The organism is Bacteroidota bacterium (genome assembly GCA_035506275.1).
Classification (GTDB): domain Bacteria; phylum Bacteroidota; class Ignavibacteria; order UBA10030; family UBA8401; genus JAGVPT01.
This window is the reverse complement of record DATJPT010000015.1, coordinates 1-51,860: the sequence shown is the minus strand read 5'-3', so window position 1 is coordinate 51,860 and position 51,860 is coordinate 1. Positions and strand designations below refer to the sequence as shown.

At 51.3% G+C, this 51,860-nt stretch carries 37 protein-coding genes and 1 tRNA gene; 31 read left to right on the top strand and 7 right to left on the bottom strand.

Annotation, left to right across the window (positions count from 1 at the left end):
- The 7 genes from VMF88_11710 to VMF88_11680 all read left to right on the top strand — a co-directional run.
- A partial coding sequence (locus VMF88_11710) for a T9SS type A sorting domain-containing protein (GenBank protein ID HTY11724.1) occupies window positions 1-456 on the top strand: 456 nt, incomplete at its 5' end.
- 90 nt (window positions 457-546) lie between these two features.
- On the top strand, window positions 547-1,470 hold the full coding sequence (locus tag VMF88_11705; protein ID HTY11723.1) for a tartrate-resistant acid phosphatase type 5 family protein: 924 nt from the start codon (window positions 547-549) through the stop codon (window positions 1,468-1,470).
- A gap of 72 nt (window positions 1,471-1,542) precedes the next feature.
- Window positions 1,543-2,463 carry a metallophosphoesterase gene (locus tag VMF88_11700; protein HTY11722.1) on the top strand — a complete coding sequence of 307 codons (921 nt, stop codon included), beginning with the start codon at window positions 1,543-1,545 and terminating at the stop codon, window positions 2,461-2,463.
- Window positions 2,464-2,476: 13 nt separating this feature from the next.
- A complete protein-coding gene (locus VMF88_11695) occupies window positions 2,477-3,481 on the top strand; it encodes a YncE family protein (protein HTY11721.1) in 1,005 nt (334 codons plus the stop codon).
- A gap of 371 nt (window positions 3,482-3,852) precedes the next feature.
- Complete coding sequence (locus VMF88_11690) at window positions 3,853-6,237, top strand: family 78 glycoside hydrolase catalytic domain (GenBank protein ID HTY11720.1); 2,385 nt, start codon at window positions 3,853-3,855, stop codon at window positions 6,235-6,237.
- Window positions 6,238-6,596: 359 nt separating this feature from the next.
- Complete coding sequence (locus tag VMF88_11685) at window positions 6,597-7,379, top strand: hypothetical protein (protein HTY11719.1); 783 nt, start codon at window positions 6,597-6,599, stop codon at window positions 7,377-7,379.
- Window positions 7,380-7,394: 15 nt separating this feature from the next.
- Window positions 7,395-8,129 (top strand): hypothetical protein, encoded by a 735-nt coding sequence (locus tag VMF88_11680; protein HTY11718.1) that lies wholly within the window; start codon window positions 7,395-7,397, stop codon window positions 8,127-8,129.
- Window positions 8,130-8,131: 2 nt separating this feature from the next.
- Here the strand turns inward: VMF88_11680 and VMF88_11675 are convergent, their stop codons facing one another.
- A complete protein-coding gene (locus VMF88_11675) occupies window positions 8,132-11,347 on the bottom strand; it encodes a CHAT domain-containing tetratricopeptide repeat protein (protein ID HTY11717.1) in 3,216 nt (1,071 codons plus the stop codon).
- A 404-nt stretch (window positions 11,348-11,751) separates the two neighbouring features.
- A complete protein-coding gene (locus VMF88_11670) occupies window positions 11,752-11,961 on the bottom strand; it encodes a hypothetical protein (GenBank protein HTY11716.1) in 210 nt (69 codons plus the stop codon).
- Between VMF88_11670 and VMF88_11665 the strand changes: the two genes are divergently transcribed.
- Both VMF88_11665 and VMF88_11660 read left to right on the top strand, forming a co-directional pair.
- On the top strand, window positions 11,944-12,720 hold the full coding sequence (locus tag VMF88_11665) for a response regulator (protein ID HTY11715.1): 777 nt from the start codon (window positions 11,944-11,946) through the stop codon (window positions 12,718-12,720). The genes VMF88_11670 and VMF88_11665 overlap by 18 nt on opposite strands.
- Window positions 12,721-13,015: 295 nt before the next feature.
- Window positions 13,016-13,090 (top strand) — tRNA-Asp (locus VMF88_11660).
- Between the two features lie 203 nt (window positions 13,091-13,293).
- On the opposite strand, the gene VMF88_11655 is transcribed toward VMF88_11660, so the two are convergent.
- The 4 genes from VMF88_11655 to VMF88_11640 all read right to left on the bottom strand — a co-directional run bounded on the left by VMF88_11655 (window position 13,294) and on the right by VMF88_11640 (window position 15,929).
- Window positions 13,294-13,920: a hypothetical protein gene (locus tag VMF88_11655; protein ID HTY11714.1), complete on the bottom strand. Its 627-nt coding sequence runs from the start codon at window positions 13,918-13,920 to the stop codon at window positions 13,294-13,296.
- 221 nt (window positions 13,921-14,141) lie between these two features.
- A complete protein-coding gene (locus tag VMF88_11650) occupies window positions 14,142-14,510 on the bottom strand; it encodes a hypothetical protein (GenBank protein HTY11713.1) in 369 nt (122 codons plus the stop codon).
- Between the two features lie 15 nt (window positions 14,511-14,525).
- Window positions 14,526-15,329, bottom strand: a complete 804-nt coding sequence (locus VMF88_11645) for a hypothetical protein (GenBank protein ID HTY11712.1) — start codon at window positions 15,327-15,329, stop codon at window positions 14,526-14,528.
- A gap of 246 nt (window positions 15,330-15,575) precedes the next feature.
- A complete protein-coding gene (locus VMF88_11640) occupies window positions 15,576-15,929 on the bottom strand; it encodes a hypothetical protein (protein HTY11711.1) in 354 nt (117 codons plus the stop codon).
- Window positions 15,930-16,951: 1,022 nt separating this feature from the next.
- Between VMF88_11640 and VMF88_11635 the strand changes: the two genes are divergently transcribed.
- Entirely contained in the window at window positions 16,952-17,203 is a 252-nt protein-coding gene (locus tag VMF88_11635; GenBank protein HTY11710.1) for a hypothetical protein, read from the top strand.
- Window positions 17,204-17,675: 472 nt separating this feature from the next.
- Window positions 17,676-18,065, top strand: coding sequence for a hypothetical protein (locus tag VMF88_11630; protein ID HTY11709.1), 390 nt, complete (start codon window positions 17,676-17,678; stop codon window positions 18,063-18,065).
- A 349-nt stretch (window positions 18,066-18,414) separates the two neighbouring features.
- Here the strand turns inward: VMF88_11630 and VMF88_11625 are convergent, their stop codons facing one another.
- The gene (locus VMF88_11625; protein HTY11708.1) at window positions 18,415-19,092 is read right to left on the bottom strand and encodes a hypothetical protein; all 678 of its coding nucleotides are present in this window, start codon (window positions 19,090-19,092) and stop codon (window positions 18,415-18,417) included.
- A 534-nt stretch (window positions 19,093-19,626) separates the two neighbouring features.
- Between VMF88_11625 and VMF88_11620 the strand changes: the two genes are divergently transcribed.
- The 20 genes from VMF88_11620 to VMF88_11525 form a co-directional block, all read left to right on the top strand.
- Window positions 19,627-22,611 carry a TonB-dependent receptor gene (locus VMF88_11620; GenBank protein HTY11707.1) on the top strand — a complete coding sequence of 995 codons (2,985 nt, stop codon included), beginning with the start codon at window positions 19,627-19,629 and terminating at the stop codon, window positions 22,609-22,611.
- Window positions 22,612-22,678: 67 nt separating this feature from the next.
- Window positions 22,679-24,388 (top strand): T9SS type A sorting domain-containing protein, encoded by a 1,710-nt coding sequence (locus tag VMF88_11615; GenBank protein ID HTY11706.1) that lies wholly within the window; start codon window positions 22,679-22,681, stop codon window positions 24,386-24,388.
- Window positions 24,389-24,664: 276 nt separating this feature from the next.
- The gene (locus VMF88_11610) at window positions 24,665-27,049 is read left to right on the top strand and encodes a hypothetical protein (protein HTY11705.1); all 2,385 of its coding nucleotides are present in this window, start codon (window positions 24,665-24,667) and stop codon (window positions 27,047-27,049) included.
- A 61-nt stretch (window positions 27,050-27,110) separates the two neighbouring features.
- Window positions 27,111-28,271 carry a heparan-alpha-glucosaminide N-acetyltransferase domain-containing protein gene (locus VMF88_11605; protein HTY11704.1) on the top strand — a complete coding sequence of 387 codons (1,161 nt, stop codon included), beginning with the start codon at window positions 27,111-27,113 and terminating at the stop codon, window positions 28,269-28,271.
- 139 nt (window positions 28,272-28,410) lie between these two features.
- Complete coding sequence (locus VMF88_11600; GenBank protein ID HTY11703.1) at window positions 28,411-29,544, top strand: LacI family DNA-binding transcriptional regulator; 1,134 nt, start codon at window positions 28,411-28,413, stop codon at window positions 29,542-29,544.
- A gap of 112 nt (window positions 29,545-29,656) precedes the next feature.
- Window positions 29,657-31,924 (top strand): GH92 family glycosyl hydrolase, encoded by a 2,268-nt coding sequence (locus VMF88_11595; GenBank protein ID HTY11702.1) that lies wholly within the window; start codon window positions 29,657-29,659, stop codon window positions 31,922-31,924.
- A 51-nt stretch (window positions 31,925-31,975) separates the two neighbouring features.
- Window positions 31,976-32,905: a class II fructose-bisphosphate aldolase gene (locus VMF88_11590; GenBank protein ID HTY11701.1), complete on the top strand. Its 930-nt coding sequence runs from the start codon at window positions 31,976-31,978 to the stop codon at window positions 32,903-32,905.
- Window positions 32,895-33,785, top strand: coding sequence for a 5-deoxy-glucuronate isomerase (gene iolB / locus VMF88_11585; GenBank protein HTY11700.1), 891 nt, complete (start codon window positions 32,895-32,897; stop codon window positions 33,783-33,785). The genes VMF88_11590 and iolB overlap by 11 nt, the downstream gene beginning before the upstream one ends.
- Before the next feature lie 13 nt (window positions 33,786-33,798).
- Window positions 33,799-34,806, top strand: a complete 1,008-nt coding sequence (gene iolC / locus VMF88_11580) for a 5-dehydro-2-deoxygluconokinase (GenBank protein HTY11699.1) — start codon at window positions 33,799-33,801, stop codon at window positions 34,804-34,806.
- Window positions 34,807-36,666, top strand: a complete 1,860-nt coding sequence (gene iolD / locus VMF88_11575) for a 3D-(3,5/4)-trihydroxycyclohexane-1,2-dione acylhydrolase (decyclizing) (protein ID HTY11698.1) — start codon at window positions 34,807-34,809, stop codon at window positions 36,664-36,666.
- Window positions 36,667-36,675: 9 nt separating this feature from the next.
- Window positions 36,676-38,145: a CoA-acylating methylmalonate-semialdehyde dehydrogenase gene (locus VMF88_11570; GenBank protein HTY11697.1), complete on the top strand. Its 1,470-nt coding sequence runs from the start codon at window positions 36,676-36,678 to the stop codon at window positions 38,143-38,145.
- Window positions 38,146-38,168: 23 nt separating this feature from the next.
- Complete coding sequence (locus tag VMF88_11565; protein ID HTY11696.1) at window positions 38,169-39,074, top strand: sugar phosphate isomerase/epimerase; 906 nt, start codon at window positions 38,169-38,171, stop codon at window positions 39,072-39,074.
- A 24-nt stretch (window positions 39,075-39,098) separates the two neighbouring features.
- Window positions 39,099-40,124 (top strand): inositol 2-dehydrogenase, encoded by a 1,026-nt coding sequence (gene iolG / locus VMF88_11560; protein ID HTY11695.1) that lies wholly within the window; start codon window positions 39,099-39,101, stop codon window positions 40,122-40,124.
- 37 nt (window positions 40,125-40,161) lie between these two features.
- On the top strand, window positions 40,162-42,462 hold the full coding sequence (locus tag VMF88_11555) for a GH92 family glycosyl hydrolase (protein ID HTY11694.1): 2,301 nt from the start codon (window positions 40,162-40,164) through the stop codon (window positions 42,460-42,462).
- 5 nt (window positions 42,463-42,467) lie between these two features.
- Window positions 42,468-43,871: a glycosyl hydrolase family 28 protein gene (locus tag VMF88_11550; protein ID HTY11693.1), complete on the top strand. Its 1,404-nt coding sequence runs from the start codon at window positions 42,468-42,470 to the stop codon at window positions 43,869-43,871.
- A 15-nt stretch (window positions 43,872-43,886) separates the two neighbouring features.
- Window positions 43,887-46,073 carry a sodium:solute symporter family protein gene (locus VMF88_11545; GenBank protein ID HTY11692.1) on the top strand — a complete coding sequence of 729 codons (2,187 nt, stop codon included), beginning with the start codon at window positions 43,887-43,889 and terminating at the stop codon, window positions 46,071-46,073.
- Between the two features lie 17 nt (window positions 46,074-46,090).
- Window positions 46,091-47,482 (top strand): glycoside hydrolase family 27 protein, encoded by a 1,392-nt coding sequence (locus tag VMF88_11540; GenBank protein HTY11691.1) that lies wholly within the window; start codon window positions 46,091-46,093, stop codon window positions 47,480-47,482.
- Window positions 47,483-47,649: 167 nt separating this feature from the next.
- Entirely contained in the window at window positions 47,650-50,127 is a 2,478-nt protein-coding gene (gene galB / locus VMF88_11535) for a beta-galactosidase GalB (GenBank protein ID HTY11690.1), read from the top strand.
- Window positions 50,128-50,186: 59 nt separating this feature from the next.
- Window positions 50,187-51,602 (top strand): alpha-L-fucosidase, encoded by a 1,416-nt coding sequence (locus VMF88_11530; GenBank protein HTY11689.1) that lies wholly within the window; start codon window positions 50,187-50,189, stop codon window positions 51,600-51,602.
- Window positions 51,603-51,690: 88 nt separating this feature from the next.
- Window positions 51,691-51,860, top strand: a 170-nt coding sequence (locus tag VMF88_11525; protein ID HTY11688.1) for a sugar kinase, incomplete at its 3' end; no start/stop codon positions are given.

The following is a 51,860-nucleotide window of genomic DNA, read 5'->3' as shown; positions in this document are numbered from 1 at the left end:
GACTGGTTCGGTCTTGACGGGAGCAATGATTATCATCTGCTGCCGGCCTCGGCGGCCGTGGGGCATGGGTTCACGCCTCCGGCATCGTGGGTCAATCCCGCCTTCACCGGCAATCTCCCGGGTGATCAAAATATGGGCGCTTTGGGTGTCTATGTCAGCACAAAAGTGAAATCGACCGTCAATCCGGTTCCGACGAGCTTCGCGTTGAACCAGAATTTCCCGAATCCGTTCAACCCATCCACTCAGATCAGCTTCCAGCTCCCGTCCGACAGCCGAACGACGCTGAAAGTCTACGACGTGCTGGGAAGAGAAGTGGCGACGCTGATCGACGGATACCAGACGGCAGGAGTGCACCAGGTACAATTCAACGCACAAAATCTTTCGAGCGGCATCTACTTCTACCGCTTGAGCGCGTCGGGACAGGATTTTGTCAAAAAAATGCTTTTATTGAAATAATCTTTTGAACGATAAATCAATGTATTGCACGATGCAACCTTATCAGGGGTTGCATCGCGCTTTTATCAGTCGACCAGAAAGATCATAACGGTGAGATCAAAGTTCTTTTTCTTTTTTGTTATCGGAGCAGTCATCGGCCTTGCGGCGTCGCCGGCAGTAGGGCAGGAGATCGATTCCTCTTCGGCTCGTTTTCTGATCCTCGGCGACTGGGGAGGATTTGCGTCAGAGAATCAGAAGGCAGTTTCTGTTGCGATGGCACGTGAAGCTCAAAAGAGTAAAATCCAATTTGTCGTGACGGCAGGAGATAATTATCATGGTGATGGAATCGCCAGCGCCACCGATACGCGTTGGAAAACGGAATTCGAAGACATTTATTCCGATCCATCGCTCCAGGTGCCCTGGTATCCGACATTCGGCAACCATGACTACCGGGGCAGTGCCGAGGCCGAACTTGAATATTCCAAATATTCGAAACGATGGAAATTCTACGCTCGCTACTATGCGCAGGAAGCGAAGATTGACGATTCGACAAAACTGCTCATCGTTCATTTAGACACCCCTCCGTTTATAAATGAATATCGGCAACGGGATGAGCAATACCATGTCGCGGGGCAGGATGTAGCCAGGCAGATTCGCTGGCTCGATTCTCTTCTGTCTGCATCTGACGACCGATGGGTGATCGTTGTAGGACATCATCCGATCTATTCGGCGGCCCCGAAGCATGGTAACACCCCGGAATTGATATCCGACGTGTTGCCTATACTCGCACGCCATCATGTTTCTGCGTATATTTGTGGGCATGATCACGTGATGCAGCATCTTTTTCATGACCGCATGAATTTTTTTGTCTGCGGGGGTGGAGCAGAGCACCGGGAGGTGAACGAGCGCGACGATGTCGTGTTCGGCAAAGGGTCTCTTGGTTTTTTGTCGATCGCTGCATACCGCGATTCGCTGACGTTTAGGATGATCGATGAGAAGAATACGCTTCTCCACCGTTCGACTATAAAAAAATGATGTGTCATTGTTGCGGCGGGGTTTCTCGTGCCAGCCGTATCATGTCAATGTTACCAACATATCGGAGTCGCCATGGAATGGAAGTTCGGTCGCAGAATTATTGTATCGGCAGTGTTTTTTCTCCTTTATTGCGCTCCCCCTCCGTCGGAGCTTTTCGCTCAGCAGAAAGTAAAAATAGCTCTCTGGGGGGACTCTCGGGAGAATATGGACAACGCCTGTTCGGATATTGCTCACATCCTTCTCTATAAGATCACCGATTGGGATTTTCAGGTGCACTGCGGTGATTTTACTCACAACGGGACCGAAGATGCCTGGCAGAGGACGCTGCATTACCCCGGCGTAGATAGTATTTATGTCAAGGGAAAATTCTTCATGTGCACGAGCAATCACGAGTTTGCCGATTATACGGGCAAAGCGAACTATACGAAATACACGGCAGGAGTGCTGCCTGTGAATTCGTCCGACGGCACCACGCATTTTTATTCGCATCATCTTTCCAACGTGGATGTCATTTTCTGCGACGGATATGAGACGAACAAAGACGTGATGCAGCATTGGCTCGATAGTCTGCTCGACACGATTCCGTCAAAGGATTGGATCATCGCAGTCTGGCATAATCCGACGTACGGCGACATCTCATATAAGGAGAGTTACGAAAAAACCTGCATGCCATGGGTGGAGAGTCTGTATAAACATCACTGCAAATTTATCTTCAATGGACATGCCCATATTTATCTCCGAACACACCCGCTTCGTCCTGATGGTTCCCTCGACGAAAAAGAGGGGATTGTCCACATCATCAACGGGACGGGCGGCGCCAGCTTCAAAGATCCGGCCCCTAACAGCCCGAAGACGGCATTTACACCTTCGGAAAAATCATTTCCAAGCATAACATTTTTGACGATCGAAGGGGATAAAGCGTCGCTTGAAACTGTCGACGCCCGTCCAGGGCACAATCTTCAGGTTATCGATACTTACAGCACAACACACTAAAAGGAATATCTCGATGCATTTGCTTATCAGGCGTTTTCTTTTTTCAACGTTTTTCTGCGGCTGTCTTGTTCGGATCATTGTTGCCCAGCCCGTCCTGCCAAAAGTTCTCGACACCATTTCGGTTGGAGGTTCCGGCGGAATGGACTACATCACATGCGACCCGGCGTCTCATAGACTGTATCTCTCGCATGCCACGCGCGTCGACGTTGTTGATTACCTGACGAAAGCGCGCGTTGGATTCATCCCCAATACGCAGGGAGTTCATGGAATTGCCCTGGCACAAGAATTCGGCGGGGGATATACCAGCAATGGAAAGGATAATTCCGTCACCGTCTTTGATCTTTCGAACTTATCGATTATAGCAACAATTGACGTGCAGGGAAAAAAGCCGGACGGGATACTTTATGAACCAGTCACAAAGCGAGTGTTTACTTTCAATGGCGGCAGCGATAACTGCACTGCTATTGATGCAGCGACGATGAAAGTTGTCGGCACGCTTGCGCTGGGCGGAGGGCCGGAAGCTCCGGTCGCGGATGGCAAAGGGGATATTTACGTCAACGTCGAAGATGCAAACGAAGTTGTTCGTTTTGACGCTGCGGCGCTGACTATTCGCGCTCGATGGCCGCTTGCTCCGGCACAGACGCCGACCGGAATTTCGATGGACCGCACGAACCGCCTTCTTTTTATCGGCGGACGTAATCAAATATTTGTAGCCTGCAGCGCCGATAACGGGAAGGTGCTGGCAAACTTTCCGATCGGTCAGGGAGTGGACGGAACGGCATTTGATGATGCGACCGGATCGATCTACGTTTCAAACAAAGACGGCTCGCTCGACGTTTTCCACGAAGAGAATCCGTCGAAATTCACCGCTGTGGGTAAGGTCCAGACCTCCCCGGGAGCAAAGACGCTCGCCCTCGACTTGCAATCACACAGAGTGTTTCTTCCTGCGGCTCGCCAATCAGACGGAGTCGGCGGGATGAAAGGGGAAATGATGGTCCTGGTGGTCGGGGTGAAGTAAATTGCCTTCCTCGAAATGAGATCCATCCTCCTTCCTCGGCAAGAGGAGAGGGGATGGATTTGTTTTTTGCCATTCCGGATCGCTTGCCAGACCACCTACCGATTGGTAGCGGGGTCTTTTGAAAGGAAATTACCTTCCGCCCTTCGACTCCGCCGCGACGGCTCATCCTGAGCAAGCGGAGCGCGTCGAAGGATGACGTCGCGGCTCCGCTCAGGGTGAACATCGTGATTGGAAGTTAAAAAACCCCACCACTTACCGATTCCTCTTCTTGTAATTCCTTCCGCTTTTGTTTACATTTTTCCGGTCCGCAGGCGATTGTTTTTTGTGGAAGACTTCTGTCATCGGCTCATCGAGTATGAAAGGCCCATCCCGTGAATAGATCGCAGACAACTGTTCTTGCACTCATTGTTTTTTCCTTTTCATGCCAGTGCCATTCACCGCTTTACTCTGAAGCGGCGGGGAAGATTTCCCCTCACGCACAATGGATTTCTCCTCAAATTGATTCGACCAATGTCGATAAGAATCCCTGCCCGATTCTAAGGCTGCAATTTAATCTCTCGTCAAAGCCGGTAAAAAGCTCGGTTCGTGTCGTCGGTCTCGGCCACTATCAGCTCAGGATGAACGGCGCGCAGGTTGGATCATCTGTCATCAACCAAGCCTGGTCGGAATACAGCAAGACCATTTATACTCAGGAATTCGACCTTGCAAGCTGTGTCAGAAAAGGGGAGAATGTCTTTGGGGTGATGCTTGGAAATTCGTACTGGCGCGTCGGACCGGCGAATGACCCGAAACGGTATTCAAAAACGGATGCGATGCCCGATTTCTCCAACGGGCATCCGTACCTCCTTTGGCTCGAAGCACATTTCCTCCTAGCCTCCGACAAAGACACCGTCGTGACGAGTAATGCTTCGTGGAAGTGGACGTACGGGCCGCTTGTCTTCTCACACATCTACGGCGGGGAAGATTATGATGCACGCAGGAATCCTGAGGGATGGGACCGCGCTTCATTCGAGGACCATGCATGGAAGAAAGTATCGGCAGTTGATCCTCCGGAAACCGCAATATTGCCACTCACTTCTCCTCCGATAAAGGAATTTGAGATCTTCGAGCCCACGGAAATCAAAAAAGTGGGAGCCGAAGAATACACCTATCTCTTCCCTCAAAATTGTTCTGCATTGCTTCGCTTTACAGTTTCGGGGACATCCGGCAGCCGAATTCGTTTTAAGCCCTGCGAGTACGTCGATTCGGCCGGGCATGTACGATTCACGTATACATGGGGAACGAATAAAGACATCTGGCATGATTATACGGTTCGCGGTTCGGGCAACGAAACGCATGAGATTCTTTTCTGCTATGTTGGATGCCAATATGTTGGGGTGACGGGAGCGGTTCCCCCCGGCGCTTCCAACCCGGACGGCCTTCCGGTAATAAAAAAGATCGAGCTTGTTCATACGCGCGCGGCTAATGAGGTCGTCGGCGCATTCAATTGTTCAAGCGAACTTCAGAATAATGCAGAACATCTGATCGATTGGTCGATCCGATCGAACATGAGCTATGTCGCGACGGATTGCCCCCATCGCGAGAAGAACGGCTACCAGGAACAGAACTGGCATATGATCCGCGCCATCAGTTACCGGTTCGACGTCCACGATTGGATCAACAAAATTCTGCGCGACGTGAGAGATACTCAGCTTCCGGACGGACACATTCCGACGAACTGTCCGAACTTTATGGTAGGGATGCCGCCCCATGCATTTTGGAACGAGGCTCCCGAGTGGGGAATCGCCGGTGTGCTCGTTCCGTGGCATCAGTATGAATGGTACGGCGATACTTCTACGCTCGTCGTTTCGTACGAAAGCATGAAACGCTATGTCGATTATCTCTCAACCCAGGCAAAAGATGGGATCATAACGAGCAATCTGGGAGATTGGTACGACTACGGCCACGGAAAAGGAGACGGACCGGCGCAGTGGACACCGGCCGAAGTCTCCGCAACCGCGATCTGGGCGCTGGGTGCGCAAACGATCGTTCACACAGCGGAGGTTCTTCGTCAAGCACGAGATCGAGACCGATATGATAGTCTTTTCAAACAGATCATATCGGATTTTCAAAAACACTTCTACGACCGGCAGCACCATCAGGTGATAAACAACGGTTCGTGTCAGGCGGGAAATGCCACCGCTGTCTGCGTCGGCCTGCTTCCCGAGGAAGAGCGTGAGGGAGCGATACAGTCGATCGTCGACGATCTCTCGAAAAGAGGATGGCAGCAGACGACAGGAGAAGTCCTCCACATTTTCCTCATCCGGGCGCTTGCCGAAAACGGCCGGGGAGACGTTCTTCACAAAATCTACAGCCGTGAGGGGCCGGGAAGTTACGGTTTCATGGTTAGGGAGGGATTAACGACGCTTCCCGAAAGCTGGAGTGCCGTGCGCGGAACCGGGAGCAGCATGAACCATTTCATGCTGGGACAGCTGATGGAATGGCATTATGCTTACGTTGCAGGAATTCGTCAGCAGCCCGGAAGCGTTGGATGGCGCAAGATCCTCATCGCTCCTGAACCCGGAAATATGCAAAGTGCATCTGCCGAGTTCAAGAGCCCTCAAGGAAGGATTTCAGTGCATTGGAATCAGGAGAGCGGAAAGTTTTTTCTAACGGCAATTATACCGGCCGGCGTTGAAGCTGCGGCTCTTTTGCCGGACGGAAGTACAAAACAATTGAGCAGCGGCGAGAATAAGCTCACGTCGGCGATGCACTGATTGGAATGGTTCGACGATGATTGAAAATGCCTGAAGAAGCCACGGATCCAGCTTCTACCCAGCCGCCCGTGAGTGAGACGTATAATCACGAACCATACAATTTACAAAATCAAGCCCGGCGTTCCCCCCCATGCGCCGGGCTCTTTTTTTCACCGAACAGAGAGAAATTGCGTCGGTTCGCGTTAGCGCCGTTTCTCAAACGTATTCGAATGAAACGTATCTTCTTCTGTACGTTTATATCCGTCAACGAGTAAGTTTTGGAGAATTGGAATCGGTTTTTTTTCGAGATGTGCGCTTGACCTCGCACTTGATAGGGGGAGGTATTTTCCCTATTTTACCGCTAGCCGGGAGGGACCGAGGTGAAAAAAGAGATCCACAGCGAAAATGAAATTGATGAGCGCTTGCTTCGGGAGAAGCCGGGGGAGCTTGTTGTCAAATATCAGGGGATCATCAAGATCATCGTCAAAAAATTCATCAGCTCGAAGATGTTTCAATCCGACGATTTTGACGACGTTGTTCAGCAGGTAAACGAGGATATATTAAGGAAGGTCCATCTCATCCAAAGGGGGTACAACGGAACAGCGCTCCTGAAAACCTATTTTTCCGCAATTGTGAGAAATTCGTGCCTCAAGATTCGGGAGAAAAAGCAAAAAACGGCGATGGTGGTTCCGCTTGAGGAAACACACGTGCTGGAGACTGAAGACTTTTTGGATGAGTTTGAGATCGAATACGCTCTGAAAAGACTCGAGAGGGTTTTGACTTATTTTGACAGGAAAAGGGGAAAGGTAGTTCTCTGCACCAAACTCTACTTTCAAATTCCAATAGATAGGGGGGACATTGTTGGCTGCTTCCCCCGATGTTCCGAAAACGACACCGCCTTCATGCTGGAAGCCTTCGAGCCGCGGGAAGTCGAAATGACAGCTAAAGAAATCTATCACATTATAACGCCCGTTCTCAATAAGTATGAGGAGAAAGAAAACACCGACGATGCCGTCAGAAGGTGGACAGAGGATAGAATTCAAGAGGTATTAAGTGTGCTTAACACCCCTCCAAACGGCTCAAATTTCAACAAAGAGAGTCTAAAGATCTTAATGGAAAAATATTTTTCCAAACGGCCGGTGGTTCCGGATACATATAGGTAACCGGAGAAAATATCCATGAACGCAAAATTCTTTGATGCAAATGAACATCTTTCAGAGGAAGCTGTTGCGCTGTACGTCGATGCGCTCAAGTTGGATCAGTTGAAAAAGCTTCCGACCGAGCTGCGGGATCACGTCAGTGAGTGTGTTTCCTGCAGGATGAGTATCGAGCAGCTCTTTTCGCTGCTTGAGGAAGAAAAATATGATCGGGGGATCGAACACCCTTTTTTTTCTTCGCGCCGTGGGTTGCTTGGGAAGGAAATTTCCTACTACTATAAACTCGCGGCAGTGGTTTTGGTGGCGGTCGGTATTTGCGCGGCCGGTTATTATTTTGCTTTCACGCAGGGATCTCATCCCCAGCTTCCAGCCGTAGCAGCCGTTGACACTTCAAAGTCCCCAGTGAATCAGCATCCCCCCGCAGCAGGAAAGACCTCAGCATTAGTGGCGGACAATTTTTCTCCGTACCCCGGCCTCGAGGATATGGTGAACGTCCATTTCCGGTCGAGTGCTCTTCAGGTCACATCCCCGCTCGGCGATCAGGGGGCCGGCAAAAGCATCCTGTTCGCCTGGAATCCCGGCACTGCGGGGAAGGTGATGCTGAAAATTCTCGACAATAAGGGGGAAGAAGTTTTTTCTGCCTCGACGGAGAACAACAGCTGCCGGTTTGGCGGCAATCTGAAACCGGGACTTTACTATTGGAAGCTGGAATCCGACGACGAGCTATTGCATGTAGGAAAATTCGCTGTCCGCTAAGTTCATCGGGTTGAAAGAAGCACGAAGCTTGTCCACTTCGAAGGGAACGCCCCCGGATCATTCCTGATCATTTCGAGTTTTGCCCGCCGCAGCGCCGAAGGAATATCGGACCCGGAGAGGAGAAAATCGTAGAAACCCACCATAAGCCGATTCGTATGCGAATCGGTCACATTCCACAAAGAATAAATGACGTTTTTTGCGCCTGAGTAAAAAAAGCCGCGCGTCATTGCCATTAACCCTTCGCCGTTGACCAATTGCCCGACCCCGCTTTTGCATGAACTGAGCACGACCAGGTCTGCGTTCAACCGCAAATTATAGGTCTCCCCCGCATATAGAATTCTATCATCGGCGAGGCTGTCGTCCTTTCCGGAAAACAGAAGGCCGGAAAGGCCGGGATGGTCTTCATCCGTAAATCCGTGGCTGGCGATGTGGATGTAACTGGCGGTGCCGACGGAGAGCTTGAAATTGTTCTTCGTCGCATTTTGACGCATGAACGCTGTGTGCCCAAAATTTTTCTTTCGGAAAAGTTCTTCGATCTGCTGTACTTCTTTTGCGCTGAATTCCAGGCTTTGTACACCCCCGCCATTTTGCGATGCCGTCTGTCTGGCTGCCGAGTCGTCGAAGACCGGAGCGAATCCTACGAACCTCCGGCTGCCTTGTGGGGGCCCATTACCGTTTCGGCTGACGAAGAGCGTCAGAGAGTATGAGTAAGAAATAACAAATTGTTTTATCAGGTAGGGAAGGCGCGAGAAATCAGCCTTCGCATTGTTTTTCCGGGGCGTGCTAAGCAATGCTTCAAACGGAACATAAAAAAGATTCCCGTCCGGAATGATGACGATCTGTGGGCCGTGGAGTTTATCTTTGATCGGCAGGAAAATTGATCGATATAATGAGGCGGCTGAAGCGAGGTACAGCTTTTCGTCGAGCGTGCCGAGAGCTTTACGGAGTTCCTTTGCATCCTTTGCTATCGTCGATATGCCGGCTGCCTCTGTCACGTCGAAGGAGTTTTGTGATACCGTGAAAATATACAGGACGCTGTCTGCAAAGAAATATTCGACGGCCGTAGTCCGGGAGTCGAGCGATCCCTGAATCTTCGCGATGCTCGGCGGCTCATCCTGATATTTCAGTTTGAAATATTCCGGATATGAGGATTCGAGCGTGTCGAGCAGGCTGTTGTAAGCGACTGAGGCGGCAAAGTAGTTGTCGCGGAATTGCTTCAGCGGCTCGGTCTGACCGTTCTTGTCGGCCTCCTGGATTTTTTCTTCGAGGGAGGTCAGACTGGATTCCAACGACGCTTCCTGCTCGAGTATGGAATCGGGAGCTCCGGAAAAATGAATTGCGTTCGACTCGAGGATCTTATCGAGCAGGAGGTTTGATTTCGCCCGCTCGGCGCATTCGAATGCCTTCTGTTCAAACTTCGGGTTTTTTGTGACGGCATACAGCGTATGAGCGGTCTCTACCCCCTCTTTATATACTCTGTCGAACTCTTCCCGCAGGAACAGCCTTGAACCTTCCGCCTTATACCCCCGCCGCAGTGCGGTCATGAACACGATAGCATCGTTAATGCACGTATAGGCCGTATCAAGGTCTGCCGGATCGTGGGATGCCTGAAAGATCAGCTTAAAGAGCTTCGTTCTTTCCAACAAGCATTGCAGCCTGAGCATGCCTGTGCCGGAAAAGGTCCCTTGAGCTCCGGGCCGGTAGGAACTTGAATAATCTTCGCGGGATAAAAGGGCCATGGCCTTTTCATACTCTTCGTCGGCCAGTCTGTATTGGTGCTGCCTCACAAGAAGATCGCCGTAGGATTTGTGATACAGAGCGATGAATGAGCTGTCACTTGAGGCAGAAACCTTGAATGTCCTATAAGAGATGTTTATGAGCGCTTCGGCGCTATCATCCTTTCCGGCTTGAGTATAAGCGTTCCCGATCGCCATTTGCAGCCTCGCAGTAGCGACGCTGTACCGATTGAGCTCTTCTTTGATCGCGAGGGAGGCCGCATACGTCGTGATCGCGGAATCGTAATCGCCGTGCCTGGCGAAAACATCGCCGAGTCTCTCAAGACTGTTGGCCGTTGATAAATGGTGCGGTCCGTGATTGTGCTCTTCGATCGCGAGCGATTTCCTGGCGTACCGCAGCGCATCGTCATAGTTGCCTTTCAAGGAATACAAGTTCGCCATGGAGTTATAGAGCTCAGCCAAACCAGAGTGATATTTCCCGTTGAAGGCAATGGTGCTTTCTTCAGCCTGATTGAAATATGAGATCGCCCGGTCGTAGTCGGAGCGCTGTGAATATGCCTCTCCCAATTTGGCCAAGCATGCCGAAACTGACGGAACAATTTCGCCGGCCACCGTTTCGTTCAATGCGAGAGACGTTAGGAGGGACGAGATCGCTTCGTTGACCCTGTTTTCATGGAGCAGATCTTTACCCCGATAATAGTAGCAGGTCGCAGCGACCAGGGATTTTTCTTTACCGATCCGTTGAAGCATCCTGAGGACCGAATCCTGGAGAGACAATGCGCTGTGATAGTCTCCTTTGTCAGAGAGGATGTTCGCTGCCGTCATTTCATTGATTGCCAGCCCCTCTTCGGTGTCCGACACTCTGCTGATCTCGATAGCCTCGTTGATGGAGGCGACCGCCTCCTTGTACATCCCGATCGATTTGTACGTAAGCGCCAGCAGATAAAGGGACGAGGCGACCTCGACGCTTTTTGGAGAACCTATGGTTCTCCTGATCCTCAGCGATTCATTAAGGTCTGATAAGGCCTGAGCGTACTCCTGGTTATAATTCTCGAGGTAGCCGAGCGCGGCATAGGTGCTTGCCAGCCTCGGGTCGTTTGGTGACAGCTTCGCCTTCGCCGTTTTTTGCGATTCTCTTAAGCAGTCGAGCGCTTCGTTAAAACGGGCCAATCTGATCAAGGCGTCCGCAATAGAGTTGTCGCACTCCACGTAGTGCCCCCAGCTTTCGTTTCTTCGAAAAATTTCTTTTGCCTCTTTGAAGTAGGCAAGCGAGCTGTCGAAGAAAGAACGTATCACGAGATCATGTCCGATGCTCTGTTTTGCCAACCCGATCACTGTATCCGAAGGAGTCACCTGTGCAGTTGCACCGGTTGACGCGAGCAGCAAAAATCCCGCAAGAAAAAAATACCTTCTCACTGCGCGATAGGGAAGTGCGTCGCAGAGTGCACAAAATAAAAAATTATCGAAGGAGATTGTCTGCATGTTTTTGACTCGTCGGTAGCTTCTCGCCGGTTCTCACAGCTAAAACTCCATTTCTTCTCCCGCGAAGCATACATAAGAAATGAAGCGGGCGGAAAATCCTTCCGCGGAAATCACCAACTCTCAAGGGAGGTTAGCTATGAGAAATTTTCGAAAGGTTTCCTCAAGATTCATTTTTGCGTTGTCGTTGATCTGTGCGACAATGTTTTTTGGTTCAAATTCAGCGGGGAGTAGGAACCTGGCAGACGGGGAGGGGAATACTCCCCCTCAACCGCCACATCCCGTCGTTCTGGCATAATTGAATCCCCGAATCAGATTTTTTACAGGAGCCGCACGAAAGAGATACTCTCCAGTGCGGCTCCGCAATTTCTACAAGATGCGCCCCTGGAAAACGGAGTTCAAAAGTTCTACTGTTTCCTCTTTGGCAGAGCTTTCGAGGCGTCAACACCTTCATTTCGGCAAGTTTCCCATGAATAGTAAGGAATTATTCCCGAAATAGGGACTACTTTTTTCTCCAAAATTGGCATTTTCAATGATATATAAATAGGGGGGGAGGAGTTTTCAAGCACTTTAGCAGTGATCAAAAATAAGGACGCTTTATGAGCAAGCTTTGCCATCTTCTTTATATTGAAGATGATCCTAACGACGTTCAGCTCTTACAGGCAACATTGGACGGAACAGATCTCCGATACGTTGTCGAGGTGGTACAAACTCGGGAGAGGCTCCTCGGAGCTTTGCAAACAATGAAATTTGATTTGATCATCTCCGATTTTTTGCTGGAAGGTTTTGACGGAAAATCTGCTATTGGTATTGTCCTGCAAAAGTGTCCCGAAACCCCGTTTATTTTTCTCTCAGGCGCGAAGGGGCAGGAGGTTGCGATCGAAGCGTTTGAGCGAGGCGCAACGGATTTTGTGCTAAAAGAGAAAATTGAACGGTTGATTCCCGCGGTGCGGAGGGCGTTGCACAAAGCTGAAACGGAGCGGATGCGCAAGCTGACGGAGGCTGAATTGAAAGAGTCGAGCGAAAAATATCGCAGCCTTTTTGAGCACAATATTGTCGCTTCATTCATATCGACACCGGCTGGGGAGGTTGTCGAATGCAACTCCGCATATTTGCGGCTGCTGGGTTTTTCTTCTGAGGAGGAGGCAAAAGCGGCGAAAACGGAGTTCCTCGCCGGTAATCACTTGAAAAAGCCGGAGCTGATCGAAATGGTTAGGCTTGAGAGAGAAATTGAGCTAGCCAATATCAGGATCCCGACGAAACGGGGCGAGACTGTTCAGGTTGATGCTACGATCATCGGCAAATTCGACGAGCAGAATGTACTTAGAGAGATGCTTTGTTATGTCGTCGATAGTACGAAACAGCATTCGTCCTAATTTCCTGCATCAATTCCGGCAGTCTCTTGAAATTTTCTCTAAAGATTTAATTAACCGGGGGCAATTCGTCGCTTTCTCCAATCGAATAGACCGCACGCCATATTTAGCACCAGATCTCCGGGATTGTCCTTCGTGTTCCGGTCCGTCAAAACCGGGCGAGAACAGCTGATTATTGACTATTGCTTGCCGTAAAATTTTTTAGTATATTATTTGCGTTGGAAATTTTTCCGGCTGTCGTGATTCAGTTTGGTTGCAGTTGATCACGTCAAAAAAGTAGTAATTCTTAATAAAATTCGGGGTCGTAGCTCAGTTTGGTTAGAGCGCCTGCCTGTCACGCAGGAAGTCGCGAGTTCGAGTCTCGTCGGCCCCGCTCCAAAAACAGACAGGGTTAGCGTTATTTGCTAACCCTGATCTGTTTTTAGGACCCGCCGTTTTTTGGCGGGTAAGTGAGCTCTAGAGAATGATTGGTCGTCCCCGCTCCAAAAACAGACAGGGTTAGCGTTTTTTGCTAACCCTCATCTTTTTTCATCGTTTGTCCAAGCGTTGGAACCTCTTCAATTCTGGCGGGTGTCGTCAATTGGCCGCGGCAATGACCTCCTGTTTGATCAGTTCCTTAATGACCAGAGAAATAATCTCGCCGCTGACGTCTTCACCCTGGCCGCTTCCATGGACCTCGCCGACACCGGACCAGATCATCCGTTTTCTTCCGCGAGCTGTCCAAAGGGTGATCTCGTCATTCACGAATTCATTGAATACCGGATACCCCGGATAATATCCGCGATTGTAATATTCATAGTACGCCTCGCTCCACGGCCCGGAAGGAGAGCCCGGTGAGATGATGTCCAAGCTGGGGGTGACGCTTTCGGTGGTCATCGTCGATGATCGTCCGATAAGTACTATCCCGTCGAAGTTTCCCGCGCGGGCCACGGAATCAATGATGGTGGAGTCGGGAAGAACTTTGGAGATGAGCCGATACGATGGAGTCGCCTCGACCCCGTGCCATGAAAGAGCCGCGGCGAGCCCATCCTCCCAGGCACTTCTCCGCTGTTGATCCCTCCCGGTGGCCACTACCAGTATCTTTTTTAACGGCCCTGCCTTGTATGATGTGTCTCGCCACGTGCGCGCAAGCTGGGTCGATGTGCAGGACGACAGTACGAATGAGACCACCACCGTAAGAACAAAATGGACGCGGGTGATCATGGTTCCTCCTTACGAAAGTCCGGCGTCTTGTTTTCTGCCGGGGATCGTGACTACGTTGACCTTAGCGGTTCATAAAACAGTGCCCTCTATTCATTGGAGATGATCTGCAGTTCAATCTCGTCGTTGGACCTATGTTCGGCGTATCGAAGTCCAAAGCTTATCGGGGCGTCAGGAATCGCATTGCCCGGCGCTTCACTGCATGGGGCTGCGGTCTCTGCCCTTCATGACAGCAGCCAATCCTTGGCTTCGTCATACGTGCGAAATACATCCGAAACAATTCCACAACTCCCCGACTTCACACAGACGAAGCGCATCAGCCCATACGGCAGTTCGTGGGACGAAACGAACGCGAGGCGGTTGTTGAATCGGTCCGCTAATGCGGTGATGAAGCCTACCATCGCGTTGATCTCTTCTGAAGACCTCACGTAAATGCTCCGGGATTCCCCAAAATTGAAGAGCAGGGATGACCTTCCATTGAGGCCGGCATCGGCTAAAGAATTAAGTATGGCCGTACGGACATCGTTCATCGAATATTCGCCGTACATTTCAACGATAATGATGTTAGAGTCAAATCGATACGTTACAGGCATTTGGAATATCTCAGTTCATGACGGAGGCATAGGCCGAACCGCCTCGAGTTTTTGGGTGATCCTGTTTTCCGGGAATACAACGCGCCGGTCATCCTGGAAAGACGAATGCGAAATGATGAACAGCAAACTGACCTCGTTCATGATGGCTCGAATGAAAACACGTTGATCATCGCTTACGGCATCGACCGGCATCGCACAGAAGACGAGAAAATTCAGATTGTGAGGCTTTAAAATCACCGTAGTGAATTGCGTGGCCGATTGTTGGTCGATGATCATTTTGTTGCTGACGTGCGGATAACATATGGACACGCCATTCCTTGTCTCGAAGCACTCATAGATCGTCCTGTACGAGCCGCTGCTGATGATTCTGAGCAGCATCCAGTTTGTGTTGACAATGCCCAGAATACGCTCGCCCAAGAGCCGAGCGATCCTTTTGAAATCGCTTTTCGTTGACGGGTACGCGTTGGAAACGTCGTAGATCGATTTTATCTCTTCGATCTGGACATTCACTTTCCCGATGTAATCCAATGAATCAATAAGCTTTTCATCAGCCTTCCTCTTATCCTCCTTGATATTGTTGATCAGCTCTTCTTGTTTTGAAGCCTCTTGCTGATAGAGCCTGAAGATCAAAATAGTCAGAGCAAATAAAAAGCTCAAAAGCAAGACCTCCAGTACGTCCTCATCGATGATGAACATTCTTTTGATGTGAACAGAACGAGTCAGGATGATCGGCGTGAGAATCATTACCGCAGAGAGGAGCACGTAAATGATGAAATACACGAGCTGCAAAAAAGAGATGTGACGCTTTAGTATTCGCATTGGGTTGTCAATTATTATATGCGGCCGAACTAGTGAATATTGGACAAGGCTGATGAAGGCAGAGTTTCACTCATACGCACATTGTTGTTAAACCGTGTCGAAATGTTTCTCGCGCAGGAAGCCCCCCCTGACTCTATGGCATGTTCTGTATTTTCTTTGACGGACCTATCCAACGTGAGTGAACAATCCATTCATTGGAATTTCGTCCGGAGAGCAAGGCGAGTGCAACCAATGTTGAAAACAATGCTACGAATGGGGAGGAGCGCGGAAGGCGTTGTGGGGAGAGGAATTCGCTAACAGCGTCGGAAATGATCCCTTGATCTCACGGCGATGCCGCAGTTTGACAGCACCGAGCCATGGCTCGATTGTGAAGAGGATTTGGTCGCTGAAAACTTTTTCGGAGGAGACGATGTGCCTGTGGGAGGTCCAGTAGGGACGTGCGTCGAGATTAATGCTCCGATCGGCATGGACTGAAGGGGCGGAGTCGAGCTTGAAGAAGAGTGGCTGACCAAATAGATTCTCGCGACTTAGTATCCCAGGGACCATATAGGCGCCAAGGAGAATCCCAATAATGATGCCACGGAGTGCGGGATTTTTCATACGTTAGAATCTGTAAATGTGAACCGTGCAAAATGTTTAACATGTCAGACTGCAATTTGGTTCCATGGGATGCAAAGACAATCCTAGCTCACGCTATGTGAATCCTTTATTGCCGGATCATTGCGATGTGAGAAGATCACTGCGCCAATCACAAGAAACTTATGGTTCACACCGCAAATGTAATTCATGCATATGTTGCAAAAGCGAGATGAGGGAATGATTCACTTCTCGTAGCTGTTATGACTAATGATGGAGCAACAAGTGCGGAAGGGATTATTTATGATAACTAAACACCGGTCCTTCAATCTCTCTTTGTCCTTGCTGATTGGGGGATTTGTTTTTGCGGGATGCTATACTCGGATCGAAACGTTCAGTGACGGAGGAAATGACGGTGGCAATAACTATGAATATGCAGAGAACGATTCTTCGAGTACACGGAGCGACACAACGGGCAAGAACTACTTCAGCAATGACGACTACCGTTCATTGCAATACAGGGGAGCGTTTGATTACTATTCACCGTCCTGGTACGATTGGGGAGATGGGCTCGAACCTTGGTACGGTGGCTACGACTATCCGTGGGATGCGATGTTGATGTATCCTTATCCGTATTGGGATGGAGGCTATGATGATTACGGATGGGGATTCGGAGTTGGCTACGGCTATGGGTACGGGCGTTATCGCAATCGCGGCTTGCGAGGCTATTCGGGATCACTCCTTGGATCCAGGCGAAGGACAGTTGGGACAACACGCGGCGCAATCAATGCACGTGGGACACTGTCCTCAGGAAACGGGATCGGTTCTTTCCGACCATCAGCGGCTTCGGGCACTGCAACATTGAACACTTCTCGCTTTCGTTCAGCTCAGGAAGTTCCTTGGTGGCAGAGGGCGAAGATGACAGCCGCGAGTTCTCAGTCTCGGGCCGGTGCGGCACAACGGCCGCGCACTTCGGTGAGGAATACCTTCACGCGGTACGGATCAAGAAACGGAAGGGCCCCCGCGAGCTATAGGATGAGCGCGCAATGGATGAATCACTGGATCCGATCGCAGTCTGCTTCCATAAGTGGTTTCGGCGCCGGATCGAGGTCATCGTTCCGCCAATCGTCGCCTCGCAGTTTCTTTCCACAGGGTTCATCTGCGAGAAGCGGAGGTGGACGCAGCGCTGGTGGAGGCGGAGGGGGAAGAGGCAGAGGGAGGTAGAAATGGTTATGGACCACGAAAAGATTCTTGGCATCGGAATCGTTATCAATAAGCAAGCAGCATTAAACCGTTGAATTTATTCTGAAGTCCAATTTGCAGAAGTATTGAAATGCGTAAATCTGGGAATCTCGCATTATGGGAAATTCCAGAATTCGACATCTTGCGGTTCTTGCGATTCTCGGGGCTTATATCGTTCCCGGTCTCCTCTGTTCAAGCGATCTTCTTGGCCGGCCGCTCTTTGTAAAGCTTGACGCCTCACTTTCAGCTGTAAACGACCGCAGCATTGATCTTGATGAACGTCCTTATTGGACCTCTCACCGACACCTCATCTTCTCAGAACACTTTTCCGACGACCAGTCTCTTAATGCGGCCTCGCCGTGGATCAGCGTCGTCACTCCAAGGCGTTTCAGCGAAATCCCACAAGTATTTATTCCGAGTCCCATAGCACTTTTTCGGCCGAATCCTCTTCGTGCGCCCCCTCCTTGCTCGTCCAATGATCTGATTAATTCACCATGTTAATATTTGAAGCCAAAGGAGCGAATGAATATGGAGAAGACAATAATATCCGTTGTCATACTGTTGGTGGTTCTTTCTGTAATGGGGTGCACCACCGAGCGATATGCCGAGTATATGAAGGAGTGCCCGGCGACAATCGATACACCTTCACTGACGAACAAACAGGAGGCTGGTTCCATGTCGCAGGAACGGGAGACTTACTATCCTTCATCGTACAAACTGTTTTTTGCCAACACCGACCCTCCATCAATGATGAAGCATCAGGGCAACGATCACCTTTATCCTTCGTCGTACAGGCTGTTCATGACGTATTCTTCGCCTTCGTCAAGGATGACGAAACAACTCACTTCGTCCTCGTCGCAGGGTAAATATAAAACGTATTATTATTCCTCTGCATACAGGCGACTATTCGCGAATTAGGAGATCAGAATAGTCTGAAATGCACCGAGCCCGACAATGATGTCGGGCTCTTTGTTTTGAAGTAGGCCGATTAGTCTTCATGGGGTGATCATCTGCCCCCCTCAATACACAATTTAATCAGAGCATAGAAGGGTATTAAAAGGGAACTGCACCGCACCTTCAATTCAATAGATGAATGTTCCGACGAGTCTCTTGTTAAATGATCTCTGCATTCGAATGAAACGTGTTCCCCGTTGATGTGAAATCAACATTCACGTTGAACGGTGGATGGGACGTGCCGCGAATGACCCTCCAGCCCTCATCCTTTCCTGGACCTCTTCTGGGATGAAAATGCCAACTTCTGTGTGAGCTACTTGTAGCTGGCACTCCTGATGAAAAAAGTAAAAGTGTACTCATTTACAACATCGTGAACAGACAGGGGCAAAACTACTTGAAAGGATTTACCAAAAAATGCCCGCGATTGAGATTTCAGCTTTCCGAGCGAACCGCTTGCATCAGGCCAAAGCGGGGCTTCATACCATCCGCCGTCCATGTCCCCATAAATGTAATCAACGGGAAATACCAGATCATCGAGCGTCTCATTTTTTGGTATCACAGTGGGCGACTGGAGGTCCCTTTTGTTAATAAACCTTATTCCGGAATGAATGACGTGATAGCGCGATCCTACTTCATTGACATAGGCGGCATCATCCCATAAAACGGTGACGGAAGAATCCGTTTTATTATCAATTGTGAACCCGACACCGTACGCTGAAGGCGACCAGATAATTTTGACGAAGTCATTTTCGAAGCAATATTTTTTTATTCCGAGCGAGTCAGTGTGATAGATTGTTTGCTTGCCATTGGTATCGTTCTTTGGACGAGGAGCGACGGCCTCCGTCAGCATGATATCGTACGTAGCGTAATGCGTTTCGCATCCTGATAGAACGCACAGGAGAATAGATGGTGCTATGAATTTACTGAAAATCTTCATTCCGGTGGTACGGGGGACTCGTCTGTTACCTGCGGCGCCTTGTTTGATCATCATACCTGAATCGTGTTCATTAAAGTAAACCTGAACGCGGACTCAATCGTTTCACTCACCGATCCCCGAAATCGGGGGCAATGCATTCCAACAAAGAGTCGAAGGACCTCCTCCTATGCATGGGCATAGTGCAGCGATTGGTTTGTTCCGTCACATTTTCTTCGCGGACAAAGGTGGAATTCTAATTACTCCAGAAATGATTCTAAGCTGCGCGGGGCGCTGCATAGCGCGATTGAACATTGCCTCCTTCAAGCTCAGATTTCACAAGGTGGATTTGACCCTTCCTGAATGGGAAAACCACTGAATCAAAAAAAAGTCAAAATTTAACTTGACATTAAATCGAAAAAATTGTAACTAACTGGAGCGGTTTAGTACTATCCTATTATTTCAATATTTCCCTTTATTTACAGCTATATTGCGCTAATTGTCCTAATCAAACCGGTTTAGTCTTTTCTTGACCTAATCCTTCATCCGAATTGAACGCGCGGATGTTTCCGTGAACCACAGGTTTCATCTACCTTAAGGGAGGGTTGAACTGTGAATTGGTCAGCAAAAAAGCTTCTCCTTCTTCTTTTTCTAACTCCATCTCTGTTGCTCGCCTCCGGCACACTCAAGGGGGTTGTCCGCGACTCGACGACCGGACAGCCCCTGGTTGCCGCCAATGTTATGTTGGTTGGCACTCCGCTTGGGACGGCGGGGGACATCTCGGGCAACTACACCATTCAAACGATCCCAGCCGGTCATTACAACGCTCGATGTTCCTACGTTGGATACCTCTCGCAGACAATCTCTGTAACAATCAAAGACGACAAAGCTACGGAGTGTAATTTTGCTCTTCTTCCCACAGCGGTGCAAGGCCAAGAGGTTGTCATCACAAGCCAGGCGCTTGGCCAAGCCGCTGCCATTAACCAGCAGCTCACGTCGAATGCGATCGTCAGCGTTGTTTCCGAGGAGAAGATCAAGGAATTGCCCGACGCAAACGCGGCAGAGGCGATCGGTCGTCTTCCCGGTGTTTCGGTTGTCCGGTCGGGCGGGGAGGCGAACCAAATTGTGCTGCGCGGTTTGAGTGAAGATTTGACAACGATCACGATGGATGGAGTTCAACTTTCGGCAACGGATGCTGACTCTCGAGGTGTGGACCTGAGTACAATTGCACAGGCATCTCTCTCGGGGATCACAGTTACGAAAGCCATCACGTCAGACATGGACGGCCAAGCCATCGCAGGTAACGTCAATTTCGTGACAAAAACAGCTCCGGAGACCCGGGTAATACAGGTGACAGCGCAGGGGTCATACGCAGCTCTCACCAACTCTTACAGCCAATATAATTTTAACGGCAACTATGGCGAGCGCTTCTTCGACGATGTGGTGGGGATACAGATCTTTGCCAACGCCGAGCGGCGCGACCGCAGCAGCGAGGACTACAATGTCGCCTACGATCAAACGCTGAACAACTCCACCAAATGGGGGATCAACAGTTTCACCCTTGATTGGACGCCCGAGATACGAACGCGAACGGGCGGCCGCGTGCTGTTCGACTTCAAGACGCCCGATGACGGCGTTATCAAGGTAAACGGCGACTTTAACACCACGCAGCGCCGTTTGTCCCAGATGACCCGCGATTATCCCGTGGAGTCGTCGGAGATTAATTACGACATCCAAGGACAGGACATCAACACAGACATTAGCGCATTTTCTGTCGTGGGCGAAAATAATGTCAGCGATTGGCATGTGAGCTGGAACTTCTCTTTCACGCAGTCGAGCACGGAGCAGCCATACAACTACACCGCGAATTTTGACGAGCCGTCAACCCTCAACGGAAACAACCAAGTAGTTTCGGGGATGCTCGCGGTTCCTCCGTCGTTGTGGCAGGGTCCGTACCAGGCCCTCATTCCGTATTCCCTCAATAATTTCAGCGATGCCTTCCTGCAGTATGGGTACATCCGAACGGAAAGCAACCTCGAATTTCAACGGACCGCGACCCTGGACATCAAAAGGGATTACCTCTTCTCCGACATCAGTGGTGAGTTCAAGTTCGGCGGCAAGTACACCGACCGGTACCACCGGCGCGACAACATGATGGAATTCTCGCCGTACTACAACAGCGCCCAAGTACTGCCGGACATGCTGAATTCGAACGGTCAGATCGTTGCCAAGGACTGGGCGAAATACGGCTTCGGGAATCTACAGGACGCCGGAGGTCTCGTCCTGCTGACGAACTTCTTGACCAGCGGCACACGGAACATCTACGGGTTATACAATTTTGACCCGCTGTTCGACCCGACCTTGATCCGGAACTGGTACGACATCAGTTCCGTCGGCATCACCGCGGATGGAGCGCGAAGAGAATACGCCGACGGTACGGCCGAAGATGGAACTGGGTACACCGCCAATGAAGCCGTGGGTGCAGGCTACCTGATGAATACCCTGAACTTCGGAACGGCGGCGACCTTCATCGCCGGCGTGCGGCTCGAAACGGACGACGACTCGTACACGTCCTACTACACCCCGCAGCCGCTTACAGTCTACTCGGTCTTCAGTGACACTGCAGCAAAACACACCGAGACGATCGTTCTTCCGAATTTCCATTTCATCGTCCGTCCGACGGACTACTTGAACGTCCGCCTTGCCGCCTACGCCGGCATCATCCGCCCCGATTTCAACTACCGGTTGCCGACGTACGTCATCGTTGGCACGGCCCCCTATGTGGACAACGACATGGCCAAGGTCGGAAACACGAACCTGAAAAATGGAGACGCCTGGAACTATGAGCTCAATATTCAAGCTTACGGAAACGATCTTGGGCTTCTTTCATTCTCGACATATTACAAACGGATCAAGAATGAAATCGAGCTTCTGAACGGGTACGAGATCCTCCCCGGCAGCACAACTCCGGCGCAGGTGGGGATGGTATATCGCAACGGTAAGCCCCCCTTCGCCAGTATGTATTTGCTGACCTATCCCTACAATTCCACGTTGCCGACCGAAGTGTGGGGCTTCGAGCTTGAACAGCAAACGAACCTACGGTTCCTCCCCGGCTACCTGCGCGGCCTCACGATGTCGTATAACCTCTCGCTGGTCAAGGATCAGACGTATACCCCCTTTGCGGAAACCAAGTACGACACCGTTATTCTTGCAGGCTTTAAGGTGGCAAAACCATATCTCGAGCTCGCCGAACAAAGGAGCAGGATTGTCAACTCTCCCGAATTCTTCGGCAACGCAGTGCTGGGCTACGACATTGCGGGATTCTCCGTACGGCTGTCGTATTTTTACCAGGGGCAGTACTATAACGGCTTTTCGGTGGACAATCGCTCGAACCCGGTGCAGGACGCCTTCTCGCGCCTGGACCTTGCCCTCAAGCAAAACATCGGGGACCATCTGGCTGTTGGGCTTAATATCAACAACCTGACAGACGCCAGCGAAGGGACGAGCATCCAGAACACGGTCATGAAGTGGACACTGCTGACCTCAAGCATCCGGTACGGCACAACTGCCGATCTCTGGATGAGAGTTTTGTTGTAACCAAAATAGCTTTACTTGTTGTACCGCTGTACTACTAATTCACATTCACTTTTTTTTTGGAGGTTTTATGAAACCAACGTTACGGGTCATGTTTCCCGTGCTGCTGTTGCTCTATCTGGCTACGGCGGCATTCGGTCAGCATACCTTGTTCCTGAAGGCGCCGACAACGGCGACGAACCTGAGCGATATCATCATGGGCGACACGACCGCAAACGGCGCGCGCGTTGACACCCAGCGGGTTTATGTGCTCCAGCGCGGCGGAACGTGGTTCTGGAACAATATCGTTACGAACGCCGGTTGGCCGTTGAATATTGTGGCATCAGATACCGGGGTTGCTGAACAACCACGAGTGTACGCGATGCCCGTTCCTAATGCCACCCCACTCGCCGTGCCGTACCAGTTCGTCAACGTCGAAGGCAATGTCTACGTGAAGGGGATCACGATGGTTGGCTATTTTGACCAGGATACTTCCTATTTGGATAACTATGGCGCCACATACATTCTCTTTCGTTGCGCGACCCCCGGATGGCGGATGGAGTTCGTGGGCAACACTTTCGGCGGAACAAACCAGGCCTTCGCCAGCAACTTCGCGGCGGGCACGACCATCAAGTTCACGGATAATATCCTTGTGAACAGCAACGTTCCCTGGTCGGCAGGCGCAGGCAACGGACGCGTTGTTGATGCGCGGAACATCTCTCTCGACAGCCTTGTGATGATCAACAATACTGTCGCGTACGGCTTTGACAGGGTCATGCGACACCGTTCAAGCGTTGGTCGTATCAACCACATCATTTTCGACCACAATACCGTGTACGAGAACGGCGGCCGCTATGGCCTCTTTACACTAGGCGCGGTTGGATCGGATGTCACAATCACGAATAGCCTGTTCGTCGACCCGATGGCAATGGGCGCCGACACGAACTCACAGCGTCAATACGATTTTATCGAGTCAAACGAGTTCGATGCTCAGGGAAAAGTGGTAATGAGCTGGATCAACTATGCACCGCTCCAAACCGACACGCTTCCCGGCTTTACCCCAACCCAGTGGAAAATTGCCCACAACTACTACTACACTTCACCGTCCCTCACCGCAGCTTGGGATACGGCGCGGGCTGAAGGATGGGATCCTACACTTGGTTTCGGACGTATTCTGTCCGACAGCATCAAAGCCCGGCTAGGGGCGGATACTGCGACCGCGTTCACGGCATTGAGTAATTTCGCATTCAACAAGGTGCCCGCGCCGTTTTCGAATCTCATGCTCTGGTTTGCTGAGCCGACCTCGATGGGCGGCGCTGAAGGCGGAGATGGGAGCGGACTCCAGGCAACGTACCCTGGTTATGACATCCATACGACTCCGTACTATCGCGATACAATGAGCGCCGCCTATTCAACAGCGTCACCGGCGTATACCGGCGCGTGGGGCGGATTCCCGGCGGGCGATCTGAACTGGTACCCGTCGGCGAAAGCCACATGGGCTACCACGGCTGTCAAAGCCGCCAACACCACCGTTCCGAACAAATTCTCGCTCGAGCAGAACTACCCGAATCCGTTCAACCCTTCCACGCAGATCAAATTTAACCTGGGTCAGCCGGGTATGATGAGCTTGAAGGTCTACAATTTGCTCGGTCAGATGGTGCAGGTGGTGGATGAGGGACAGAGAGCGGCAGGTGAGTACACGTACAATGTCGATATGAGCAGGTTCGCCAGCGGAGTCTACTTCTATAGACTTGAGCAGGGCACCAACGTGTTGACGAAGAAAATGCTCCTCCTAAAATAGTTACGAATGAAAAAGCCCAACAATTGTCCGTCGACCATCTTTTGCCATGCGGCGAACTATGCATTGAGAGACCTTGAAACGGGCGCTTCGTAACGCAACGTGAGCGATGCAGGCCAGCAATGGCCTGCATTGTTATTTAAGTACGGATTTCGCACGTGGTGAAGAGCAGATAAATAGTTGCTTCTTGTTTTCCAATCATTACTTTATTGCGTGTTACGTTGACCTTGAAAAAAGAAACGTTTGTTCAACTACGCTGCGCAGAAGTAAAACCAGACAATGATGAATGTGAATAGCAATTCTCTCGCTGTAGTTGCGGCCAGGCCTTTTCGGCGAAGCCTCTTGTGCGCGATTGTCTGTGCGGGAACCGTTGCTGCGCAGATGGTCAGCCCTGATGTTGATAATCCCGCCGAACCGTTTTCGTACTACAGCGCTCCCACCGACGTCATAGGAGTCATGGACGCCGTATCGGGGACGGAGGTGACGCCCGAAGGATACTTGTATACCGGATACGACGAGTTGATGTTCTTCACCGGCAACCCGCCAGAACCCTTTCATCAAAGAGTAAAAACCCTTTTGAACGGCTATTTGCCCGTTGTGGTATACCAGACAGAGAAGAACGGCATTCATTACGAAGTGACGGCGTTTGCCGCGACCCTTGATGGCAATCCCGAAAGCCCTCTCATGAATTTTGTGCGCGTGAAGATTCGCAATGCAGCAAAGGAAGAGCGCACGGCGTTCTGGAGCGCTGGAACGAGATATCAGTGCGAATCAAATACGGAGAGCGGTACAGGCGATCATCGCTTTGTGCGTCCTTTGGAGCGGAAGATCCTGGGCGGCAAATCTCAGGCCGGAGTCTTGTTCAATCCAGACTGGACCTATGAATTTTCCAAAGATGCTTTTCTTCGGTCGGACAGTGTGATCTATCTTTTTCCTGACCTGCCATCATCACGAAAGATGATGACGCTAAGCACGTTCTACAATCGTCCTCAAGACCTGAAGGCACGAAAGATGAAAGTGCTTCCGACAACCCCCGTCGGGATTGTCAGCTGCGCGATTCATTTGGCGCCGGGAGAAGAGAAAGCGCTCGTGTTCAAGATGCCGTATGCTCCTCTCCCTTCGGGAAGCCCGCTCGTCGGCCAGCTTCGCGATGCAGACTTTGAAGAGTATCTTCAGCGGACCGTGAAATTCTGGGACGGGATCCTCGCGAAAGGAATCGATATTGAATTGCCCGAATTGAAGGTCGAGAACACCTTCAAAGCGAACCTAATTTACGACCTTATCGCACGCAACAAGGAAGAAGGGTGCTACATTCAGAAAGTGAACGACTTTCAGTACCACTCCTTCTACCTTCGCGACGCTTCGTTTATCGTCCGGATGTATCTTCTCTCCGGTTATTTCGACATCGCCCGTGAGTGTGTTCAGTTCTTTCCGCGCTGGCAGCAACTGGACGGCAATTTTGTTTCGCAGGGGGGGCAGTTCGACGGTTGGGGCCAGACGATGTGGATCTACGGGCAGTATTACCGGTTTACGCACGACAAGCAATTCGCCAAGTCGGTTTATCCGTATGTCCTTAAAGCGTTTGACTGGTTGGAAAACGCACGCGACCACGACCCGCTTCGGCTCATGCCGCCGACCTCTCCCGGCGACAACGAGGATATCCAAGGACACATCACCGGACACAATTTCTGGGCGCTTGACGGACTGAGGAATGTCATGTCGCTCATACAGGGAGTCGGACCGGCGGCCGATCTCTCACTCTTTCAGGAGCAGTACAACGACTTTTACAGTACCGTTGCTCGACGGCTTCGGTCTGTAACCGCGTCAACCGGAGGATATATTCCTCCCGGACTCGACGGAAAAGTCCCGGCAGGCCAGGATTGGGGGAATATGTTGACACTTTATCCGGAGATGCTCTTCTCACCTTTTGATACAATGGTCACAGCGACGCTCGATTCCACGCGTGCAAAGTACATGGAAGGAATCATGACGTACGGCGACAAGGCGTACCTCCACGACTATCTCACGATCCGTAATACTCAGGCCGAACTTGTCCGTAACGAGCAGGAGAAAGCCGTGAATGAATTGTATTCACTCCTTCTGCATACGAGCTCAACCCATGCAGGATTCGAGTATGCGATCCGTCCGTGGGGGGCAAGAGACTTTGACGGCAACCTCTCTCCTCATGGATGGTTTGCCGCTGAAATCCGTTCGCTCATCAGAAATATGATGGTGCGTGAACAGTCTCAAACCTTCGGTGAACGAGGAGATCTTCACCTCTTTTCCTGCGTATCGCCGGAGTGGGTGAAAAATGGTGAAAGGATTTCTGTCCATCATGCCCCCACGTACTATGGTGAGGTGAATTGTGATCTTGCGTTTGAGAAGGGAAAAGCGCTCCTCACATTGAACAACCGTTGGGACGAGGCGCCGGAGCACCTTGTCCTTCATCTTCCCTGGTTCATGAAAGTTGAATCGGTCGCTGCTGACGGAAAGAAAATGAAGATCAATGATTCTCGGGTCGACCTTCCGCTGAATTCGAAGAGGGTAGAGATCAGGTGGGAAAGGAAATCCAAAGTTCCGGATCTCAGTTATGATGTCGCCGTCAAGTCGTATGAGAAACAATACAGGCAAAAGTACGAAGAGTTTCTGAAAACAGGGAAGTGATGCTTGCTTTTTTGCCGCATCACTTTGAATATCACGGGTAAGCATTAGCGTTTGACTGACTATGACACAACAGATCGAAAATACCGCTTCTGAAAAAGGCGGGCGGCTTGTTTCCCTCGATGTGCTTCGCGGAATGGCAATTGCCGGCATGATGATGGTCAACAATCATGGACCGGGTTCGGAGGTCTATACTCAAATAGAACATGCTCCATGGAACGGATGCACATTTGCTGATTGGGTCTTTCCGACCTTTCTGTTCGTAGTAGGAGTGGCGATGACTTTTTCATTCAGCCGTCGCGCTCATGATGCTTCTCAAAAGAAAGCTCTCTATGGCCATGTTCTTAAGCGCACGGCGGTTCTTTTTCTTCTCGGAATTGTTCTCAATGCGATCTCTTATAACAACTTCCCTTTCTTTTTCCCTTCGACCGTTCGCATCCCGGGAGTGCTGCAGCGCATCGCCGCATGCTATCTCGTTGTCTCTCTGATCCTGTTGAATTGCAAAATACGGGGACAAGCCGTCTGGGCAATTGGATTGGTCGTTGCTTACTGGCTCATGTTGGAATTGATACCGGTTCCCGGCTACGGCGCTGGGGTGCTGCAGCCGGCGGGGAGTTTGGAGTGGTATGTGGATTCACATTTGTTCAAAGGTCACACGTACGTCTATGCACCGACTCCGGGTTTTGACCCCGAAGGTCTTGTGAGTACCATCCCGGCGATCGCAACCACGCTTTTTGGCGCCCTAACAGGTCAATGGCTGCGGTCCGACAAACCTCAAAAGAGCAAAGCGAACTGGATGTTGGCTGCAGGAGTCGTTCTAACTCTTGTCGGTGCAGTTCTTGGAATCTGGATGCCGATCAACAAAAACTTGTGGACGAGTTCTTATGCCGTATTCATGACCGGAATAGACCTCGTGTGCTTCGGGATTCTCTATTGGTTCATTGATATACGCGGCTTTAAGAAGTGGGCGATCCCGTTCGTTATCTATGGCATGAATGCGATCTCGGTGTATTTCCTATCGGATATTGTGGCAAAACTCCTGGCGATCATCGAATGGGAGTCGTCGGGCGCAACGATCTCCCTGCGAAGTTACATCTATCAAAACCTGTTGCTGCAGATCGTCAGCCCCATCAACGCTTCGCTTGTGTACGCAATTTCCTTCATGCTGTTGATGTATCTCATTGCCTGGATTATGTGGCGCCGAAAGTGGTTTATAAAAATTTAGCTGCTGCCCACAAGAGCAAAAAAGTCTCTTTTTTCCGAATTCACTGAGGAGACGGGGATTGTTCATGGATTATACTAAACCGGTTTAGTATATTTTATGTGCCCAACCTGTCTTTCGACTCAGTGAGCAAGAAGTTCAAATGCCTAATACTCGTATGCGCCTGACTATCTCCGATATTGCCAAACTTGCCGGTGTGTCAAAGTCCACCGTTTCCCTGGTGCTGAACAACAAGCCGGGGGTGTCGGAAAAAATACGGCGCGAAGTGCTTGAGGTAATCGAGAAGTACCGCTATAACCCCAGTCAGATCGCACAGTCTCTCGCTGCGCGGGAGACAAGAAGTATCGGCCTTATCATCAAAGAAATCGATAATCCTTATTTCAGCAGACTGATGCGCGGGGTATATGATTCGTGTTCAGAGCTCGGCTATTCAGTGCTTCTGGGAAGTTCGGAACTATCTGCCGGGAAAGAGGCGGAGATCATCAAGACATTGGTCAGCAAACGCGTGGATGGGCTGATCATTTCACCGTTGCAGAGCGAAGGGTCTAATTTTTCCTATCTGATTGACCTCCTGAAAGATAATTATCCGTTGGTCATTCTCGGTATTGTCACCAACTACCCAACCAACGTCGTGGACATCGACAACGCAAAAGCTGCTTATGATGCTGTAAGTTTATTAATTCGCCACGGTCATACAAAGATCGCACACTTTGGCGGTCCGGTTCATTCCGGTCATGGGCAGAGAAGGCTTGAAGGCTACAAGCAGGCGCTGAGTGATCACGGCATTCCGATCAGCAAGAATTATATTGTCGCTGTTGAACCCTACATTCCCGACGGATATCAAGCCGGGAAGCATCTGTTCTCGGGAAATGCCGATCCTCCGACCGCAGTATTTTGTTACAACGACCTCGTTGCGATCGGGCTGATAAACGCTCTGACCGACCTGGGGGTTGATGTCCCGGACGATGTTTCTGTGATGGGCTTCGACAATATCGATTTCGGCGAGTACGTCAGAATACCCCTCACGACGGTTCAAATGCCGGCATACGAAATTGGAAAAGCTGCAGCGAGTTTATTGGTAAAGCAGATCAACAGCCCTTCAACCCCCCTCGTCGAGCGCGTCATCCTTGAACATAAGATCATCGAAAGACACTCCATCGCAAAAAGATCCGGGCAAAATTTTCGAGTGGACGATCTTACTGAGAAGACGGCGCCCGGCGACGGAACGGACGCGAAGGGTAGAATCCGGCAAGCGGACGCTACAGGGAAGAAATAATAGCCGCGTTCTTTACGCGGATCATACGATTGTGCTGGCTTCCGCGTCACAGTTCCAGCCGGCAGATAATTTCGACGCGACGACATACATGCGCGCATGATGATTCGATAACATGAAAAGGCCTCCCATTGCGATCCTTTCTCTCATCGCGGCGTTGAATTTCGGTGCAGGAGACAGATCTACCACCACGCAGAGTTCGCTTGCCGACGTCGTCAACCCGCTCATTGGAACGGCGCCCTCTCGCACCATCAGCGCATTACGGCACGGGGAAGGGACTGAAAATAACGCGCAAGTGATTCCGGAAGTCACCGTACCGTTCGGTATGACAAATTGGACCCCACAAACGAGAGTGACCGAAGCGAAATGTGTTGCGCCGTATTATTATAGTGACACACTCATCTCGGGATTTCGGGGTACCCACTGGTTGAGCGGTTCTTGTACGCAGGATTACGGGAGTTTCACCCTCATGCCCGTCACCGGCAGCGTGAACTGCCTCACGGAGAAACGCGCTTCACGCTATTTCCACGACAACGAGATCTCAAGTCCGTATTATTACAGCGTGTTCTTGGAGAAATACAATATCCGAACAGAGATCACAGCGACGACGAGATGCGGGCTGTTGAGATTCACGTTCGGCCGATCTGATCGCGGTACCATTTTCATTGAACCCAATAGTGATTTTGGAGAAGGTTCTCTCGTCATCATCCCCGAGAAGAAGGAGATCGTCGGATTTAACCCTGTCCATAGAATCTACCAGGGATGGGGGAAAAGAGCGGGGTTTTGCGGATATTTCGTCGCGCAGTTCAGCCGGGGCTTTGCATCGTACGGTGTCTATCACGATTCAACCAGGCAAACTGGCAACCGTGAAATTTCGAATCTGAAAAAGAGCGGCGGTTTTGTCTCGTTCGCGCTCGCTCCGAGCGAGAATATAACCGTCAAGATCGGAACATCGTTTACGAGTGCGGAAGAAGCGAGAAAGAACCTGGAGCGGGAAACCAATGGTTTGGATTTCGACGCGGCGAAAGAGAGGCTGAAAACAAGGTGGGATGCCATGCTCTCAAAGGTGCAGGTGCGCGGCGGTTCGATGAAATCCCGAACGAACTTCTACACTGCGCTGTATCACGCCTTCATTCTGCCGAGAACGTATAACGATGTTGACGGATCGTATCCAAGCTTTGCAGGAGGGGATTCGATCTGCAATTCCGGCGATCATACATATTATTGTGATTTTTCATTGTGGGATACCTACAGGGCATTGCATCCCCTTTTCAACCTCGTGATACCGGAGATCAATGCCGATATGGTCCGATCGCTGTTGTTGAAGGCAGAGGAGGGAGGCTGGCTTCCGATATACCCCTGCTGGAACAGTTACACTGCTGAAATGATCGGAGATCACGCCATCTCGGTCGTTGCCGACGCATACGTCAAGAATGTAGTGACGCTGACTGAAAAGGATTATTCGTATTTGAAAAAAAATGCGACGGAGACTCCAAACGAGTACCGCGAATACTTAGACGGCAAAGGGGTCCGGGCGCTACGATCGTACATCAAGTACGGTTTCATTCCCCTGGAAGACAGCGTGAATGAATCTTTCCATCGCGGAGAACAAGTGTCGCGCACGCTTGAATACGCGTACGATGATTTCGCGCTCAGCCAGATCTCGAAGAAAATGGGGAAAGAAGACGACTACACATATTTTCTTGAAAGATCCAGGAACTACAGGAACGTCTATGATGCTCGGGTCGCGTGTGTTTCCGGAAGATCTATTGACGGAACATTCACTAAAGATTTCAGCCGAACGGCCCGCATGCCCTACATCACCGAGGGGACGCCGGGGCAATATTTGTGGTATGTGCCGCAGGACGTCATTGGCTTAATGAGGCTCATGGGGGGAAAAGAAAAATTCAACGAGAGCCTAGATCAGTTTTTCGCAAGTGGTCAATACTGGCACGGCAACGAACCGGATCAGCAGGTGCCGTTTTTGTATGTTTACTCGGGCGAACCATGGAAGACCCGGAATGTTGTGCGGCAAATTCTCAATGAAGAGTACGACAATACCCCGGGGGGCTTAAGCGGAAACGACGACGCGGGCCAGATCTCTGCCTGGTACATTTTTGCATCGCTTGGCATGTACCCGGTATGTCCGTCGAGCCAAGAGTATGTATTGACCGCTCCCGCATTTGAAGAATCGGTTGTGGATCTCCCGGAGGGCAAGAAATTGATCATACGTGCGAAAGGGGCCTCCGAGGGGACGAATCATGTCAGCGCAATTCATTTCGGCCAAACATCCGTGGAGAATTTCCAACTCAGCCATTCAGACCTTGTCCATGGAGGGGTCCTGGAATTTACCATGGCGCGCGATCCCGGTGCCGAAAATTAATTGGCCGGCCGTGGGTGGAACTCATACGTCTGTGTGAAAGAAAGAACGCTCGTGAAACGAAAGACAATAGAATTACTTCGTGAGGCTTACGGGAAATATGGAATAGCTGCTTTTAACGTTTTCAACGCTGAGCAGATTCACGGAGTTTTCGCAGGCGCTTCGCAGTCCGCCCGGCCGGTGATTCTTCAGATCACTCCGGTTGCTCAGGGTTACATGAACGAGAAATTCCTGGAGGCAATGATAAACGCGGCGCATGAGGTCTATGGTCATGTGGAGTTTTCCGTTCATCTGGACCACGGAAACTTCGAATCTTGCAATCGTGCGATCGAAACGGGATTCTACGATTCTGTCATGATCGATGCTTCGGCCGAACCTTTTGAAAAAAACATCCGGATAACTTCTCAGGTAGTACAGCGGGCACACGAGGCGGGAATTGCCGTCGAAGCCGAATTGGGGATATTGGGGGGCAAAGAAGATGAAAACACGCAAGGTCCGGAGAAAGGGAGGTACACCAACCCCGATCAGGCCGCGGAATTCGTCGGCCGGACCAACTGCGACAGTCTTGCGGTCGCTGTCGGGACGAGCCACGGCGCGTACAAGCTCGAAGGCGAGGAGGGGCTGAATTTTTCGATCCTCGAACGGATTCAGACGCTCCTTCCGCGGTACCCTCTCGTCCTGCACGGCGCCTCGGGAGTCCCGCTCGATGAAATCTCCCGCATCAACGATGCTGGAGGGAAATTGAGCTCCAAAGCGAGAGGAATTACCACTGAACAACTCTTAGAAGCCGTTCGGCACGGCATCACGAAGGTAAATGTTGCAACCGATGCGAGGCTTCTCTGGACGAGAGTTCACAGGGAATTTTTTAAAGGATCCCCCGAATTATTCGATCTTGTTTTGCCGGGAAGAATATACATGGAGGAATTGAGAAATTTCGTCAGACAGAAATGTGAATCATTAATTTTAGAAAACCATGAAAATTGATCCGAAGTGTAAATTGCTGGTTCATCCGGACCATGGAGGATCTCGCGGCTATCATGAAATTCCGGCACAAACAGCCGGCTGGAATTATCTGAGTTTCGGTGCTCGCCGGATGAAAAAGGGGGAGCGATGGGAGCACGGCACCGGTGACGACGAATTATGCGTGGTTCTGCTGGGTGGAAAGTTCACGCTCTCGTCAAAATGGGGGAAATGGAGCACCGAAAAGGGACGCGCAAATGTCTTCAGCGGACTTCCGCATGCCGCGTACTTCCCTCCTGAAACCGAATTCATCCTTGAAGCAGCAAGCGCCGAAGTCGACATCGCATTCGGTTATACAAAAGGGGATGCGCAGTTTCCTGGGCGACTCATAACGCCGGAGGATGTACAGGAGCTAGGCATTGAATTCCGCGGCGGGGACAATGCCTCCAGGCAAATCAATTCGATTCTCCCCCCCGGCTCGGCCTGCCATCGTCTGGTCTGTGTTGAAGTGTATACCCCTTCGGGAAACTGGAGCTCGTATCCTCCGCACAAACACGATGTCCGCACGTTTGACCAAAAAGGAGCTCTTGCGGAAGCCCAACTGGAGGAGGTCTACTTCTATAAATTCGACAAGCCTCAGGGATTTGCGATCCAAAAAATATACACGGATGACCGGAGTCTCAATGAACTGGCGGAGCCCCATTCGGACGACGTGGTTCTTGTGCCGAAAGGATACCATCCGGTTTCAGCCGCGTTTGGGTACAACGCGTACTATTTGAACTTTTTAGCCGGGACCGATCAGTCACTGGCTAAAAGCGACGACCCCGATCACGAATGGATTTACGGGACCTGGAAAAGCATGGATCCCCGGATACCTCTTGTCACCTTGGGGATGAATAAATGAAGGCAGCTTTTCTATGAAAAAATATGATGTGATAACGTACGGCCGCTCCTCGATCGACCTGTACAGCAACAACATCGGAAGTCCGTTTGAAGAGATCAAAGAGTTTGGAGCATTTGTCGGCGGATCGCCGCTGAATATTGCCGTCGGCGCGAAACGGCTTGGATTACATTCAGCCCTGCTCACCGCTGTGGGGGATGACATGGTGGGAAAATTCGTACTGAATTTTCTTCGCACCGAAGGGGTCGAAACAGCGTTCATACCGGTCAAGAAAAATGCCCGGACAAGCGCCGTCATCCTGGGAATTCAGCCTCCGGATAATTTCCCGCTGGTCTATTACCGCGACAACTGCGCCGATTCCAAATTGAATATCGACGATGTCGTGAGGGCGGATATCGCCGGCGCACGTTTGCTGGAAGTATCCGCCACCGCGCTGAACGTCGAACCGAGCCGGTCGGCGGCATTCTTCGCGGCGGAGCAAGCGCTTGAAAACGAAGTGCCGGTGCTGATCGACCTGGATTTCAGGGCCGATCAATGGCACGATCCGCGCGCCTACGGCGTCACGGCCCGCGCGTTCCTCAACTACTGCAGACTGGCAATCGGTACGGAAGAGGAAATTCTCGCGACCATGGTCAAAGACCCTTCACAGATAAAGATCACGAATCAGCAGATTTCCGCCCCCGAGATCACCGGAAGCATCGATGAAGCGATCAAGGCGATCCTCAAGAGCAGTGTCGAAGCCCTGGTGATCAAGCGCGGTGCGAAGGGTTCATCGGTCTTCCTTAAAGACGGTAGCGTTATTGATGTGCCGGGGTTCCGTGTCGATGTCGTGAACATTCTCGGAGCGGGAGACGCATTCGCGGCCGGCTTCATGTACGGTTTCCTGCACGGCTGGGATTGGTATCGATGCTGCAGGCTTGGTAATGCCTGCGGCGCTATCTTAGTGACGAAACACGGGTGCGCCAACTTTAATCCGACGTTCCAGGAAGCAACGGACTTTATAGAATCCAACGGAGGTTTCTAAATGGAAACGATCCGATTGACAGCCGCGCAGGCGGCGATCAGATTTCTTAAACACCAATACGTTGAACGCGACGGCGTCGAAAATCAATTTTTCGCCGGATGTTTCGGGATTTTCGGCCACGGGAATGTCGCCGGGATTGGGCAAGCGCTTCAGCAGAACAAGGATTTTAGATACTACCAAACCCGCAATGAGCAGTCGATGGTACACACCGCTGCCGCATATGCAAAAATGAAAAATCGATTGAGCACCTTCGTCTGCACCTCCTCAATCGGCCCTGGTGCCACGAACATGATCACCGGCGCCGCCGCCGCGACGATCAACAGACTGCCGGTGCTCCTTATCCCGGGGGACATTTTTGCTGCGCGAAACGTGTCGCCGGTTCTTCAGCAGCTCGAAAGCTCCGGAATGCAGGATATTTCAGTCAACGATTGCTTCAAGCCTGTCGCAAAATATTGGGATCGGCTCTCTCGGCCTGAACAACTGATTACCTCGCTCCCCGAAGCAATGAGAGTTCTTGTCTCACCGGCTGATACGGGGACCGTGGTTCTCGCGATCCCGCAGGATGTTCAGGCGGAAGCATTCGATTTTCCTCTCCAGCTCTTCCGCAAGCGTGTGTGGACGATCCCGCGAATTCGCCCCGACCGCGAAATGATAAGAAGAGGAGTTGAGCTCATCAGAAATTCAAAGAAGCCTATGATCATTGCCGGCGGCGGAACGATCTACAGCGGCGCTGAAAACCTCCTCAGAAAGTTCATCAAGGAAACCGGCATGCCGGCCGCAGAAACGTTCGCGGGGAAAGGCGCACTCCCGTACAATTTGCCTGAAAATGTCGGAGCGATCGGCGTCACCGGAACGCTGGGGGCGGTTGCAATGTCAAGAGAAGCAGACCTTGTGATCGGCATCGGCACTCGCTATACCGATTTTACGACGGCTTCTAAGACCGCTTTTCAGAATCCTGAGGTGAGATTCATCAATATCAATGTTGCCGAGTTTGACGCGTATAAGCATTCGGCGCTGCCAATGGTCGGGGACGCGCGAGTTTGTCTCGAAGAAATTATAGATTTGCTCGGAAATTACAAGGTCAATGAACAATGGCATCAGAAAGCAGCCGCCTTCAACTCGTCGTGGGATGAAAGAGTCAGCGCTTATTATAGAGAGAAGGGGGAGATGCCGGTCACTCAATCTGAAGTCGTGGGGGCGGTCAACGACTTCTCCGGTCCCAGGGATGTCGTCCTCTGCGCTGCAGGGAGTTTGCCGGGTGACCTGCACAAGCTCTGGCGGACGAAGGACAGTAAATCGTTCCATTTGGAATACGGTTACTCGACAATGGGATACGAAATAGCTGCGGGTCTTGGAGCGAAAATGGCTTGCCCGGACAGAGAAATCTACGTCATGGTTGGCGACGGCAACTACCTGATGAACAACCATGAAATAATTACTTCCGTCCAGGAAGGTATCAAAATCACGATCATCCTGCTGAATAATAACGGTTTCAAAAGCATCGGCTCGCTTTCGGAATCGGTCGGCAGCCAACGGTTCGGAACGGAATACAGAATGCGGAACCGGACGACGGGCGAATTGGACGGCATGCAGCTGCCGGTCGACTTCGCGGCGAATGCACGGAGTCTCGGGGCACAGGTCATCGAAGCAGATACGATCGCCTCCCTTCGGAAAGGCCTCGAACGCGCGAAGCAATCCGATCGCACAACGGTCATTTGCATCAATACCGATTTGAAAAAAGGAATAGACGGTTATGCCTGGTGGGATGTCGCGGTTGCAGAAGTGTCGGAAATGGACTCTGTCAAGGAGGCGCGCCGGATATATGCGGAGAACAAGAAAACGCAGAACTACTACCTTTGATAAAAAGAGATGAAGACTCTCAAGAACTACATTGACGGGAAGTGGATCGACAGCACGTCGAGCGATCGCATTGCCGTAGAAGACCCCGGCACCGGAGAGATGATCTGGCAGGTCCCGCGCGGCAACGAAGAAGATGTCGAACTCGCAGCAAGAGCGGCCGCACGCGCATTCAATCCCTGGAGAAATGTACCGGCAGAAAAGAGGATTCAATACCTCTTCGGAATGAAGGCGGTGTTGGAGCGAAACGCCGATGAGATCGCGACGATCTGCACGAGAGAATGCGGCAAAACCTTCGCCGAATCAAAAGCTGAAATTGTAAGGGCGGTCGAAAACGTCGAGGTGGCATGCGGGATACCTCTGTTGATGCAGGGGGAATTCTCGGAAAACATTTCAACCGGCATCGACGAATTTGTGATCCGCCAGCCTTTGGGAGTTGCAGCCTGCATTACTCCGTTCAATTTCCCCGTGATGATCCCTTTTTGGTTCTTTCCGTACGCGATCGCATGCGGCAACACGTACATCGTGAAACCTTCGGAAAAAGTGGCGGGAACGATGTCGCGTATTTTTGAGATCCTTGAAGAGGTGGGGCTGCCTAAAGGCGTACTGAACCTGGTGCACGGCGCGAAGGAGACCGTCGACGCTATCTTGCATCATGACGAGATCAAGGCCGTCAGTTTTGTTGGGTCCACAACCATAGCACGATATGTGTACGCAAAAGGAACCGAGAATGGCAAGAGAGTACAGGCGCAGGGAGGGGCGAAAAACCCCTTGGTTGTCATGGGTGATGCGGACCCTAAAACCACCACTGGGATTATTGCGGACAGCGTTTATGGCTGCGCCGGGCAGCGATGCCTGGCAGCTTCAACGGTCATCCTTGTGGGAGATGCCGTGGAAAAGTTCAAGGATCAGCTTGTTGAGGCAGCCAGGTCCAAGGCGACGTGGTATGGACTCGACAAGAAAGCACAGATGGGGGCGATCATCACCTCGGAGAGCAAGAACAGGATTGAATCGATCATAGAAGAGGCAAAGAACAAAGGGGCTCACGTTTTGGTGGATGGAAGGAATACCTCGATCGCCGGTTTCGAGAAGGGGCACTATATCCAGCCGACCATCATTGAAGAGGCCCCTCCGGACTCCGCTGCGGCCATGACTGAAATTTTCGGCCCTGTGATGAACTTGAAATATGTGGAGACTCTCGAGGATGCCATTGACTTCATCAACCAAGGGAGGTATGGAAACGCTGCCTGCATCTTCACAACAAGCGGATCGGCGGCCCGCAAGTTCAGGAGTGACGTGTTGGCCGGAAATGTCGGAATCAACATTGGAGTTCCGGCCCCGATGGCGTTCTTCCCCTTCAGCGGCTGGAAGGAGTCGTTCTTTGGCGATCTTCATGGGCAATCGAGGCACGCGGTAGAATTTTTCACTCAGACAAAAGTAGTTATTGAACGCTGGCATGAAGAATGGTCTAGAAAATTTTAAATGAACGTGAACGAAAGACATCAATGGCAATGATCAGCATAGCGAACGCACCTTGCTCGTGGGGTGTGCTTGAATTTGAACTTGAAGGAAAAGCGCCTGCCTACGACCAGGTGCTCGATGAAATAAAGGAAACAGGATACGACGGGTCAGAACTCGGCGACTGGGGTTTTATGCCGTCACAACCTGCGCGGCTGCGGTCCGAGCTTGAGAAGCGGGGATTGAAGATGGTCGGCGCTTTTGTCCCCGTGTTATTGAAGGACGAAAAGAAGCACAAAGCGGGGGTCGAGACCGCAGTGCGAACGGCATCGTTAATGAAGGACGCCGGGTATCGCGATGCGTTCATCGTTCTGGCCGACGAGAACGGAACGATACCCGTGCGCACGAAGAATGCGGGGCGCATCACCCGCGAATTAGCTCTGACGGAAAAGGAGTGGAAAATTTTCTGCGATGGCGCTGAGCGCGTTGCCCGGCAAGTGAAAAAAGAAACGGGATTGCGGACCGTCTTCCATCATCATTGCGGCGGGTATATTGAGACGCCCGATGAGGTGGAGATCCTGATGAACTCTACCGATCCCGATCTGCTCGGATTGGTACTCGATGCCGGGCATTACAAATTTGGCGGAGGAGACCCAATTCTGGCCTTAAAAAAATACGGCCGCCGTATCTGGCACGTTCACTTCAAAGACTGCGACGATCGAATCGCCGCCCTGGCTCGGCAGAATACATTGGACTATTTTGAATCGGTCAGGCATGGAGTATTTTGCGAGCTTGGAAAGGGATCCGTCGATTTTCCTGCGATCGTTCAGCAACTGCAGCGGACGATGTATGAAGGCTGGATCGTGGTCGAACAAGATGTCCTGCCCGGCATGGGCAACCCCAAAGTATGCGCGCGGCGTAACCGTGAGTATATCAAATCACTCGGACTATAAATTCAGAAAAACCTGGATATCATGATGAAGAAAATTCAAATAGGCGTACTTGGCATCGGGCGCATCGGAAAAGTTCACGCCGAAACCATCGCCCGAAGCATTCCCGAAGCAGAAATTGCGGCGATCGCAGACGTCAACATTGAGGCGGCACGGTCGTTCGCTGAACGTCTGTCGATCAAGTCAGTGTTCGGCGATTCCCGGCGCGTGATCGACAACCCCGACGTCGACGCGGTATTGATCTGCAGTCCTACCGACACCCATGCTCGGTATATCGTCGAAGCGGCGAAAGCGGGGAAGCACATCTTCTGCGAAAAGCCGATCGATCTTGACCTGGCGGCCATCGAAAGGACGTTGGACGTGGTGGAGAAGTGCGGCATCAAACTTATGGTCGGATTCAACAGACGATTCGACCCGAATTTCAAGAAGATCAAGCAGATGGTCCTCGACGGGAAGATCGGTGAACCGCATATCCTGAAGATCACTTCGAGAGACCCCGCTCCCCCTCCGCTGGAATATATTGCTGTATCGGGGGGAATGTTTCTCGATATGACGATTCACGATTTCGACATGGCCCGTTTCATTGTCGGCAGCGAAGTCGACGAAGTGTTTGCAGTGGCGGATGTTAAAGTCGATGAGGCGATAGGGCGGGCCGGAGATGTGGATACCGCAGTGATCACGCTGAGGTTCAAGAACGGAACTCTCGGCGTCATTGACAACAGCCGGCGTGCTGTGTATGGCTATGATCAGCGGGTTGAAATTTTCGGCTCGGAAGGCATGGTCAAGGTGGATAATAATGCTCCCGATAACCACGATTATTACAGCAGAGACGGAGTTCATTCTTCCCTTCCTCTGAATTTTTTCATGGACCGGTACACCGAGGCCTACGCGAACGAGATCAAGGAATTCTGCCGATGCGTCGCGCAGGATCAGCCGGTGAGCGTAGGGGGAATGGACGGGTTACTCTCGGTCGCGATCGGCATGGCGGCAAAGAAATCGCTTGCCGCCAAAAGGCCGGTGAAGGTCTCCGAGGTATACCGAGACTCGAAGTGAGAGCGGCCTAAATGATGCCCCCAATAAATGATGCGGTATGGTTAGCATGTGTTCGGACCTCATGATAGGCTGTCAGCGGCTGAGCAAAGATGTTGTTCGGGTCTCTATTTTCATTGCCTTCTTTGTCGCAGGCGCATCGGCACAGACGCTCACCACGTATGTTGATCCTTTCATTGGCTCCGAGGGAGAGGGACATGTTTTTGTCGGACCGTCGTGTCCGTTCGGTATGGTGAAGCCGGGGCCTGACTGCGACCTCAATGCTAACAGCGGGTATGTCTCCGACACGTTACGGCCCATTTTTGGGTTCAGCCAGGTGCATGTCAGCGGAACCGGAGGAGGACCGAAATACGGCAATATTTCAGTGATGCCTTTCAACGGAGACCTCGATTCGCTGTCCCAGGAATCTCCTCGAACAGAAGAAACGGCGCATGCCGGATACTACGGCGTCAGACTCAAAAGATGGAACATCAATGTCGACCTGACGGCATCTCATAGTGTAGCCTTCCATCGTTATACATTTCACGCAAAAAGCCGGCATGGAATTAAAATTGATGGCGGCTTTTTCCTTGGCGAAAAACCGATTCCTGATTCGCGGGAAGCCCAGCAATTTGTCGGGTCGGAAATTCAAATTCTGAATGACTCTACTATCGCAGGCTACAGCAGAATACGAGGGGGCTGGAACAACGGAAAAGCCTATACTGTCTATTTTCAGGCAGTCTTTGACCATCCCTGCACAGGATACGGAACTTGGAAAGGCAAGGAGATTTGTCCGCGGGTGAAAACGCAATTCGATTCGGGGGAAAAGACGGGCGCTTTCTTTTATTTTGACGGCGCGGAGAACGAGGTCATTCAAATGAAGATCGGCGTATCTTTTGTAAGCGCCTTGAAGGCCGCGCATTCGATAACAGAGGAAGCGCCGCGCTGGAATTTCGATGCATTGTTGGAGCGGACCGACAGTACATGGGAACGGCTGTTGCGGAGGATCGAAATAGAAGCCTCATCAGATCAGAAGAAAATGTTTTATACTGCCCTGTACCACACGATGCTGATGCCTGTCGATCGATCGGGGGAGAATCCCCTCTGGGTCTCCTCTGAACCTTACTACGACGATTTCTACGCGATCTGGGATATCTATCGATCTTCTCTTCCTCTGATTACGCTGATCGACCCCGGCCGGGAAACCGACATTGTCAACGCCCTTCTCAATATTTACAAACATGACGGGTACATGCCCGACGCAAGGAGCGGCAACTGCAACGGCAGAACTCAGGGAGGTTCGAACGCTGACGTTGTGATCGCAGACGCATACGTGAAAGGCCTCAAGGGAATCGATTATAGCCTTGGATTGAAGGCGTTGTTAAAAGACGCAACGATCCCCCCGGGGGACAACGAGGAAAAAGAGGGACGCGGCGGATTGGCGGACTATAACACCATTGGCTACGTGTCGAACCGGTACGCTCGAGCAGGCAATAGAACTGTCGAATACGCCTATGACGATTTCTGCATTTCTGAAGTTGCCAAAGGATTGGGCAGAATGAAGGAGTATCAGCAATATCTCAAACAGTCCGGCAATTGGCAGAACCTGTGGAGAGATGTTGACGACCACGGGGCGCATGGCTTCATCATGCCAAAAGACGTCTCCGGACATTGGGTCGACAGCATTGAATGCGATGGACAGAGCGGCACCTATGTCCGGTATACACCTTTGGCTCAGGAGTGGCCGAAATGCGTCTGCTGGTGGTGCGGTTTTTTTTATGAAGGCAATTCGTGGGAGTATTCTCTTTTTGTTCCGCAGGACGTACAGGGGCTCATCGTCAAGACAGGGGGGACAGATGCATTTCGATCGCGATTGGATACATTCTTCGATAACGGGTATTACAACGTGAGCAACGAGCCCGATTTCCTCACACCGTGCCTCTATCATTGGGTAGGAAGACCTGACGTCAGCAGCCAGCGTATCAGGTCCATTATCGACACGTGCTATAACAGCTCTCGAAGCGGGATCCCGGGCAATGACGATTCGGGGGCAATGTCGTCCTGGCTCGCGTTTCACATGATGGGATTGTATCCAAATGCCGGACAACCGTACTACCTGATCACAGCCCCTTTTTTTCCGAGAGTGGCCTTGCACGAAGAAGAGGGGGGAACGTTCACGATCATAGCTCGGAATCTCTCTGAGAAAAATTTATTCATCCAATCGGCGACCTTGAATGGCAGGCCATTCAATCAAGCGTGGATCGGTCATCGGGAGATCCTGGAAGGGGGAACATTGACCCTCGAGATGGGGGCACGGCGGTCACACTGGGGAGAAACAATATCCCCTCCCAATCCGGAATGATCATCGTGAAAACCCTTGACATAACCACATACGGAGCGATCGGCGACGGCAAAACAGACAATGCCCTCGCTATCCAAAAAGCAATCGATGACTGTTCACGGTCAGGCGGCGGAATCGTGAGCGTACCTGAGGGGCAAACATTTTTGACCGGGCCTTTCAATCTCAAATCGTTCGTCAACCTTCGCGTCGAAGAAAATTCAACCTTGCTGGCAAACCCGGATGAATCTGTGTACACGAAGAGCGCCTTCAGAGAGAATGTGGGCGAGGGGAGTATCTGGATAGGCGCTGAGAACGCGAAAGAAGTGACCATCAGCGGAAAAGGCGCCATCGATGGCAACGGCGCCGCCTTCATGGGGCCCGAGGAGAAAGCGGCGTACGCACTCAAGCCATTCGTTACTTTTGACCGGCGTCCACATGTATTCACTCCCGTCCATTGTACCGGGCTCTCCATCCACGATGTTACGTTCAAGAATTCCGCGTATTGGTGTCTTCACCTAGTCGGTTGCAGCAACGTGAACATCGCCGGAGTAAAGATCTACAATGACCTGAAAATCAGGAACTCCGACGGCATAGACCTGGATCACTCCTCAAACGTCCTTATTAAGGACTGCGATATTGAATCCGGCGACGATTGTATTTGCTTCAAAACGAGAAGGGAATACGCCGAATACGGGCCGACGGAGCATGTGGTAGTATCTGGTTGCTTCCTCACCTCGACTTCGTGTGCGATCAAGTTGGGGAGCGAGAATGTCGATGCGATCCGAGATATCCTTGTGCACGATTGTACCATTCGGTCCAGCAACCGAGGGATCGGCCTCCAAAATAGGGATGAGGGGCGCATGCAAGACATCAATTTTAAGAATATTTCAGTGGAAGGAAGATTATTTGACGACGTTTGGTGGGGGAAAGCCGAACCCATTTCTGTCACCGCTTATAAAAGAGCGGCAAGCAAAGGGAAGGACGCCAACGTCAGGTTTGCCAAAGGGCAAACAGAAGGAAACGTCGGCGCAATTTCCCGCGTGACGTTTTCAGGGATCACGTGCAGAAGCGAAAACGGGATCTTTGTCGGCGGAGAGAGCGACAAGGTCCATGGGATCGAATTTTCAGACGTTCATCTTCAAATTTCAAAGACCACGAAGTTTGCCGGCGGCGTGTACGACCTGCGCCCCTCGGATACCGTAGGGATTCTTCAAGCTCCCACCGCCGGGTTTTACTTATTGAATGCAAAAGAGGTTTCCTTAAAAAACTGTTCCGTTCATTGGGGAGAAAAGAAAACGCCGTACTTTAAGCACGCCCTCTATGCTTCAGAAGTTGCCGGCCTGCGCGTCGATAACTTCGCTGGGAACGGAGCACAGGACGGCATCAAAGCGATTCAGTGCGACAGGTGCGAAAGCCTGCAGCTCACCTAGAAGAATAAATCAGCCATGTTTGGTCTTCGATTCCTTGACCTTCTCGTGATCGCCGCCTACTTCGGGGCGATCATAGCAATCGGTATTCGATCGGCGTTGCGAATAAAAAACCAGGAGGACTATCTTCTGGGAGGGAGAAAATTCGGAAAGCTGATCCAAACATTTGCAAGTTTTGGACAGGCGACGTCGGCGGACCAGCCCGTGGGGGTGGCAACTACAACTTTCCACAACGGAGCGTCCGGCGCATGGAGTGCGCTTCTGCTGGTATTCTTTACGCCGGTGTTCTGGATAACTTCCCCGTGGCTCCGCAGGATGAGACTGTTGACGATGGGAGATTTCTATGAGGAGCGTTATGGATCAAAAAAGATGGCAGCAACGTACGCTCTCATTGCGACGTTCGGGATGATGGGTTTGCTCTCCGTCGGTTACACGGCAATGAGCAAGACCGTGCTGGCAATTACCCCGAAAAGCGTCGCCGAATACAGCGCTCAGGAACGGCGGGAGTATGACCTTGCTCAGGAGATGAACGGACTGGAAAACAGAGACTTCAATCTGCTCACCGAGGCCCAACAAGCCCGGCTTCATGAATTACGGCTGCTGAATCCGCAAGGATTTTTTTCGTACAACAGTGAAGCGCTGCTTGTGTGGATCGTTTGCGTCATAACGATCATGTATGCCGCGACCGGAGGGCTGGAAGCTGCCTTTTACACCGACATGCTTCAGGGCTCGTTCATCATCGTTTTATCCGTCATCTTGATCCCGTTCTCCTGGTCGAGAATTTCCCGCATATACGGGGACGGTAATATTCTGTCCGCTCCGAAAATACTTCACCAACATTTGCCGCAGTCGTTCTTCGAAATATTCGGCTCCCCCTCGCTGATCGATTTTACCTGGTATTTCATCATTGCCGCCTCCTTGGTCGCAGGAGTCACCGTCGTCACGCAGCCCAATCAACTTGTGACGAATGCGGCGGCAAAGGACGAGCATTCGGCTCGAATGGGATTCGTCACCGGCGTGTTCATGAAGCGATTTTGCACGATCCTCTGGGCTGTTGTTGGCCTTGCCGCGACGTTATTGTATACGGGGAAAGTCCAGGATTCCGATCTGATCTGGGGGTACGCCACCCACGACCTCTTGGGACCTGTGGGGTTCGGATTGATCGGACTGATGGTGGCGTCGATGATGGCTGCGCTCATGTCTGCCGCAAGCTCCCTGATGCTCACGGTCTCCGGCTTGTTACTTCATAATATCTACCGGCCTCTGGTCCCGGGGAAGAGCGAGAAACACTACGTCTGGGCCGGCAGAATGTTTGGCGGATTGTTTCTGATCGGAGCGGCGATGATCGCGCTCCAGTTCAACGATGTCTTTGAACTCCTGAAATTTATCTGGTCATTTTTTGTTATCTTTGCGGCGGCGTTTTGGCTCGGATTAAAATGGCGGCGCGCAACGCGTGTGGCGGCATGGTCTTCCATCGTGTCGACGCTCTTCATCTTTTACATCATTCCGCTGGCAGTGCCCTCGGCATTCCCTTCGTTGCGGACAAATACGTGGATGCTTCTTGAAACCCATCCATCGCCGGTAACGCGTTCGTATGCCGCGAGTGAGTCGGATGTTGAGCTGAGGAATAAGGAGAGGGCGAATTGGGAGTCATTGGACCCTGTACATAAGGCATCTGTTGAATGCCCGCCGGCACTGAAGTTCGGCGAGACGTTTTCGAAACAGTATCAATTGCCTTCGAGAGCGATCTTTTGGTCCAAACAGCCGGTAATGAACGAGAAGGGGGTCTTCGTTGCGCAAGGGTCTTTTTTCCCTGAACTCGTCGTGCTGCATTTCCTTGGATTCAATCTCCAGGATAAGCCGTACGCCTTGCTAGAAACGATCACGATGATCGTTCCTCTGGTCTTTTCCTTTCTTGTTCTTGTCGTGGTGACGCTGTTCACTGTCTCCGATCACGATGAAAGAGCGCTTCGCTTCTTCCTGAAAATGCGGACCAAAGTCCGTGGCCTTGGGCCCGAGGCGGACGCGGTTGATCTCAAGAATGCTTTTGACCACCCCGATCAGACCGAGAAGCTCCTTCTTTTCCGGGGAACAAACTGGGAAATATACAGGTGGAACCGGCAAGACATCCTGGGGTTTCTCGCATCAATTGCCATCGTCTTCGTGGTCCTGGGAACATTGTACGCGGTGGTTTCCATCTACTAATCATTAGGCTGAGCCATATGAAGAGTTCACGACTTCGGTGCGTCTCTTTGATGTTGTTCCTTGCAGTTTGCGTTAGAAGCAACGCACAAGATGCCGGAAAATTAAATTCGAATACGGGAGAAGAGGCGGCGCCGACTCCGCCGATGGGATGGAATAGTTACGATGCGTTCGGAAGTAATGTCACAGAAGCGCAGTTCAGGTCTGAAGTTGATTTTTTAAGGGCGAATTTGCTCTCCCATGGATGGAAATACGCCGTCGTCGATTATCTCTGGTTTAATCCGACAGGCGGACCGAACATTCATCTTCGCAAGAATGGGGAGCCGATCGATTCGCTTGCTATGGATGAATTCGGCAGACTCCTTCCGGCGGTCAACAGATTCCCATCTGCGGCGGGCTCAAACGGTTTTAAGCCCCTCGCCGAGTATGTACATGGCATGGGCCTGAAATTCGGCATCCATATCATGCGCGGAATTCCGCGACAGGCATACTGGAAAAACATGCGCATCCTTGGCACAACGTTCTCCGCCCGCGAGGCTGCTGATACGCTGGCGTCCGGCCTTTGTCCATGGAACGACAATATGTACGGCCTGGATCCGGAGAGGCCCGGATCCCAAGCTTACTATAATTCGATCTTCAATCTGTACGCCCAATGGGGAGTTGATTTCATCAAGGTCGATGACATCGCCCGTCCATACCATAAAGGTGAAATTGAAATGATACGTAAGGCGATCGATCAATGCGGCAGACCTATGGTCCTGAGTCTGTCGCCGGGGGAAACGCCTTTATCTGAAGGGCAGAACGTGTCGAAGAATGCTTCGATGTGGCGTATCGCAGACGATATGTGGGACTCGTGGAAGGATCTCAGGCACAACTTCGACCTCTTGAATTCCTGGACTGAATGGAGAAAAAAGGGGCATTGGCCTGATGCGGACATGCTTCCCATCGGCCACGTCTCATTGAATGGATCGCCGAACGGGCCGGATCGGCTCTCGAGGTTCACGAAGGAAGAAACGTACACGTTGTTGACTCTCTGGTGCATCGCCCGTTCTCCGCTTATCATGGGCGGGGAATTGCTCACGACCCCGCAGTGGGTCATTGCACTGCTGCAGAACAGCGAGGTCATCGCAGTTGACCAGCATAGTACGGAGAATCGCCAGGTGATGAAGAACGACTCCGATGCTGTCTGGATGGGTCGTGACCCAGCGACAGGAAAAATCTACGTCGCACTGTTCAATTTACTGGATCAGGGGCGCACGATAGAGTTCAAATTCGTGTGGGTGCCGGACCTCAAAGGGCCCTGCCTTCTGCACGATCTGTGGAACAATAGAGACATCGGCAGCGTTGAAAAACGCTTCACCATCACTGTAGGGGCGCACGGCGCCGGGCTGTTCAGTCTGACTCAGCAATAATAGTTAGCCAGACATGATGGGTTCTCGATGAAATGTTTTCCCGACAACTGGTCAGGTCATCAAGGTCCGGTTCCGCAGTGAAGAACTTCTCTGGCATTCTGCCTTTGGTGCCTTCAATTTCCTGCTAACACATGTACTATTTTGATAAATCGGAAAGGATTATTCTCATGCATTCATTGTCGAGCCGTCTGTTTCGTGACGTGCATGCTCAATGGTACAAAGCGGCGATCGTGTTTTTCATTTCCATCTTTATGTTTCCAGGTGTGATCATCGGGGGCCTGCACTCCGACTCGGGTACGAGGAAGACCGAACTTTTCTGCACGAACTGGTCTTTTCACCTCGGCGATATTCAGGGAGCCGAGAGCCCCGCATTTAACGATTCGGCATGGAGGCTTCTGGATCTGCCTCACGACTGGAGCATTGAAGGAGCGTTTGACAAGGATAATCCGGCCGGCTTTGACGGAGGAGCACTCCCCGGCGGCGTCGGGTGGTATCGAAAGACGTTCACGGTCGAGGAATCAAACAAAGGAATGCTCATCTTCATTGACTTCGACGGTATCTACAGGAACAGCGAAGTTTGGATCAACGGCCACTATCTTGGAAGGAGACCGTACGGTTACTCATCGTTCGAATATGAGCTGACTCCGTTCATCAATTTCGGGAACGAGAAGAATGTGCTGGCCGTGAGAGTCGATAATTCTGAACAGCCGAACTCACGGTGGTATTCCGGCTCGGGAATTTACCGAAACGTCTGGCTTGTCAAGTCGTCAAGAGTGTTTGTTGATCACTGGGGGACGTTCATCTCGACGCCGCATGTGACCAAGGAAGGCGCACAAGTATCGATCCGGACGAGGATCAGGAATGCAATGAATACTGACCAAACGGTCACGCTGTCCACCATCCTGGTCGATAAGGATTCCAGGGAGGCCGGCAGAATCGCCTCGAACGCCGTCGTTCCGAAAAATTCTGTTTACGAATTTTCTCAGACTGCTCTGATCGCAAATCCGCAGCTGTGGAATGTTGATCGGCCTGCTCTGTATACCGCCAAATCAGAAGTTGCGGTTGACGGAAAAGTGAGTGATGCGTATTCAACGACATTCGGCGTTCGGACATTTTCGTTCGATATTGATAAAGGATTCATCTTGAACGGCGAACGGCTCAAAATACTCGGTGTCTGCGATCACCACGATCTGGGCTGTCTTGGCGCTGCGATCAACACGCGAGCATTGCAGCGGCAGCTTGAACTTCTTAAGACGATGGGCTGCAACGGAATTCGCACATCGCATAATCCTCCTGCGCCCGAGCTGCTGGATTTATGCGACAAGATGGGATTCATCGTGATGGACGAGGCTTTCGACATGTGGATGAAGCCGAAGACTAAATTCGATTATCATCTCGATTTTGCGGAATGGCATAAGCGGGATCTGGAGGATATGGTTGTGCGCGATCGAAACCACCCGAGCATCATGATCTGGAGCATCGGGAATGAACTTCCGGAACAGTGGGATCCCACAGACACAAGCGGAGCGGAGATCGCCAGGGATCTTTGCGCGATCATACGGAACCTGGATACAACGCGTCCGATCACTTCCAATTGCAGCGATCACAAAACGGATAACATCGTCATTCGATCCGGGGCTCTGGACATTGTCGGGTTTAGCTACGGTCAAAATGAATACCCGACGTTCCAAACAAATTTTCCGGGACAGAAGCTGATCGGTTCTGAGACCGCCTCAGCGCTTGAAAGCCGGGGTCACTATGATATGCCCTCGGACAGTGTCCGTGTCTGGCCTGCTCCAAAGAACAAATCGTATGTTACCGGGAATCCGGATTACACGGTTTCAGCTTATGACAATGTCTGTGTGCCCTGGGGGGCGACGCATGAAGAAGCATGGAAACTTGTGAAGAAGAACGACTTTGTCGCGGGAACATTCATTTGGACGGGCTTCGACTACCTGGGAGAACCGACTCCATATCAATGGCCTTCGAGGAGTTCCTACTTTGGCATCTTTGACCTCGCCGGTTTTCCGAAGGATGCATACTACTTGTACAAGAGCGAATGGACGCAGGAACCAGTGCTGCATATTTTGCCCCACTGGAACTGGAAAGCGGGTCAGTTGATAGATGTATGGGCATACACTAATTGCGATGAGGCCGAGCTTTTCCTTAACGGGAAGTCGATGGGCGTGCGAAGAAAAGGGGCGGATGATCTGCATCTGATGTGGCAGATCACGTATGAGCCGGGGACGCTAAAGGCGATCGGCAAAAGAGGAACAATGGTGTTAACTGATGAAGTGAAAACCGCAGGTTCTCCTGCAAAGATCGTTCTCGAGGCCGATCGAAATCGTATTGCGGCGGATGGACGGGATCTTTCGTTTGTGACGGTCAAAGTGCTCGACGAAAAAGGGGTTCTTGTTCCCGATGCAGAAAATCTGGTCCGATTTAAGATCTCCGGCGAAGGCAAGATCGCAGGAGTGGACAACGGTTCAGAGATTGATCACGAGCCGTTCAAGGCCGATTACCGGAAGGCCTTTAATGGACTCGCTCTCGTTGTTATTCAGTCGACCGAAAAAAAGGGAGCAATTCAGCTTGAGGCGTCATCGGATGGGCTGAAACCGTCCGCTCTGCTCATTACTTCAGAATGAGCGAAAGCTTTGCATTGATGACTTCTAAATAAAGGGCACTCATCACAAAAGAGGAATGAGTGACGCGATCACCCGTCATAATATTCATTGCATCAATTGTTGTCGTCGTCTTCAGTGGAGGCGGAAAGAATGCCGCCGAATCTCCGCCGATAGAGTTCACGCATCCTTTCCCATCGAAAACTCAATTGCAATGGGAGAACAGTAAGCTTGAAATGTTCGTCCATTTCGGCATGAATACCTTTACGGATAAGGAATGGGGAAACGGCACTGAAGACCCGGCGCTTTTTAATCCGACGGCCTTCAATGCCGACCAATGGGCTGCCGCGGCTAAAGAAGCCGGATTTAAGTACTTAATTTTAACTGCCAAGCATCACGATGGCTTTTGTTTGTGGCCCAGCAAGTTTACCGGACATACCGTGAGAAAGAGCCCCTATAAGAATGGTCAAGGCGACATTGTTAAAGAAGTGGCCGCAGCATGCCAGAAGGAGGGCCTCAAGTTCGGGTTTTATCTCTCCCCGTGGGACCGGCACGAATCGACGTACGGTACCGATGCCTATAATGCATTTTATTGCAATCAGCTCACCGAATTATTGACGAACTATGGAGAAATCAGTGAGGTGTGGTTCGACGGTGCAAACGGCGAAGGGCCGAATGGAAAACATCAGGTGTACGATTGGCCGAAGTACTATTCGACGATACGCCAATATCAGCCCGGTGCCCTTATCGCGATCGAAGGCCCCGATATCCGTTGGGTTGGAAACGAGAACGGAATGGCCGGCGAGACCGAATGGAGTATCCAACCCCCAAAATACCCTCTGCAAAATTCTGCCGAACCGAAAACATGGTGGCCGTCCCAATGCGATGTCTCGATTCGGCCCGGATGGTTTTACCATGCTTCCGAAGACGAACAGATAAAGACCGTTGATCAACTCGTGGATATCTACTTCAAGTCTGTCGGTAGAAATAGCAATCTGCTCCTGAATGTCCCCCCGAATTCCCATGGCTTGATTGCGAGCGTCGATGTTCATCGGTTGCAGGATTGGCATGCTCGGTTGGCGAAGATATTTGCAAATGAACTGTTCACAAACGCCGCCATCGTAGCCTCAAATACCAGGAATGAAAGTTATTCCGTTCACAACTGTCTTGACCACAACGCCGGGACGTTTTGGACCACGGAGAAAGACACCACCGCTGCTGATATTATTATCACGATGGACAAGGCTGCGGATATCAATATTATAGAACTTGATGAAGTCATTGAGTTCGGTCAACGGATCTCTTCGTTCGAGATTTATGCAGATCACAATGGCACATGGGGCAAGATCTTTTCGGGCACCACGATCGGCAGAACACGTCTCGCTCGTTTCCCGGCCGTGAACACTCAGCGAATAAAAATTGCCATCACTTCATCTCTTGCCGCGCCGGTCCTAAGTTCAGTTGAGGGGTATTACGATGAAAATAATGAAGTACGTTAGCGATTCAGTTTTTACCTTTCTTGTGTGCGAGAAGCATTGCGAATCAACTTTCAGGCTTGAATTAAAATAGATTCTTAGAGGAGCATCGATGAATTATGGTATGAAGGTACCCGCGGTGGGGGGACTTGATTTCGTTTCCGTGGGAGCATTGGTCCACCGACTCGACCCGGGCATCATTCCATTCAGGAAGGCGACGGAATGCCAGATCCATGTCAGCGGCGGGGAGTTCAACGTAGCGGCGAACCTTGCGGACTGTTT

Coding starts and splice junctions, on each gene's coding strand:
- VMF88_11650 (HTY11713.1), bottom strand. CDS start 14,510: ATGCCTGTAACGTATCGATTTGACTCTAACATCATTATCGTTGAAATG.
- VMF88_11540 (HTY11691.1), top strand. CDS start 46,091: ATGAAGAGTTCACGACTTCGGTGCGTCTCTTTGATGTTGTTCCTTGCA.
- VMF88_11625 (HTY11708.1), bottom strand. CDS start 19,092: ATGATGATCAAACAAGGCGCCGCAGGTAACAGACGAGTCCCCCGTACC.
- VMF88_11655 (HTY11714.1), bottom strand. CDS start 13,920: ATGATCACCCGCGTCCATTTTGTTCTTACGGTGGTGGTCTCATTCGTA.
- VMF88_11605 (HTY11704.1), top strand. CDS start 27,111: ATGACACAACAGATCGAAAATACCGCTTCTGAAAAAGGCGGGCGGCTT.
- iolD (HTY11698.1), top strand. CDS start 34,807: ATGGAAACGATCCGATTGACAGCCGCGCAGGCGGCGATCAGATTTCTT.
- galB (HTY11690.1), top strand. CDS start 47,650: ATGCATTCATTGTCGAGCCGTCTGTTTCGTGACGTGCATGCTCAATGG.
- iolC (HTY11699.1), top strand. CDS start 33,799: ATGAAAAAATATGATGTGATAACGTACGGCCGCTCCTCGATCGACCTG.
- VMF88_11670 (HTY11716.1), bottom strand. CDS start 11,961: ATGGCAAAGCTTGCTCATAAAGCGTCCTTATTTTTGATCACTGCTAAA.
- VMF88_11600 (HTY11703.1), top strand. CDS start 28,411: ATGCCTAATACTCGTATGCGCCTGACTATCTCCGATATTGCCAAACTT.
- VMF88_11635 (HTY11710.1), top strand. CDS start 16,952: ATGGATGAATCACTGGATCCGATCGCAGTCTGCTTCCATAAGTGGTTT.
- iolB (HTY11700.1), top strand. CDS start 32,895: ATGAAAATTGATCCGAAGTGTAAATTGCTGGTTCATCCGGACCATGGA.
- VMF88_11680 (HTY11718.1), top strand. CDS start 7,395: ATGAACGCAAAATTCTTTGATGCAAATGAACATCTTTCAGAGGAAGCT.
- VMF88_11545 (HTY11692.1), top strand. CDS start 43,887: ATGTTTGGTCTTCGATTCCTTGACCTTCTCGTGATCGCCGCCTACTTC.
- VMF88_11570 (HTY11697.1), top strand. CDS start 36,676: ATGAAGACTCTCAAGAACTACATTGACGGGAAGTGGATCGACAGCACG.
- VMF88_11695 (HTY11721.1), top strand. CDS start 2,477: ATGCATTTGCTTATCAGGCGTTTTCTTTTTTCAACGTTTTTCTGCGGC.
- VMF88_11595 (HTY11702.1), top strand. CDS start 29,657: ATGAAAAGGCCTCCCATTGCGATCCTTTCTCTCATCGCGGCGTTGAAT.
- VMF88_11555 (HTY11694.1), top strand. CDS start 40,162: ATGGTTAGCATGTGTTCGGACCTCATGATAGGCTGTCAGCGGCTGAGC.
- VMF88_11610 (HTY11705.1), top strand. CDS start 24,665: ATGATGAATGTGAATAGCAATTCTCTCGCTGTAGTTGCGGCCAGGCCT.
- VMF88_11565 (HTY11696.1), top strand. CDS start 38,169: ATGGCAATGATCAGCATAGCGAACGCACCTTGCTCGTGGGGTGTGCTT.
- VMF88_11665 (HTY11715.1), top strand. CDS start 11,944: ATGAGCAAGCTTTGCCATCTTCTTTATATTGAAGATGATCCTAACGAC.
- VMF88_11700 (HTY11722.1), top strand. CDS start 1,543: ATGGAATGGAAGTTCGGTCGCAGAATTATTGTATCGGCAGTGTTTTTT.
- VMF88_11675 (HTY11717.1), bottom strand. CDS start 11,347: ATGCAGACAATCTCCTTCGATAATTTTTTATTTTGTGCACTCTGCGAC.
- VMF88_11630 (HTY11709.1), top strand. CDS start 17,676: ATGGAGAAGACAATAATATCCGTTGTCATACTGTTGGTGGTTCTTTCT.
- VMF88_11640 (HTY11711.1), bottom strand. CDS start 15,929: ATGAAAAATCCCGCACTCCGTGGCATCATTATTGGGATTCTCCTTGGC.
- VMF88_11645 (HTY11712.1), bottom strand. CDS start 15,329: ATGCGAATACTAAAGCGTCACATCTCTTTTTTGCAGCTCGTGTATTTC.
- iolG (HTY11695.1), top strand. CDS start 39,099: ATGAAGAAAATTCAAATAGGCGTACTTGGCATCGGGCGCATCGGAAAA.
- VMF88_11615 (HTY11706.1), top strand. CDS start 22,679: ATGAAACCAACGTTACGGGTCATGTTTCCCGTGCTGCTGTTGCTCTAT.